This window comes from Cupriavidus gilardii (assembly GCF_017598945.1).
Lineage (GTDB): Bacteria > Pseudomonadota > Gammaproteobacteria > Burkholderiales > Burkholderiaceae > Cupriavidus > Cupriavidus gilardii_E.
In genome coordinates this window covers 1-56366 of the sequence record NZ_JAGFTW010000006.1, presented here as the reverse complement: position 1 = coordinate 56366, position 56366 = coordinate 1, and the positions used below count along the sequence as shown (strand labels likewise).

The window sequence follows — 56366 nt, the reverse complement described above, 5'->3', positions numbered from 1 at the left end:
GGCCGATGCGCCGTACTTCGGCGAAGGCCTGGCCGAGAACGTCGCCGAGCAGGTGCTGGCGATCGCCAGCGACTACAGCCACATCCTGGCCCCGGCCACCGCCTACGGCAAGAACATCCTGCCGCGCGTCGCCGCCAAGCTCGACGTGGCGCAGCTGTCGGACATCACCAGGGTCGACGGCCCGGACACCTTCGAGCGTCCGATCTATGCCGGCAACGCGATCGCCACGGTCAAGTCCTCGGACAAGATCAAGGTGATCACCGTGCGCGGCACCGCGTTCGATCCGGCCGCCGCGGAAGGCGGCTCGGCCTCGGTCGACACCGTGCCCGCCGCGGCCGATGCCGGCATCTCGCAATTCGTGTCGCGCGAAGTCACCAAGAGCGACCGTCCCGAACTGACCGCCGCCAAGATCATCGTGTCGGGCGGCCGTGGCGTGGGCTCGGGCGAGAACTACACCAAGGTGCTGACGCCGCTGGCCGACAAGCTGGGCGCCGCGCTGGGCGCCTCGCGCGCCGCGGTCGACGCGGGCTTCGTGCCGAACGACTACCAGGTCGGCCAGACCGGCAAGATCGTCGCGCCGCAGCTGTATATTGCCGTCGGTATCTCGGGCGCGATCCAGCATCTGGCCGGCATGAAGGACTCCAAGGTGATCGTCGCGATCAACAAGGATGCCGAGGCGCCGATCTTCTCCGTGGCGGACTACGGCCTGGTGGGCGATCTGAACACCGTGGTGCCGGAGCTGGTGGCCGCCCTGGGCTGATCGCGAGCGGGCCGCGGTGCCGCCCGGTGCCGTGGCCTGCCGAAGCCACGCATACAAGAAGAAGGACAAGCCAAGACAAGCCGTTCCGGGCCCGCCCGCGAGCGGCTTTTTTATACGCTGCATCGAACGGTCGCAGTCAGCAAGCTGCCGCGACCCATCGCGATAACGGAGACTTCGATGACCTACCGCGCCCCGCTCAAGGACATGCTGTTCGCGATCAACGAACTGGCCGGGCTGGATGCCGTCAGCCAATTGCCGGGCTTCGAGGAAGCGACCGCCGACACCGCGCAGGCGGTGCTCGAGGAAGCGGCCAAGTTCACCGAGCAGGTGATCGCGCCGCTGAACCGCGCCGGCGATATCGAGCCGAGCAGCTGGAAGGACGGCGCGGTGACCACCACGCCCGGCTTCAAGGAAGCCTTCCGCCAGTTCGGCGAAGGCGGCTGGCAGGGCGTGCTGCATCCGCAGGAATTCGGCGGCCAGGGTTTGCCCAAGCTGATTGCCACCGCCTGCAACGAGATGCTGAACTCGGCCAACCTGTCGTTCGCGCTGTGCCCGCTGCTGACCGACGGCGCCATCGAGGCGCTGCTGACCGCCGGCAGCGACGCGCAACGGCAGGCCTTCCTGCCGAAGCTGATCTCCGGCCAGTGGACCGGCACGATGAACCTGACCGAGCCGCAGGCCGGCTCCGACCTGGCCGCGGTGCGCACGCGCGCCGAGCCGCAGGGCGACGGTACCTACAAGCTGTTCGGCACCAAGATCTTCATCACCTACGGCGAGCACGACATGGCGGAGAACATCGTGCATCTGGTGCTGGCCAGAACGCCGAATGCGCCGGAAGGGGTCAAGGGCATCTCGCTGTTCATCGTGCCGAAGTTCCTGGTCAACGCCGACGGCTCGCTGGGCGCGCGCAACGACGTGCATTGCGTGTCGATCGAACACAAGCTCGGCATCAAGGCCAGCCCCACCGCGGTGCTGCAGTTCGGCGACCACGGCGGTGCCATCGGCACGCTGGTCGGCGAGGAGAACCGCGGCCTCGAGTACATGTTCATCATGATGAATGCGGCCCGCTTCTCGGTCGGCATGCAGGGCATCGCGGTGTCCGAGCGGGCCTATCAGCAGGCCGTGGCCTATGCGCGCGAGCGCGTGCAGAGCCGGCCGGTCGATGGCTCGGCGCGGCAGGCGGTCACCATCATTCATCATCCCGACGTGCGCCGCATGCTGATGACGATGCGGGCGCTGACGGAAGGGGCGCGCGCGCTGGCCTACGTCGGCGCGGCGGCGTGCGACACCGCCCACCAGCATCCGGACGAGGCGGTACGGCGCGAGAACCAGGCCTTCTACGAGTTCCTGGTCCCGGTCATCAAGGGCTGGAGCACCGAGCTGTCGATCGACGTGACCAGCCTTGGCGTGCAGGTCCATGGCGGCATGGGCTTTATCGAGGAGACCGGCGCCGCGCAGCACTATCGCGATGCGCGCATCCTGCCGATCTACGAGGGCACCACCGCGATCCAGGCCAACGATCTGGTCGGCCGCAAGACGGTGCGCGATGGCGGTGCGGTCGCGCGCGGCATCTGCGCCCGGATTGCAGAGACCGAGGCCGCGCTGGCCGCGCATGGCGGCGCACCGTTTGTCGCGATGCAGGCGCAACTGGCCAAGGGCCGCGCCGCGCTGGAGCAGGCGATCGACTTCATCGTGGCCAATGGCAAGAGCGATCCCAATGCGGCGTTTGCCGGCAGCGTGCCGTACTTGAAGCTGTGCGGCATCGTGTTGTCGGGCTGGCAGCTGGGCCGCGCGATGCTGGCCGCCGACGCCAAGCGTGCCGAGGATCCGGCCTTCCACGAGGCCAAGATCGCCACCGGGCATTTCTTTGCCGAGCACGTGCTGTCGCAGGCGGGCGGCATTCGCGATGCGATCGTGGCGGGCGCGCCGGCGGCGATGGCGCTGAGCGAGGCACAGTTCTAACTGCCGCACACGCAATGAAAAAAGACGGCCGTTGGCCGTCTTTTTGTTGGTGCGACTCTCCGCGGGGGCCTTACGCCGTGGCGGGCCGCGGCGCCGGATGCCGCTGCGTCTGGCGCAGATAGCGCGCCACCGACAGATCGTCGGCACGGATCGCCGGCGAAGCGCCGGACACCAGATCGGCGAGCAGCTTGCCGGAGCCGCATGCCATGGTCCAGCCCAGCGTGCCGTGGCCGGTATTGAGCCACAGGCCCTTGACCGGGGTCGGGCCGACGATCGGTGTGCCGTCCGGCGTCATCGGGCGCAGGCCGGTCCAGAACGAGGCCCGGGCCACGTCGCCCGAGCCGGGGAACAGGTCCGTCACCACGCGTTCCAGCGTGCGCCGCTTGGCCGGATCGAGCGAGCGGTCATAGCCGACGATCTGCGCCATGCCGCCGACGCGGATGCGGTCGTCGAAGCGGGTGATCGCCACCTTGTAGGTCTCGTCCAGCACGGTCGACACCGGGCTGCGCTCGGCATCGGTCATCGGCACGGTGATCGAGAACCCCTTCAGCGGATAGACCGGAATCCTGACGAACTCCTTGACGAACGGGGTCGACCAGCTGCCCAGCGCCACCACCACCGCATCGGCGAAGATCGGCTCCCCGCCGACGATGGCGCCCGTGACGGCGCTGCCCTGCGTCATCAGGCCGTCGATCGAACGGTTGTACAGAAACTGCACGCCCAGGCCCTCGGCCATCGCCGCCAGCCGTTGGGTAAACAGCTGGCAGTCGCCGGTTTCGTCGTTGGGCAGGCGCAGCCCGCCGGTCAGCTTGTGGCTGACCGCGGCCAGCGCCGGTTCGCTCGCGGCGAGATCCTCGCGCGACAGCAATTGATAGGGCACGCCGGCTTCCTCGAGCACGGCAATGTCCTTGGCCGCGCCCTCGAGTTGCTCGTCGGTGCGGAAGACCTGCAACGTGCCTTGCTGCCGGCCTTCGTAGGCGATCCCGGTTTCGGCGCGCAGTGCGCGGATGCAGTCGCGGCTGTATTCGGCCAGCCGCACCATGCGCTCCTTGTTGACGGCATAGCGGTCCGCGCTGCAGTTCATCAGCATCTGCCACATCCACTGCAGCTGGAACAGCGTGCCGTCGGGCCGGATCGACAGCGGCGCATGCTGCTGGAACATCCACTTGATCGCCTTGAGCGGCACGCCGGGTGCGGCCCACGGCGACGCATAGCCGGGGGAGATCTGGCCGGCATTGGCGAAGCTGGTGCCAAGCGCCGGCGCCGCTTCGCGGTCGATCACGGTGACCTCATGGCCGGCCCTGGCCAGATACCAGGCGCTGGTGACGCCGATCACGCCACTGCCAAGAACGAGAACACGCATTGCGATGGGACCCCAACCAGGATGACGATTGAATGAAGGACTTTCCGCTATAGTATTGGAATCAATCCAGTCATATTTACCGAAAATTTCCACGAAAAAGGAAAAATTCATGAGAACGACCCGTCTGCCGGTACGCGGCCTGGACCGCCTCGATCGCCGCATCCTGGCGCTGCTGCAGGCCGATGGCCGCATCTCGATGAAGGACCTCGCCGAGACGGTCGGGCTGACCATCACGCCGTGCATCGAGCGGGTCAAGCGAATGGAGCGCGACGGTGTCATCATGGGCTACTACGCCCGCCTGAATCCGGCCCTGCTGGGCAGCGCGCTGCTCGTCTTCGTCGAGATCACGCTGAACAACAAGGCCGGCAACATGTTCGAGCAGTTCCGGCGCGAGGTGCTGCGCATCCCGGAGGTGATGGAATGCCATCTGGTGTCGGGCGATTTCGACTACCTGATCAAGGCGCGCATCCGCGAAATCGGCGAATATCGCCGGCTGCTCGGCGACATCCTGCTGCAACTCCCGGGGGCGGCGCAGTCCAAGAGTTATGTCGTGATGGAAGAGATCAAGGAGACGCTGGCCATCCCGGTCGACGAGAAGGGCCAGCCTGCATGAAATGAAGGACACCGAGCGCAAGGGGCGCCACCACGGCCCGCGCGAATCCGACCGGCCCGTGGAGGATGTCGCGGACGATCCCACGCCGCTGCAGCCGCCGCCGCGGCCGCTGAAGGGGCGGGGCGCGGTCAGCAATCTGCAGGGCCGCTTCGAGCGCGACACGCGCGAGCCGTTCTACGACGGCTGGGGCGAGCTGGAAGCCCTGGCGCCGGCCGAGGCTCCGCGGCGCGAAGGGAACGACGACACGGCCGCCGAAGCGGCGCCGCCCAGGCTGATCACCCGCGTGACCCAGGAGCAGGCGCGCTCGATCCTGAGCCGGAATTCGTCGCCCGACATCCCGTTCGGCGTCTCGCTCAATCCCTATCGCGGCTGCGAGCACGGCTGCATCTATTGCTTCGCGCGGCCGACGCACGCCTATCTGGACCTGTCGCCCGGCCTGGACTTCGAAACGCAGCTGTTCGCCAAGACCAATGCCGCCGAGCGGCTGCGCGAGGCGCTGTCGCGGCCGTCCTACCGGTGCGAGATGATCGCGCTGGGCGTCAACACCGACGCCTATCAGCCGATCGAGCGGACCCAGCGCATCACGCGCGGCGTGCTGGAGGTGCTGCACGAATGCCACCATCCGGTGGCGTTGATCACCAAGTCGTCGCTGATCGAGCGTGACATCGACCTGCTGGCGCCGATGGCCGCCCGGCGTCTCGCCGTGGCCGCAGTCACGATCACCACGCTCGATGCCGAGATCGCACGCACGCTGGAACCGCGCGCCGCCACGCCGTCGCGGCGGCTGCGCACGATCCGCACGCTGTCGGAGGCCGGCATTCCGGTCGCCGTCAGCGTGGCGCCGGTGATTCCCTTCATCACCGAGCCGGACCTGGAGCGGGTGCTGGAGGCCGCGCGCGAGGCCGGCGCGGTCTATGCCAACTACATCGTGCTGCGGCTGCCGTGGGAGGTCGCGCCACTGTTCCAGCAATGGCTGCAGGCGCATTTTCCCGACCGGGCCGAGCGCGTGATGAATCGCGTGCGCGAGATGCGCGGCGGCAAGGACTACGACTCCGATTTCTCCACGCGGATGCGCGGCACCGGCGTCTGGGCGGACCTGATGCGCCAGCGCTTCCACAAGGCGGCCGAGCGGCTGGGCTTCCGCTATCACCGCTTCGATCTGGACACCTCGCAGTTCGTCCCGCCTGCGCCGCCAGTCGGTTCCCTCCGCGGCGCGCGCAGCGGACGCAAGCCCGACGACGACGCGCAAGGCTCGCTGTTCTGAACTTGCGGGTTTGTACAAGTCCGGCGCGCTGTCCATAATGGCTGTTCGATCCGCCGCGCACGCCGCCGCCGTTGGCGCGCCCCGCGCTGTGGCCGCGTCGGCGTCGCCTTGGGGAAGCCATGATCCATCTGTTGCCGCAGGGCGGCCGCGCAGCCTTCGATCCGGTCGTGATGTGGAGCGAGCTGACCCAGCAGGCGCTCGCCGCCGGACCGTATCCGCTCGCCGCGGCTACCCACCGTCGCCGTTTCGAGCACTACTACCGCTGGTTCCAGACCTGGCTGGCGCCGTTCGGCACGGCCCGTTTCGAGTTCGACGATGTCGAGGTCGCTGGCGCGCATGCCGCGGTGACCGAGCGTGTGGCGTGCGTGACGCCGTTCTGCACCTTGCGGGCATTCCACTGTTCCAGGGGATCCCGTCGCAAGCCGCGGCCGCGCGTGCTGCTGTGCGCGCCGCTGGCGGGACACCGCGCGGTGCTGATGCGCGATACCGTGGCGGCGCTGCTGCCGCATGCGGACGTCTACGTCACCGACTGGGCCGACGCGCGCGACGTGCCGCGCGAGGCCGGCGCCTTTGGCCTCGACGACTACGTGCTGCTGGTGGAGCGCTTCATCCGGCTGCTCGATCCGGCAGGGCTGCACGTGCTGGCGGTCTGCCAGGCGACGGTGCCGGCGCTGGCCGCGGTCTCGCGCGTTGCGCAAGCCGATGGCGCGGAACCGGCGACCCTGACGCTGATCGGCGGCCCGATCGATGCGCGGCTCGGCCCGACCACGCTGGACCGCGTCGCCGCCACGCTGTCGCTGCCGTGGCTGGAGGCCACTGCGATCGATGTGGTGCCAAACGGTTACGCCGGCGCCGGGCGGCGCATCTATCCGGGCTTCCTGCAATATCCGGCGCTGGTCGCCGCCCAGCCGGACCGCCACGCGACGCTGATGTACGACTGGCTATGCCGGCGCCAGGCGGCCGATGCCGATACCGCGCGCGAAATCGAACGGGCCGTCGCACAGTATGGCGCCGTGCTAGACATGACCGCGGAGTTCTTCTTCGACACGCTGCGCGTGGTGTTCCAGCAGATGCTGCTGCCCAAGGGCGCGTGGCGCGTGGGCGGCGAGATGGTGCGTCCCGACTGTCTGCGGCGAACCCGGTTGCTGACGATTGAGGGAGACCGCGACGATATTTCCGGACCCGGACAGACGCATGCGGCGCAAGGACTGTGCAGCGGCCTGCCGACCCGATGCCGCGAGCGGCTGACGATCGAGCGCTGCGATCACTATGGATTGTTCAGCGGCGCGCGCTGGCGCGAGACCGTGCATCCCGCGGTGCGCAGCTGGCTGGGCGCGGCGGCCTAGCTCATTGCCGCCCCGGCCGGACCGGGTTCGCCGTGTCAGGCGGCCGCACGCCGCCCGACCGCATCGGACCGGCAGACCGCGACGCCATGTCGTCGTCCATCATCCTGCAGGCCAGGTCCAGCGCGGCGACGGCGTCGTCGCGCGACAGACCGGACGCGCGCATCAGTCTGACGGTCAACGCCGCCACCCGGCCCACTTCGTAGCTGGGAACGTTCATGTCAACTCCTGGTATTCGACTGGCCGGTCGCGAACGCTTCACGAAGCGCTGCAGCGCGACTCTCGATCACAACCGGTTCAGTATGGTTGACGAACGCCGCAATGGGGTTGACGTGGATCAGGAAGACCGAAGGGGCATGCCGCCTTCGGCCCGGCGTTCTTATTGCGACAGCGCGCGCGCCGCTTCTACCTGAGACTCGAAGAACGTCTGAAAGCTGATGGCCAGCCCCGCCATCAGCAGTCCCGTGCCGATCAGCAGCGACAGGATCACCAGGATCACGACCGGCCAACCGGAGCGGGTCGGGGCGCCGTCCGGATTGAAGCGGGCGTCCCAGCGCTCGTCGGGCCGCAGGCCGTAGACGATCGCTGCCAGGAAGGCGCTGATCACCGAGGCGCCGCCGGCCACCGCGAAGGTCCAGTTCAACGCCGGCGCGCCGACATGCAGCACCATCGACGCAATGCCCAGCGCGCCGGCCAGCGTCGCCAGCAGGTGCAGCCAGCCATAGCGGTCGCGCGCGCCGCCGAGATAGAAGCGGTGCGCACCGAGGCTGCCGAGCAGAAAGGCCAGCGCCACGGTCAGCAGCTTCGATTTGCGCATCGGCGCGCGATCCATGCCGGCGGCGACAGCGGGGGAGGCGGGCGAGGCGGAGGACGGAGCGGAGGACATGGGCGTGGAAACGGAGACTGAGACGGAGACGGGAAAGCCTGGAGAGGCCAATCTGCGCAGAGGCGCTGCAGCCAGGGTCATGGTACGACGGCGCCATCAGGCCGCCATACGATCGAAGCGGGCAGTGCAGCGCACATTGTACGCCGCACCGCCCGCTTCATTGACCCGGTTGAAGGCCGGCCGATCCGTCGACGGGATCGCCGGCCCGGGGCGCTGGTGCAAAACCTGCGATGTCCTGTCTTGCAGCAGCGTCCGATTGCCGTCAGCGCGGCGCGTTGGACACGACGCCCAGCAGGACGCCGAGATTGGTTTCGCCGTACAGCACGGCAGCAAGAATTCCCATGAACAGCACGGTCAGAGTGAGCTGGCCCGCGTGTCGAGCCAGGTCGGTCAGCATGGATAGCATACGAACCTCGTCGGTTGGTTGGACGAAGGCCGCGCCCATCGCGACACGATACGAAGGAGAGGGCATGTCAGTGTGCGTTCGCCGCCTGCGATCGACGGCACGCTGCTGAACACCGGTCAGCGCCGGGCGGCAGCCAGGTGACGGCGCAGCCTCGGCCGCCACGAGCTATTCGACCTCTGCGAGGGTGGCGAAGTTCCGCCGTGGCGTGACAGGGCCATCGCCATCGGCGAAGGCCGCCGCGAACGCGCGGCGGCACCGGCGAACGCCTGCACCGCGGTTGCGGTTTCGGAATAAAGCGTGGGAAGTATCGGGACTAACGCGTGGTTTCGCGCGCGGAGCCTTGCCAGCCCGGTCCGACATTGGCCGGCCGATTGTCGCCGGGCACGCCGCCGACGTTCTGCGCGCTGCGGTCGGAGGTCTGCGTCCGTTCCGGCGCGCCGCGGTCAGTAGGTGGATTGGGACGGCCGTTGAGCCGGCTGTCCGCCCGGGCTCGCGCTTCCATCCGCTCGATCTGCGCACGCACATGGTCGGGGCTTTCCGCGCGCATCACGATGCGTTCCATGCCGGCCGGCAGCAGGCGCGCGCCGAATCCATCCCGCATTTCGGCGCGTTGCCCCGCCCAGCCACCCTGAGCATGGCTCAGGGCCGCAAGGCCGAGCACCGACCCCACCACCAGGGTGGCTGCGGCGGCGTCGCGCAGGAGAGAGCGGAAAAGCATGCGGAATCCCAGAGCCTTCGCTTGCTGTTGTTATCGAGAAGATTGGGATCATGGTACGCAGCGCTGCCAGCAGGCGCCTATGCCAATCCCGTTACCGGTGTAACGGATTGTTTCGCCTGCGAATGCGGTCTGTTCTCATCTTCCCCGGCGCGTGCGCGCGCACCTGCCGGGGCGAAGGTCGATGGCTGCCACCCGTCGTTATGGCGCATAGCGGATGCGGTAGATCGCGCCTGCCATATCGTCGCTGACCAGCAGGGAACCGTCGGGCGCGACCTCGACATCGGCCGGTCTGCCCCACGGCTGGCCGTCCTGCAGCCAGCCTTGCGCGAACACCTCCTGTCTGACCGCCTTGCCGCTGTCGTCGAGCACCACCCGCGTGATGCGATATCCGATGCGCTCGCTGCGGTTCCAGCTGCCGTGTTCGGCGATGAAGATGTTGTTGCGGTATTCGGCGGGGAACTGCGTGCCGGTGTAGAAGCGCATGCCGAGCGCCGCGACGTGCGGGCCCAGCCGTGCCACCGGCGGCTCGAACGACGAGCACGGACGCTGCTTGCCGAACTCGGGATCGCTGAGGTTGCCGGCATGGCAGTACGGGAAGCCGAAATGCATGCCGGCGCGCGGCGCGCGGTTCAATTCGTCGGGCGGCTGGTCGTCGCCGAGCCAGTCGCGGCCGTTGTCGGTGAACCACAGTTCGCGCGTGGTCGGATGCCAGTCGAAGCCGACGGTATTGCGCACGCCTTTGGCCACGACCTGCAGGTCCGTCCCGTCCGGCTTCATCTTCATCACGTTGGCGTAGCGGCCTTCGTCGCGGGTGCACACATTGCACGGCGCGCCGATCGGCACGTACAGGTAGCCGTCGGGCCCGAAGGCGATGAAGCGTCCGCCGTGGTGCGTCTCGCTGGGCAGCTGATTGTTGATGACGACCGGCTTGGGCGGATTGGACAGGCGCTGTTCGATGCCGTCGAGCCGCAGGATGCGCGACACCGACGAGGTATAGAGCGCGCCGTCGCGCCAGGCCACGCCGATCGGCAGCGTCAGGCCGCTGGCGACGGTGTGGACCACGGGCTTGCCGCTGAGCGGCGCCTGCACCGCGTAGACCTTGCCGGCGCCGCGGCTGCCGACGTACAGTGTGCCCCCCGGAGAAAAGGTCATGCCGCGCGCCTCCGGCACGGCGTCGGTCAGCCGCTCGATGCGAAAGCCGGGCGGCAACTGGATCTGCTCGAGAGACTGCGCGTGCGCGCTCGGCGCGATGGCCTGGGACAGCAGGGCGGCAAGCCCCGCCAGGACGGTGGAAAAGTGACTAAGGTAGCGCACGACCCCTCCTGCGATTGGTATTTTTGCCACGATGCCGAGGCGTGACGCGGCCGTCAATCGGTCCACGCCGCCGTCGGGCGTCCTAAGTGTTTGTTTGGCCTCAGTATTTGGGCTATACTCTTGCGTTTCGTGTTCGAACACCCCGTTTTTCGAGGAATTCACTCATGGTCGTAATCCGTCTGGCCCGTGGCGGCAGCAAGAAGCGCCCGTTCTTCAATATCGTTGCAGCCGATTCGCGCAACCGTCGCGACGGTCGTTTCATCGAGCGTATCGGCTTCTACAACCCGCTGGCTTCGCAAGGCGAAGAAGGTCTGCGTCTGGCGCAAGACCGCCTGACCTACTGGCAAGGCGTTGGCGCCCAACTGTCGCCGACCGTTGCTCGTCTGGTCAAGGGCGCTGCCAAGACCGCTGCCTGATTTTCGCCAGCAGTCGTCTGCCGTGACCACGTCCGCGCGCGGCGCGCAACGGCGGCCGCTGAACGTTCCGCCTGGCGCTGCCGGGTCGAGAATGGGGGCCGGAACAGGAACCGGCACGCCGCACGACGTGCGGATCCCGGCCGCGCTGGTGTACGCGCAAGCCCTGCCGGAAGACCTGATCGAGGTCGGCTATGTGGCTTCGGCCTACGGCGTGCGAGGCTGGATCAAGGTCCAGCCCCATGCGCAGGATGCCGGCGGCTTGCTGCACGCGCGGCGGTGGTGGCTGCTGCCGCCCGAGGCGCCCGCTTCGCGGCCGGTGCCCCAGTCCGCGGCCCGCGAGTCACGGCCGCTGTGCCTGAAGATCGCCCAGTCGCGCGAGCATAGCGGCACGGTGGTGGCGCAGGCGTCCGGTGTGGCGGACCGCAATCTGGCCGAGGCGCTCAAGGGGCGCCGCGTCTGGATCCGGCGCGAGGATTTCCCCCCGCCGGAGGAAAACGAGTTTTACTGGGTCGATCTGATCGGCTGCACGGTGATCAACGAACAGGGCGAAGCCCTGGGCGAAGTCGCCGGACTGATCGACAACGGCGCGCACCAGATCCTGCAGGTTGCCTACGCGCTGCCGGACGGCAAGCCCGGCGAGCGTCTGATTCCCTTCGTCGACGCCTACCTGCGCCACGTCGATATCGACGCCCGGCGCATCGTGGTGGACTGGGGACTGGACTACTAGCCGCGGCTGCGAAAGCAGCAGGGCAGTCAGCCAGAGGCAAGGCAAAGCAAGGCAAGGCAACGGCGAGCAACGGAACAGGAGTGAGGCGGATGCAGTTCGACGTGATCACGCTGTTCCCGGAGATGTTCCGCGCGCTGACCGACTGGGGCATTACCAGCCGGGCCGCCAAGCAGCAGCGCTATACGCTGCGCAGCTGGAATCCGCGGGACTTCACCACGGACAACTACCGCACCATCGACGACCGTCCCTACGGGGGCGGACCCGGCATGGTGATGCTGGCCAAGCCGCTGGAGGACGCCATCGACGCCGCCGTCGCGGCGCAGGCCGACGCCAGTGCCAACGCGGGCGCCGCGCACGTGGTGCTGATGTCGCCGCAGGGCGCGCCGCTGACGCACGCCAAGGTGGTCGAGCTGGCGCAGCGGCCGGGTCTGGTGCTGATCTGCGGCCGCTACGAGGCAATCGACCAGCGGCTGATCGACCGCCGTGTCGACGAGGAAATCAGCCTCGGCGATTTCGTGCTGTCGGGCGGCGAACTGCCGGCGATGGCGTTGATCGACGCGGTGGTGCGTCTGCTGCCCGGCGTGCTGGGCGACGCGCAGTCGGCGGTGCAGGACAGCTTCGTCAACGGGCTGCTCGATTGTCCGCACTACACGCGGCCCGAGGAATACGAAGGCATGCGGGTCCCCGAGATACTGCTCGGCGGCCATCATGCCGAGATCGAAAAATGGCGGCGCCGTCAGGCGCTGGCCAATACGGCGCGCAAGCGGCCCGACCTGATCGAGTCCGCGCGCCGTCAAGGTTTGCTGACCAAGGCCGACGAGAAGTTCTTGTCGGAGTGGGCGGCGAAGGAAGGGCGGGGGCAAGCCTCCGCCAGTTGAAACCCCATCCTCTGTCGGGGCCGCGCCATGGGGCGAGGCTTGCAACGCCGGCACGATGGCACAGGAGAAGAAACGATGAACATCATCGAGCAGATCGAGAAGGAAGAGATCGCGCGTCTGACCGCGAACAAGACCATCCCCGCATTCGCGCCGGGCGACACCGTTGTCGTCAACGTGAACGTGGTCGAAGGCAACCGCAAGCGCGTGCAGGCTTACGAAGGCGTGGTGATCGCCAAGCGCAACCGTGGCCTGAATTCGTCCTTCATCGTGCGCAAGATCTCGTCGGGTGAGGGCGTGGAGCGTACGTTCCAGCTGTACTCGCCGCTGATCGCCGGCATCGAAGTCAAGCGCCGCGGCGATGTGCGCCGCGCCAAGCTGTACTATCTGCGCCAGCGTTCGGGCAAGTCCGCTCGCATCAAGGAAAAGCTCGTCACGAAGGCCTCCAAGGCCGCAGTCGCTGCCGAGTAAGACGCAGCGCCCGGTCGGCACGCCGGCCGGCGCGATCGACGGGGTTTGCGCCCCGTCTTCGAGGGCACCTTCGGGTGCCCTTTTTGCATGGTGGCCATGCCGTCGCCAGGCCGCGCCGCCGATGCGCCGCAGCGAGGTCTGTCATACTTGTGCCGCTATGCGCCCCGCCTTCGATCCCGAATCGCTGCCGATCGTCTCGGTCGACAGCCAGCATCCCCCGCTTTCCGAGCCGCGCCTGCGGCCCGATTTTATCCGCCATCGCTTTCTGACGCCGCCGGCCTGGCAGCCCGAGCTGACCGACGAGTCGCGCGCCTATGACCCCAAGCAGAGCCTGCGCGACGCCGCGGTGCTGATCCCGCTGGTGCAGCGCGCCGACGGCCTGACCGTGCTGCTGACGCAGCGCAACGCCAATCTGAGCGCGCACGCCGGCCAGATCAGCTTCCCCGGCGGCCGCTGGGAGCCGGAGGACGTCAATCGCGTCGCCACGGCGCTGCGCGAGACCGAGGAAGAGATCGGGCTGGAGCGGGATTACGTCGAGGTGCTGGGCGCGCTGCCGGACTACATCACCGGCACCGGCTTTCATGTCAGCCCGGTGGTGGGACTGGTGCGCGACGGCTTCGCGCTGCGCCCCGATGCGCGCGAGGTGGCCGATGTATTCGAGGTGCCGCTGGCCTTCCTGATGGACCCGTCGCACCATCAGCGGCGGCTGTTCCGCTGGGTCGACGGCGAGCGGATGTTCTATGCGATGCCGTATCCGCGCGAAGGGGGCGGCCATCGCTTCATCTGGGGCGCGACGGCCGGCATGCTGCGCAATCTGTACCACCTGCTGGCCGCCTAGCGCGGCCGCGCTCCCCGTCCTGAGTGGGTGCCGCGGGGATCAGGCCCGTGCCGCTTTCGCTTCGTTGATCGACTCGCCCTGCGCCGCACGCGCCGAATGGCAGTGCGGGCAGCTGACCCCGACCACATAGTGCGGGCTCTGCTGCTCCTCCGGCGTGACGACGGCGCGGCAGGCGAAACATTGCCTGGGCCCGGCCGGCTGCAGGTCGGGATTGAGTGCGGTGCGGTAGTCGAAGACGAAGCAGTCGCCGCGATAGTGGCTGCCGCCGACCTCCTCGAAGTACTTCAGAATGCCGCCCTCGAGCTGATAGACGCGCTCGATGCCGGCCTGCTGCATATGGATCGCGCCCTTCTCGCAGCGGATGCCGCCGGTGCAGAACGACACCACCGTCTTGCCGGCGAACTCGTCCTTGTGCTCGGCCACCACCGCCGGGAAATCGCTGAATTTCTGCAGCCCGTAGTCGACCGCCTGCTCGAAGGTGCCGACGGCGACCTCGAAGGCATTGCGCGTGTCGAGCACCACCACCGGGCGGCCCTCGTCGTCATGGCCCTGGTCGAGCCAGCGCTTGAGGTCGGCGGGCCGCACCGACGGCGCGCGGCCTTCCTCCGGCCGGATCAGCGGCATCTTCATCGTGATGATCTCGCGCTTGACGCGCACCAGCATCCGCTTGAACGGCTGCGTCTCCGACAGGCTCTCCTTCGGCTGCAGGTCGGCAAAGCGCGGATCGGCGCGCAGCCAGCCCACCACGTCGTCGATGCCTTCGCGGCTGCCCGCGAGAAACAGGTTGATGCCTTCGGGCGCGAGCAGGATGGTGCCCTTCAGGTCCGCCGCCTCGCAGCGTTCGCGCAGCGCGGGGCGCAGCGTGTCGATGTCGCTGAGCGTGACGAACTTGTAGGCGGAAATATTGACGATCTGCATGGACTGCGGAGATGGCGTTGCGGCATGGCAGACGTCGCGGGACCGGTCCGTGGACCGCGCCGCGTCGCCGCGGTTACGTCGTCCTCATTGCGCCGCCGTGATTACGTCGCCGTGATTACGTCGCCATTAACTGCCTGATTGGAAACGCGAAATTATAGCGGTTCGGACAGGCCGGCGGCACCGTGCCCCACGCCAGCGGGGCCGCGCAACCGGCTCCGCATGCGGATTTCGTCGCGCGCCGGCGGTCCGGCGACCACCTCGCGCCGGTACAATGGCGCCCATGTCTTCGCCCCGCTTCGTACATCTCCGCCTCCATTCCGAATACTCGATCGTCGACGGCATCGTTCGCCTCGAGGATGCGGTCAAGGCCGCCGCCGCCGACGGCATGGGCGCGCTTGCGCTGACCGACCTTGCCAACGCCTTCGGCCTGATCCGCTTCTACAAGGAGGCGCGCGGCGGTGGCGTCAAGCCGATCGTCGGCGCCGACGTCTGGCTGACCAACGCCGACGATCGCGACAAGCCGGCGCGCATGCTGCTGCTGGTGCAGGACCGGCGCGGCTATCTGAACCTGTGCGTGCTGCTGTCGCGCGCCTGGCTGTCGAACCAGTACCGCGGCCGCGCCGAGCTCGAGCCGGCCTGGTTCGAGGAACCCGGCGAGGACGGCCTGCCGCTGTCCACCGGCCTGATCGCGCTGTCCGGCGCGATGGGCGGCGACGTCGGGCAGGCGCTCGCCAACGGCAACGACGCGGCAGCGCAACGCGCCGCGCGGCATTGGGCCGCGGTGTTCCCGCAGCGCTACTACATCGAACTGCAGCGCGCGGGCCATCCCGGTACCGAAGCCTATGTGCAACGCGCCGTGCAGCTGGCCGCGGCGCTGCAGCTGCCGGTGGTGGCGACGCACCCGATCCAGTTCATGACCCCCGACGACCATACCGCGCACGAGGCGCGCGTCTGTATCGCCGAGGGGGAGTTGCTGGCCAACCCGCGCCGCGCGCGCCGCTTCACCACCGACCAGTATTTCAAGACGCAGGACGAGATGTGCGCGCTGTTCGCCGACATCCCGTCGGCGCTCGAGAACGCGGTGCAGATCGCGCGCCGCTGCAACCTGACGCTCGAGCTCGGCAAGCCGCGCCTGCCGCTGTTTCCGACGCCGGATGGCATGTCGCTGGACGACTATCTGGTGCACATGTCGAAGGAGGGGCTCGAGCGCCGTCTGGCGGTGCTGTTCCCCGACGAGGCGGAGCGCGAGGCGAAGCGGCCCGAATACTACGCGCGGCTGGAGTTCGAGACCGGCATCATCATCAAGATGGGGTTCCCCGGCTACTTCCTGATCGTGGCGGACTTCATCAACTGGGCCAAGAACAACGGCGTGCCGGTCGGGCCGGGCCGGGGCTCGGGCGCCGGCTCGCTGGTCGCCTACGCGCTCGGCATCACCGACCTCGATCCGCTGAAGTACGCGCTGCTGTTCGAGCGTTTCCTGAATCCGGAGCGGGTCTCGATGCCCGACTTCGATATCGACTTCTGCCAGCACGGCCGCGATCGCGTGATCCAGTACGTCAAGGAGAAGTACGGCAAGGATGCGGTGTCGCAGATCGCCACCTTCGGCACCATGGCGGCCAAGGCCGCGGTGCGCGACGTCGGCCGCGTGCTCGATCTGGGCTACAACTTCGTCGACGGCGTGGCCAAGCTGATCCCGTTCAAGCCGGGCAAGCTGGTGACGATCGAGGAGGCCAAGAAGGAAGAGCCGCTGCTGACCGAGCGCGAGAACAACGAAGAGGAAGTGCGTCAGCTGCTCGAACTGGCGCAGCGCGTCGAAGGCATGACCCGCAACGTCGGCATGCACGCCGGCGGCGTGCTGATCGCGCCGGGCAAGCTGACCGACTTCTGTCCGCTGTACACGCAGGGCGGCCAGAACGACGGCATGAGCGGCGTGGTCAGCCAGTACGACAAGGACGACGTCGAGGCCGCCGGCCTGGTCAAGTTCGACTTTCTGGGCCTGACCACGCTGACCATCCTCGACTGGGCCGAGCGCTATATCCGCCGGCTCGATCCGGGCAAGGCCGACTGGAACTGCAGCCAGATCCCGCTCGACGATCCGGCCGCCTTCGACATCCTGAAGTCCGCCAACACGGTGGCGGTGTTCCAGCTGGAAAGCCGCGGCATGCAGGGCATGCTCAAGGACGCCAAGCCCGACCGCTTCGAGGACATCATCGCGCTGGTGTCGCTGTACCGGCCGGGCCCGATGGACCTGATCCCCAGCTTCTGCGCGCGCAAGCACGGCCGCGAGAAGGTGGAATATCCGGACCCGCGCGTCGAACCCGTCCTGAAAGAGACCTACGGCATCATGGTCTATCAGGAGCAGGTGATGCAGATGGCGCAGATCATCGGCGGCTACTCGCTCGGCGGCGCCGACCTGCTGCGCCGCGCGATGGGCAAGAAGAAGGCCGAGGAGATGGCCAAGCATCGCGAGCTGTTCCGCGAGGGCGCCGCGAAGAACGGGCTGTCGGCCGACAAGGCCGACGAGATCTTCGACCTGATGGAGAAGTTCGCCGGCTACGGCTTCAACAAGTCGCACGCGGCGGCCTATGCCTTGCTGGCGTACTACACGGCCTGGCTGAAGGCGCATCATCCGGCCGAATTCATGGCGGCCAACATGTCGCTGGCGATGGACGACACCGACAAGGTCAAGATCCTCTACGAGGATTGCCGCGCCAACGGGCTGCGCGTGCTGCCGCCGGACGTCAACGCCAGCGAATACCGCTTCGCCCCGACCGATGCGAAGACCATCCGCTACGGCTTGGGCGGCATCAAGGGTTCGGGCCAGGGCGCGATCGAGGACATCCTGCGCGCGCGCGAGGAGCGGCCGTTCACCGATCTGTTCGACTTCTGCGAACGCGTCGACCGCCGCCAGGTCAACCGCCGCACCATCGAGGCGCTGATCCGCGCCGGTGCGTTCGACACGCTGCATCCGAACCGCGCCCAGCTGCTGGCCTCGGTGCCGCGCGCGATGGAGGCGGCCGAGCAGAAGGCCGAATCGGCCAACCAGGTGTCGCTGTTCGACCTGATGGCCGACGATGGCGACGCACACCGGCCGGAGCTGATCGACGAGCCGGCCTGGACGCCCAAGCGCATGCTGCAGGAGGAAAAGCAGGCGCTTGGCTACTACTTCTCCGGCCACCTGTTCGACGCCTATCGCGACGAAGTGCGGCGCTTCGTCAAGGGCACGCTGGCGGTGCTGGAAAAGGAAGTGCAGGGCAACGGCGGCGGCTACGGCCGCGACGTGCGCGGCAAGATGGTCGCCGGCGTGATCACCGGCATCCGCACGCAGATGACGCAGCGCGGCAAGATGCTGATCGTGCTGCTCGACGACGGCACCGGGCAGATCGAGATGACGGTGTTCAACGAGCTGTTCGACGCCAACCGGCAGATGTTCCGCGAGGACGAACTGCTGATCGCGCAGGGCAATGCGCGCCACGACACCTTCACCGGCGGCGTGCGTTTTACCGCGGAAACGGTGATGGACCTGACGACCGCGCGCATCCGCCATGCGCGCGCGCTGAAGCTGTCGCTGAACGGCAACTCGTCGACCGCGATGCTGCGCGAGCTGCTGACCCCGCATCTGGCCCAATCCGCGGGCGGCGCCGGCCTGCCGGTCTGCATCCAGTACGCGAGCGCCGCGGCGGTCTGCGAGGCGGTGCTGGGGCAGGCGTGGCAGGTGGTGCCGTCGGACGATACGCTGGCCGCGCTGCGGGCGGCGCTCTCGCCGGAGTGCGTCAGTACGCTGTACGAGTGAACCGGCCGTGGCGCAGCGATCTGGCAGGGCGCGCGCCTTTCCGATATCGGGCGTTATCGGCTCCCTCTCCCGCTTGCGGGAGAGGGTAGGGGAGAGGGAATAGGGCGGTTCAACGAGCGTTGAGGCCCGATCAAGCGCCGGGTTCCCTCTCCCCCAACCCCTCTCCCGCACGCGGGAGAGGGGAGTAGCGAAGCCCCTCAGCCCTTCATCCCCTTCACCATGTTCCCCAGCGCGAAGAACGGCGCATACACGCCCGGGCAGGCGGCATAGAGGAACATCCGCAGCCGGTGGCCGAGCCGCACGCCGCGCGCGCCGAGCAGCAGCCGCACGCGGTCGCCGGTGCTGGTGGCGGCGAAGATGTCCCTGGTGAACGTCTCGCGCGCCAGCTTGCCCGCCTTGTGACGGCGCATCGCGTCGCCGGCGCCGGCCAGTTCGGCGTCCTGGATGAACTGCAGCGTTTCTGCCAGCGCGCTGCGATTGGTCAGCTGGATGCGCTTGACGAAGTCCGCCGGCGTGCGCCATTTGCGCTTGCCCGAGACGCCGCCGCGGCGATAGCGCACCAGCGGCCGGCGCAGCGTGATGGCGCCGCCGCCGAGCACCGCGCGCAGCGTGGTGATCTGGTCTTCCGAGATCATGCCCGGTGCGATCGGGCCGAAGCGTTCGAACTGGCGGCGGGTCCAGGTATGCGAGGCGCCGATGACGACCGGCGGTTCGGCCATCCAGCGCTGCAGGCTGTCATAGATGCCGAGCTCGCTGTGCGCGATGGTGCCGTGGTCGGCGCCCTCGTGATCCATGTCGATCAGATCGGTGGCGATCAGGTCCGGCTTGCGGCCGTGCGCGAGCCAGGCCTGCGCGACCTCGCGGCAGCGCGTCGGCAGCGAGATATCGTCGCCGGCGGCGACGAAGATCAGCTCGCCGTGCGACAGCTCGACCAGCTGGCTCAGATGCCCGCTGATGCCCAGGTTGACCGGATTGCGCCGCAGCGTCACGCGATGGGGTCCCGCATAGCCCTGCAGGGCGCGCTGCGCGGCGGCGAAGGTGTCGTCGGTGGAGGCGTCGTCCGACACGATGATCTCCAGGCCCGGATAGTCCTGAGCGAGCGCGCCGGCGATCGCGTCGGCGATGAAGCGCTGCTGGTTGTAGGTGATCAGCAGCAGGGTTGCGGACGGCCACGCGCTGTCCTGCGCCTTCGCCGTGTCTGCCGCCTCCCGCACATCGCTGCCATTCGCCGTACCGCTCATCCTCGCTCCTCCCTCGTTGCCGCTCGCGTTTCGCCCGATCGGGCAAGGCCGAACGATACCATGGCACCCGGCACCCCCTCGCCGGGAGGAGGGGCGCAAGGGCGACGGTATAATGCGCCGCTGGCGCGCCCCGGAGCGATCACCGCAGCCAGCGTTGCCTTGTTTCCGGCTCATGGCCAATGTGCCCGCCAACGCCGTTCCGGCGCCGATTCGTAATTCATCCATGAGCATTGATCGTCTGTCCACCGGTGTCGCCGCGATTGCCGCGGCGCTGTCCCCTGTGCTGATGCTGACCCTGCAGGGCGGCACCGGCTACTGCTTCTTCGTCGTGCTGGCTTTCAGCCTGCTGTGGCTGAGCCAGGCGGAGAATCGCCATCGCAGCCGCACGCTGCTGCTGCGCTACAAGTGGTACGTCGTCGCGATGACGGCCTATCCGCTGGCGATCGGCCTCCAGGCGTTGCTGACCGGTGAGGTGCCGTCGCGCGCCTTCGATTCGCCGTCGCGCCTGCTGCTGTCCGTGCCGATCTTCCTGCTGCTGGCCGCGGTGCCGGCCGAGCGGCTGCGGCCCTTTCAATGGGGCTGTGTGATCGGCGCGCTGGGCGCCTGCTTCTGGTCCGTGCTGATCCTGTTCTCGCCCGCGGAGTGGGTGATGTCCGGGCGGGCCGGCAATCCCTTCACCAATCCGATTCCGTTCGGCGACACCGCGCTGGTGCTCGGCTTCATGGGCGCCATTCCGCTGGCCGAACGCGGCCGTCCGCGCTGGGAACTGGTTCTGCGGCTGCTGGGCCTGGCGGCGGGCTGCTATGCGTCCTATGCGTCGGAAAGCCGCGGCGGCTGGATCGCCATTCCGGTGATGCTGTGGGTCCTGCTGTGCCGCTTCGACCTGGCGCGCATGCGCCCGCGCCGGCTGATGCTGGTGTTTGCGGCCTCGCTGACGCTGGGCGCGATGGCGGCCCTGAACACGCCCGTGGTGCAGAGCCGCATTGCGGCGGCCACCTCGGATTTCGAGCGGCTGGCGCGCGGCGATGCCGATACCTCCATCGGCCTGCGGCTGCAGCTGTGGCAGGCGGCATGGACGCTGTTCGAGCGGGAGCCGGCGCTGGGCGTCGGCAAGGGCACGCTGAAGGACAGCCTGCAGGGACTGGCCGAACGCGGCGAGGCCTCGCCGGCGATCATCCATCCGCACGCGCACAACGAACTGTTCTCGACGCTGGCCGAGATGGGGCTGCTGGGCCTGGCGGTGCTGCTGCTGCTGTACTACGGCTCGACCGTCTATTTCTGGCGCCATCGCCATTCGCCCGATCCGGACATCGCCACCGCGGCCGCGATGGGCCTGGTGCTGACGCTGGGCACCGTGGTGTTCGGTCTGACCATCGATGTCTTCACGCTGGTGATGAACACCGCCTTCTTCGGGCTGACCTCCGCCACGCTGCTGGGCATCATCGCCAACCGCACGCAGCAGCTGGAAGCGGCGGCCGCAGCCGCCGCCCGCTCGCGCTGAGCGGACGCGTACCGGTACCTGTACCTGTACCTGTATCTGTAATACCTGTACCGGTCAGGCGCCGCCGAGCCGCAGCAGCGCATCGAGATGCGCGGCCGGTTCGGGGTTGTAGCGCAAATGCCAGCGCGGCTCGGCGATGCGCGCGCCGCCGTCCTTCGACCACGCCGCCGCCTCGCGCATGACGGCGGCAATGGCGGCCACGTCGCTGCGCGGGAAGCGCCGCGCCACCGCATCGTCCATCACCTCGAGGCAGGCGATATTGTCGGCCAGCAGCACCGGCGTGCCGCACAGCACCGATTCGATCCCCACCAGCCCGAACGGCTCGTAGCTGGACGCCAGCACGGTGAAATCGGCCGCGGCATAGAGCTCGGCCATATTGGCGCAGTAACCGAGCTCCCGCACGCCGGGCAGCGTCCTGCCGACCGGGCGTCCGGCGACCGCCAGCGTCGCATCGAGGCCGCTGTCGGCCAGCGCGCGGGCCAGCACGTCCAGGCCCTTGCGGGCATGGTCCGACGAGGGGAACAGGAACACCGGCGTGTCGCCGAAGCCGAAGCGCTGGCGCAGCGCCGCGCGCGCGGCATCGTCGACCGGCCGGAAGCGCGCGGTATCGACCGGCGGATAGAGCAGGGCGAGCCTTTCGGCGGGGACGCCATACAGCTCGGCCAGCTCGTCGGCCATCAATTGCGAATGCGCGACCACGTGGCGCGCGGCCGCGTAGTGGCGCGACTCCAGTTCGATCTGGCGCCGGTCCCAGAAGGTCGGCGCGCGGCCGGACGCGCGCAGGTAGCCGCGATGGGTGCCGCCGCAGATCGCCAGGTCGGCGCCGACCACGCGGTTGCAGCCGATCAGCAGATCGCAGTGGCGATGCGCGTCGCGCATGCCCCAGGAGAACGCCGTGTCGCGCATCTTGCCCGGCAGCCAGCGCACGCGCACCAGATGCCGGTCGACCTGCCCGTACTCGGGGATGTCGCCGTCGAAGCGGCGCGCGAACACCGCGGGGCGCTCGCCGCGCGCGATCAGGCCACGCGCCAGATCGAGCGCATAGCGTTCGAAGCCGCCGCCCTTGCCGAAGCGGTTGCAGGAGATGCCGATCTTCATGGACACGGATATCGGGACGGGAGGAAAGCGACAAAAGCCGAGGTCATGGGCCGCCCCGCGGTCATTGGCCGCCGGGCTGCTGCCGGCCCAGGTACCACAGCTTCAGGTATTTGTAATAGCTCGCCTGCGCGTTCATCAGCGCGACGCCGAAGCCTTCGGCGCCGTCGAGAATGCTGCGGCGAAGCAGCCAGGTCCGCAGGAAGGCCCACAGGCCATGCCCCGCGGCCGCCAGCGGCGTCGAGCGCTTGCCGCGGCTGAAGGCCTGGCGTGCGCCCGCCGACGAATAGCTGTCGATCTTGCGCAGCACGTCGGAGTAATCGCGATAGCTGTAGTGCGTCAGCGGCTCGCGCAGCCGGCCGAGCCGGCCCTGCACGATCAGGCTCTCGTGCACCAGCGCATCGCTGAAACGGCCGTGGCCGCGGCGGAACAGCCGCGTCACGTAATCGGGATACCAGCCGCCATGGCGGATGAAGCGGCCGCAGAACTGCGACAGCCGCGGCATTTCGTAGCCGTCGGCGCTGTCGCTGGCGATCGCGGCGAGAATCTCGTCGCGCAGCGCGGGGCTGACGCGCTCGTCGGCATCGATGCTGAGGATCCAGTCGCCGGTGGCGGCGTCGACCGCGCGGTTCTTCTGCGGGCCGAAGCCCGGCCAGTCCTCGGTCACGATCACGCGCGCGCCCATCTCCCGGGCAATCGCGGGGGTGGCGTCCGCGCTCATGCAATCCACTATAATCGCCTCGTCACACCACTTCACGCTCTCCAGACAGGCCTGGATATTGTGGGCTTCGTTGCGGGTGATGATGACGACGGAGAGTTTCATTGACGTGGTCGTATGGCCTGCTGTATGACGCGATCCAGCCGCGATCCGACCGCATTCGGCACGGTATCGCCCCGGTCGAGCGCGGCGCCATTGTACCCCGGCCCTTTTGTTGGCCCTTCGTCGGCCCCTTGTCGGCTCATGCCGGCCCGGCCCTGCCGGTGCCCGCTTCCGGTCTTCGGCCGGGCTCGCCGGCGCCTCTGATTATTCCGAAGGAGTGTTCTTGTCCCGCCCATCGACGCCAGGTGTGCAAACCATGCCCGCCCGACTCTGGTCCTACCTGCGCCCGGAGTTGCGCATCTTCATCGCCGCCATCGTTGCGATGGCCGTCGTGGCCGCCAGCGAAGGGGTGATCCCCAAGGTCGTCAACGATCTGCTGGACAAGGGCTTCGGCGGCGATTACGCCGGCAAGCTGTGGCATGTGCCGGCGATCCTGACCGGTGTCGCGCTGATCCGGGGCCTGGCCCAGTTCGCCTCCGGTTATCTGCTGAGCCTGATCTCCAACCGCGTGCTGCTGAAGATGCGGCTGCAGATGTTCGAGCGGATGCTGCATGTGCCGGCGATGTTCTTCCATCGCAATACCGCGGCATCGCTGATCAACGCGGTGATCTTCGAGGTCAACCAGGTGCTGCAGATCCTGACCAGCGTCTTCATCACGCTGGTGCGCGATTCGCTGACGGTGGTCGCGCTGTTGATCTACCTGTTCTACACCAACTGGCGGCTGACGCTGATCGTCGCGGTGATCCTGCCGGTGATCGGCTACCTGATGTCGAAGATCAACCGGCGCCTGCGCAAGCTCAACCGCGAGCACCAGACGCTGACCAACAGCGCCGCCTATGTCGTCGAGGAAGCGGCGGGCGGTTTCAAGGTCGTCAAGCTGCACGGCGGCGAGACCTACGAGCTGGCGCGCTTTCGCGCGATGGCCGAGCGGCTGAAGAACTATTCGATGCGGATGGCGGTCGCGGGCGGGCTGAACCAGCCGGTCACCGCGTTCCTGGCCGCGCTGGCGCTGTCGGTGATCATCACCATCGCGATGGTGCAGGCGCAGGGCAACCAGACCACGATCGGCGGCTTCACCGGCTTCGTGATGGCGATGCTGCTGCTGATCTCGCCGCTGAAGCATCTGACCGACATCAACCAGCCGCTGACGCGCGGCATGACCGCCGCCGAAATGATTTTCCGCCTGATCGACGAGCCGGTGGAGCCGCAGCAGGGCGGACTGCCGCTGGACCGCGCGCGCGGCGAGCTGGTGTTCGAGCGCGTCGGCTTCCGTTACGGCGACGCCGGGCGCCCCGCGCTGCAGGACGTGTCGCTGCGGGTCAGCCCGGGCGAGGTGCTGGCGCTGGTCGGTCCGTCCGGCAGCGGCAAGACCACGCTGGTCAATCTGGTGCCGCGCTTCTTCGATCCGACCGAAGGGCGCATCCTGCTCGACGGCCAGCCGCTCGACGCGCTGGTGCTGAAGGATCTGCGCCGCCAGATCGCCTTCGTCAGCCAGGACGTGGTGCTGTTCAACGACACCGTCGCCGCCAACGTGGCCTATGGCGTGCACTCGGCCGACCAGATCGACATGGCGCGGGTCGAGCGCGCGCTGGAGGCCGCCTACCTGACCGACGTGGTCAAGGGGCTGCCGGAGGGTCTGCAGACCAATATCGGCGATAACGGCATGAAGCTGTCGGGCGGCCAGCGCCAGCGCCTGGCGATCGCGCGCGCGCTGTACAAGGACGCGCCGATCCTGATCCTGGACGAGGCCACCTCGGCGCTGGACTCGGAGTCCGAGCGCCAGGTCCAGGCCGCGCTGGAATCGCTGATGGTCGGCCGCACCACGCTGGTGATCGCGCACCGGCTGTCGACCATCGAGAACGCCGACCGCATCGCGGTGCTGGATCAGGGACGCATCGCCGAGCACGGCACCCATGCCGAGCTGCTGGCCGCGAACGGCCTGTACGCCGGGCTGCACCGCATCCAGTTCGCCACGCAGTAGGCCCGCCGCGCGGTTCGGCGCCGGCCGGCAAGGCTTGGCGTGCTGCCGTGGCTGGCCGATACTGTGGCAGGCCTCGCGCACCGCGCGGGGCCATGCCGATAGACGGATAGACCGGAAACCACCGAGGAGACATCGATGAGCGAATCGCAGCAAGCCAGTCCGTCCTCGACTGCATCGGCCGACAGGCCGATCAGCCGCTACCCCGTGCCGACGCTGGAGCAGGTGCCCGACGATATCCGCGAGCGGATTCTGGCGGTGCAGGAGAAGGCCGGCTTCGTCCCCAATGTGTTCCTCGCGCTCGCGCACCGTCCGGCCGAGTTCCGCGCCTTCTTCGCCTATCACGACGCGCTGATGGACAAGGAGGGCGGGCTGACCAAGGGCGAGCGCGAGATGATCGTGGTCGCTACCTCGGGCGTCAACCAGTGCCTCTATTGCGTGGTCGCCCACGGCGCGATCCTGCGCATCTACGAGAAGAAGCCGCTGCTGGCCGACCAGGTCGCGGTCAACTATCGCAAGGCCGATCTTCCGCCGCGCCAGCGCGCGATGCTCGATTTCGCGATGAAGGTCTGCCAGGCCTCGCACGAGATCGACGAAGCGGATTTCGAGGTGCTGCGCGCGCATGGCTTCTCCGACGAGGACGCCTGGGATATCGCCGCGATCACCGCCTTCTTCGGCCTGTCCAACCGCATGGCCAACACCATCGGCATGCGTCCCAACGATGAGTTTTTCCTGATGGGGCGCGTGCCGAAGGCCAAGCCGTAGTCCGGTTGCGAAACCGGCCGTCTCGCCCGCGGGCGGCAGATGCCGCCCGCTCCCGACCTGCAAGGAGATTGCATGCCACGGATCGTCGACCGATCGTTTCTTTCCTCGCTTCTTTCGTCGTTTCTTGCCGCGCTTGTTCCCCTGCTTCGTCCTCGCCGGAACGGCATCGGCCGGCTGGCCTGCGCGGCAACCGGCGTGACCCTGCTGGCAGCCTGCGCCAGCGAACCGCCGCCGGGACCGCCGCCGCCGCCGATGGGCGGTGCCGGTACGCCGCAAGGCTGCGCCGCCGACAAGATGGCCGACGACGCGCTGGTCGGCAAGCCGGAGGCCGAGGCGATCGCGCTGCTGGACGGCTGCGCCTGGCGCATCGGCCAGCGCGACGCGCAGCAGTTCCCCGGCACCATGGATTACCGTCCGGACCGCCGCACGCTGGGCATCGCGGGCGGCCTGGTGGTCTGGGTCAAGCGGGGCTGAAAGGGCGGCGCCGGGCGCCGGCGTCCTTGCCGGCGCCGGTTTCGTACGTTGCGCGGCGGGTCTACTTGACCTGCGCGCACATGCCGCTGGCCGGGTCGAACATCACCGGCCACGCTTCTTCATAGATTCCCGGCGTACAACGCTTCTGGCAATTGGCATGGGCCAGCGTGACGCGCCGCGGGTCCTGCCACACCATCAGCTTGCAGCCGCTGTCGTCGCGCGCGACCAGCTCGATATGCGGAGCCTTCTGGACCTGCCGGAACTCGCTCAGATCGAAGGCGCACGAGCCGCGGCGCCGGGGCACCCACAGTTTCCAGTTCAGCGCCTGCACCTCGTTGGCGGTCACGCGCACGCGCGCTTCTTCGCGAAAGCCGTCGTCCTCGGTGCGGCTGCAATAGCCGGCCAGCTCGATCACGCGCGCGGCAATCGGTGGCGGAGGGGCGGGTGTGACCTGGCGTTCGGGCGCCGCCGGGGGCAACGAGGGCGCGCGCTTGGCCAGTTCCTGCACGGGCGCACAGCCCGGTAACGCCAATGTTGCGGCAAGCAGCAGGCCTGCCCATGGCGCGATCCGCCGCGCCGACGGCCCTTGGGCCATTGCGTCAATCCAGCGTGTCATCGTCCGCTCTCCGCCGCCGCACCAGGCGCGCGCCATCCTTGTCTCCGTTATAGAAGATCGCCGTGCAGTTGGTCATGCGGTCTGACCCTGAGAGCGCGTTCGACGCCGTCGTCCGCGGCGATCGGCCAATATCGCTTGTCGTTGCCGAACTGCGATGCGAAGGGCCGAATGTGAAAGCGGTGGTGCGACCGGACCGCGATGCTCTGAGCCCTGGCGGATTCGCGTCGAACGCCGATGCTGCCGCCAGGCCTCCTTCAAACACCGTCACGGAGATCGGTATGAACGTCAATATGCGTCCGAGTGCGACCAACCACGCAGCCCCTCAGGGCGGGCCATCCGCCGCCACCACACCGGCCGACCCGCGCAGCGTGCCGCTGTCATCGCCGCAGGTCGGCGCGACGGTTGCGGCCGCGACGCCGGCAAAGGGCGCGCAGCCTCACGACAGGGCGCCGTTGGTCGCCGCGCCAAATGCGAAACGGCCAAAGGCGGAACGGCCAGACGCGGATCGGTTCACGGACCGGCTGAAACACATGGTGTGGTTGCTGGTGCGGCCCTTCGCAACGTCGCAGCACCCGCTACCAGCCACGCGGCGAATACTGGGGCACGTGCTTGTCACCGGCGCCCAGGTTGCCTTGGTCGGCAGCGGTCTGGCCATGTTGATCATGGGCGTGGGGGTGGTCCCGGCCGCGATTGCCGGCGCGGCGTGCCTCGTGCTGATAGGTGCCGCCGTCGTGATGTCAGTGCGGTACGCGCGCTCGCGCCTGCATGCCGCTCCATCGACCGACGAGGCCGCCCGCAGGGAATGATGTCTTCGGGTGGCCGCAGCGTGCCGCGGCACGCCGGGCGCGGCGGCCACCCGCCTACATCAGGATGATGTCGTACTGCTCCTGATGGAAGGTCGATTCGACCTGCAGCGAAATCGGCTTGCCGATGAAGTCGCCCAGCATCGCCATATGCTGGCTTTCCTCTTCGAGGAAGAGGTCGATCACTTCCTGCGAGGCCAGGATGCGGAACTCGCGCGGATTGAACTGGCGCGACTCGCGCATGATCTCGCGCAGGATCTCGTAGCAGACCGTGCGCGGCGTCTTGACCTGGCCCTTGCCCTGGCAGACCGGGCACTGTTCGCACAGCACGTGCGCCAGCGATTCGCGGGTGCGCTTGCGCGTCATCTCGACCAGCCCGAGCTGCGAAAAGCCGTTGACGGTGATGCGGGTGCGGTCGCGCGACAGCGCCCGCTTCAGTTCCGACAGCACCGCGTCGCGATGCTCGACATTCTCCATGTCGATGAAGTCGATGATGATGATGCCGCCCAGATTGCGCAGCCGCAGCTGGCGCGCGATCGTGTGCGCCGCTTCGAGATTGGTCTTGAAGATGGTGTCGTCGAAATTGCGGGCGCCGACATAGCCGCCGGTGTTGACGTCGATCGTCGTCATCGCCTCGGTCTGGTCGATCATCAGATACCCGCCCGACTTCAGATCGACGCGCCGCGACAGCGCGCGCTCGATTTCCGCGTCGATATTGAACAGGTCGAAGATCGGCCGCTCGCCGGTGTAGTGCGACAGCCGCGGCAGCACCGCGGGCGTGTATTCCTGCGCGAACTCGACCAGCTTCTGGTAGTTCTCGCGCGAGTCGACCTGGATCACGCCGGTGGCGTCGTTGACAAAATCGCGCAGCACGCGCTGGGCCAGGCTCAGGTCCTGATAGAGCAGGCTGGGCGCCGGCAGCGTGGTGGCGTTGAGCCGGATCGCGCCCCAGATCTTGCGAAGGTAGGCGATGTCGTTGCCCAGCTCCTCGTCGGTCGCCTCTTCGGCGATGGTGCGCACGATGAAGCCGCCGCGCTCGTCCTCGGGCACCAGCCCCTGCACGCGGGCACGCAGCGCCTCGCGATCGACCTCGCCTTCGATCCGTTGCGAGATGCCGATATGGGGGTCCTGCGGCAGATAGACCAGCGTGCGGCCGGCGATGCTGACCTGGGTCGACAGCCGCGCGCCCTTGGTGCCGATCGGGTCCTTGATCACCTGCACCATCAGCGCCTGGCCTTCGAACAGCGTCTTCTCGATCGCCAGCTGCGTGCTGCCGTTGCGGTCCGGTTCGCGCCGGTGCCAGATATCGGCGACGTGCAGGAAGGCCGCGCGCTCGAGCCCGATGTCGATGAAGGCCGATTGCATGCCGGGCAGCACGCGCACCACCTTGCCCAGATAGATATTGCCGACCAGTCCGCGCGTCAGCGTGCGCTCGACATGAAGCTCCTGCACCGCGGCCTGCTGCACGATGGCCACGCGCGTTTCCTGCGGGGTGATATTGACGAGGATGTCTTCGGTCATGTTGTGTGCGATCCGTCGCCGGCTGGCTGGCTCGTCCGCTGTTCTCTGTCGCGGCGGAGCAGGTTGGTCCCCTGGATGCCTGGCGGCGCGGTCGGCGGGCGACCCGGCGCCATGTTCGGCGTTGCTCGGGCGGTGCGCTTCAGAAGCGCAGGCCGGCCTGTCGCAACAGCGCTGCCGTCTCGAACAGGGGCAGGCCCATGATACCCGAATAGCTTCCCGCGATCCGCTGCACGAACTCGGCGGCGCGGCCCTGGATGCCGTAGGCGCCGGCCTTGCCGAGCGGCTCGCCGCTGGCCACGTAGCGCGCGATCTCGTCCTCGCGCATCGCGCGGAAGCTGACCTCGGAGATCGACAGCGCATGGTGCGCGCCGAGGGTCGAGACCACGGTCACCGCGGTCAGCACCCGATGCGTGGTGCCGGACAGCGCCGTCAGCATCGCCGCGGCGTCGTCGGCATGCTCCGGCTTGCCGAGGATGCGGCCGCCCAGGCAGACCGTGGTGTCGGAGGTCAGGATCGGCGCGTCGGGCAGCGCGCGGCGTTCGCGGCGGCGCAGCGCGGCCTCGGCCTTCAGCGCGCAGACGCGCTGCACGTAGTCATCCGGCGTTTCGCCGGGCAGCACCGCTTCGAGCGCCTCGGCGTCTTCGTCGTCGTCGGGCAGCAGCAGCTGGTATGACACGCCGAGCTGGGTCAGCAGCTCGCGGCGGCGAGGGCTTTGGGAGGCGAGGTAGAGGACGTCGTGGAGCACGGTGGCACGGGCGCGGAGGAGCGCGGTGGGACGTTGTGGGTGGGACGAGGGTGGGACGAACGCAGGGGCCGGCGACCGGGAGCGGGCGATGGCAGGTCAGACCCGATGGTAAGGGTGGTTCTGCGTGACGGTCCAGGCGCGGTACAGCTGCTCGGCCAGCAGCACGCGCACCATGCCGTGCGGCAGCGTCAGGCTGGACAGCCGCAGCAGCGTCTGCGCGCGGGCCTTCAGCGCCGGATCGAGGCCGTCCGCACCGCCGATCAGAAAGGCGACATCGCCGCCCTCGCGCTGCCAGCCGGTCAACTGTTCGGCCAGCTGCATCGTGGTCAGGTCGCGGCCGCGTTCGTCCAGCGCGACGATGCGGCACTGGCGCGGCAGCGCGGCCTCGATGCGCGCGGCCTCGCGCTGCATCACGGTCGCCGCGTTGTTGCTGGCGGTGCGGGCCTCTGGCTTGATCTCGCGCAGCACGATGCGCAGCTCCGGCGGCATGCGCTTGGCATACTCGGCGAAGCCCGCCTCGATCCAGGCCGGCATCTTGTGCCCGACCGCGACGATCAGCAACTGCACGGCGGCGCGCTGCGACAGCGTGGCCCGGCTCAGGCCGAGCGGGTGGTGCGCTTGCGCGGCGCCGCGGTCTTGGCGGCGGCGCTGCGCGTGGTGCTGGTCTTGGCGGCGGTGCGGGTGCCGGTGCCGGTTCCCGTCCTGGCCGCGGTCTTGGCGGCCGTCGTGGCCGTCTTGGCGGCGGTCTTGGTCGCCGTCTTGCGCGCGGCGCCGGTACCGCTGCCGGTGCCCGTGCGTGCCGCCGTCTTGCGTGCCGGCGCGGCGCCGCTGCTGCTGGTGGTGCGGGGTCGGGCGACCGGCTTGCGCTGGGTGGCGATCGCGTCCGGATCGGTGTCCTCGTGACCCATCGGCGGCGACGGCTCCTTCATGCCTTCGGGCAGGCGGGCCAGCGCCGGACGTTCGCCGACGGCGCGGCGGGTGCTGCGGCGCGGCGCCTTTTCCTCTGCGTCCTCGTCCTCGTCCATCGGCTCGCTGGCCTTTGCCAGCCCCTTGGCGGCACCGAGCTTGAGCCGCACCGGCTTGTCGCCCCAGATTTCTTCGAGGTTGTAGTACTGGCGCAGCTGCGGCTGCAGGATATGCACCACCGCGTCGCCGCAGTCGACCAGCACCCATTCGCCGGTCTCCATGCCTTCCACCGCGATGATGTGGCCGCCGGCTTCCTTGACGGTGTCGCGTACCGAGGCGGCCAGCGCCTTGGTCTGCCGGTTCGAGGTGCCGCTGGCGATCACCACGCGGTCGAACAGTTCGGTCAGGTGCGAGGTGTCGAACACCTTGATGTCCTGTGCCTTGACGTCCTCGAGGCCATCGACGATGGCGCGTTGCAGTTTGCGAATATCCATGGTGCCTTGGTGGTGCCCTTGTATTTTGTCAGCGAGGGATCGGTGGCCGTAGCCGCGTCCCGGGCCAGTGCTACGGGCCGGCCCGGTTCCACGGTCCTGCTCAGTCCTGGCGATAGAGTCCGTAGGTGGCGATGTAGTGTGCCACGCCCGGGGGGAGTTGGTCATCCGCGCGCTGGCCGGCGGCGAGGCGCTGGCGCAGGGCGGTGGAGGAGAGGTCGACGGCGAGCGTCTGGTCGATCCACATCCGGCCGGAGGGCGTGGATTGTATCAGGTGCGCGTCGGCGCGGCGCTGGGCCAGCGCTTCGCGCACCGGGCCATCGAGCTGGTCCAGCGCGAAGCCGGGCCGGGTCGCGACGCACAGGTGGACGTAGTCGAGCAGGTCCTCCCAGCCGTGCCAGGTGTGCAAGCGCAGCAACTGGTCGGCGCCCATCAGCCAGGCGAGCGACGTCTGCGGACCGAATTGCTCGCGCAGCTGGCGCACCGTATCGATGGTGTAGCTCGGGCCGGCGCGATCGACCTCCATGCGGCTGGCGTGGACCCGCGCCGGCGCGTCGGCCAGCGCCGCGGCGGCCAGCTCCGTCATCGCCAGCCGGTCGGCGGCCGGCGTCACGTCGTTGCCTTTCTGCCACGACTGGCCGGTGGGGATCCACAGCAGCTCGTCCAGTTGCAGATGGTCGATGCACAGCCGCGCCAGCGCCAGGTGGCCGACATGGGGCGGGTCGAAGGTGCCGCCGAGGATGCCGAGGCGGTAGAGGCGGTGGGTGTTCATCGACAAGGTTCGGACCGGGTTCAGACCCACTCGCGCGCCGGCAGGAAGTCGGTGTACAGCGCGGCTTCGGCGCTGCCCGGCTCGGGCTGCCAGTCGTAGCGCCAGGCGGCCTGCGGCGGCATCGACATCAGGATCGATTCGGTGCGGCCGCCCGATTGCAGGCCGAACAGCGTGCCGCGGTCGAACACCAGGTTGAATTCGACATAGCGGCCGCGGCGATAGGCCTGGAAGTCGCGTTCGCGCGCGCCGTAGGGCGTGTCCTTGCGCGCCTGCAGGATCGGCAGGTAGGCATCGAGAAAGCCGTCGCCGACCGCGCGCATCATCGCGAAGCTGTCGTCGAAGCCGAGCTCGGAGAAGTCGTCGAAGAACACGCCGCCGACGCCGCGTGCCTCGCCCCGATGCTTCAGGAAGAAGTACTCGTCGCACCAGCGCTTGAAGCGCGGATAGAGCTCGGCGCCGAACGGATCGAGCGCGCGCTTGCAGGTGGCGTGGAAATGCCGGCAGTCGTCGGCATTGCCGTAGTAGGGCGTCAGGTCCATGCCGCCGCCGAACCACCAGACCGGCTCGGCGCCTTCCTTGACCGCCAGGAAGCAGCGCACGTTCATATGGACCGTGGGCACGTAGGGGTTGCGCGGATGGAACACCAGCGACACGCCCATCGCCTCGAAGCCGCGCCCGGCCAGTTCGGGCCGGTTGGCGCTGGCCGACGGCGGCAGCGCGTCGCCGCGCACGTGCGAGAAGCCGACGCCGGCGCGCTCCATCACCGCGCCGCCTTCGAGGATGCGGGTGCGGCCGCTGCCGCGCAGGCGCTCGGTGGGCGGTTTTTCCCAGGCATCGGTGGCGAACGGCTGCCCGTCGATGGCGGCGACGGCATCCGTGATGCGGTCTTGCAGACCCAACAGATAGGCGCGGACTGCCTGGGAATCGATCATCAGCATGGTCAGGATTGTAGCCGCTGCCCCGTCATGGTGCGGCGGGGTAGGCACGCGGGGCGGTGGCGTCCAGGTTTTTCTCCCCTCTCCCGCTTGCGGGAGAGGGGCGGGGGAGAGGGCAAGGGCATCGCGCATGCCGACGTGGCTTGAAACCACCCCCTCTCCCCGGCCCTCTCCCCCTGAGGGGGAGAGGGAGAACAACTGGAAGCCGCCCTGAAGGGGGAGGGAGAACGACATCGGGGCGGAGCAACGTCGGCGAGCCGACGAAGCACCAATTCCTCAGCGCTTGATCGCCCGATACCCGATGTCCGAGCGGTACTGCATGCCGTCGAAGTGGATCTGCTGGGCCGCCGCATAGGCCGCGCGCTGCGCCGCCTTGACGGTATCGGCCAGACCCACCACGCACAGCACGCGGCCGCCGTTGGTCAGCAGCTTGCCGTCCGCCAGCGTGGTGCCGGCGTGGAAGGTCACGCTGTCGTCGGTTTCGGCCGGGATGCCGGTGATCAGGTCGCCCTTGCGCGGCGCGTCGGGGTAGCCGTGCGCGGCCATCACCACGCCCAGCGCCGTGCGGCGGTCCCAGTCGAGCTCGACCGCGTCGAGCCGGCCGTTGACGGCGTGCTCCATCACGTCGAACAGATCGGTCTTGAGCCGCGCCATGATCGGCTGCGTCTCGGGATCGCCCATGCGGCAGTTGAATTCGAGCGTCTTCGGATTGCCGTCGCGATCGATCATCAGGCCCGCGTACAGGAAGCCGGTGTACGGGATGCCGTCCTTCTCCATGCCGCGCACGGTCGGCATGATGATCTCGCGCAGCACCCGCGCATGCAGCGCCGGCGTGACCACCGGCGCGGGCGAGTAGGCGCCCATGCCGCCGGTATTGGGGCCGGCGTCGCCGTCGAGCAGGCGCTTGTGGTCCTGACTCGTGGCCAGCGCCAGCACATTGGCGCCGTCGACCATCACGATGAAGCTCGCTTCCTCGCCCTCGAGGAATTCCTCGATCACGACGCGCGCGCCGGCATCGCCGAGCTTGTTGTCGGCCAGCATCATGTCGACCGCGGCGTGCGCCTCTTCCAGCGTGGTGGCGACCACCACGCCCTTGCCGGCGGCCAGGCCATCGGCCTTGATCACGATCGGCGCGCCCTGCGCGTCGAGATAGGCGTGCGCCTGCGCCGCGTCGCTGAAGGTCTGGTAGGCGGCGGTCGGAATCTGATGCCGGTGCATGAAGGCCTTGGCGAAGTCCTTCGACGACTCGAGCTGCGCGGCCGCGCGGCTCGGGCCGAAGATGCGCAGGCCGCGCGCGCGGAACACGTCGACGATGCCGGCCGCCAGCGGCGCCTCGGGACCGACCACGGTGAAATGCACGCCCTCGCTTTGCGCGAACTCGGCCAGCGCCGCCGGATCGGTCACGGGGACGTTCTGCAGCCGCTTGTCCAGCGCCGTGCCGCCGTTGCCCGGCGCCACGTAGACGACCTGCACCTTGGGCGACTGGGCCAGTTTCCAGGCCAGCGCGTGTTCACGTCCGCCCGAGCCGACAACCAATACTTTCATGATCCACTGCCAGAAGATAAAGCTTTGGGGACGGCGGCCGCTGCATCGAATCGGCGACGGCCGCCGGGGAGAGGGGAGGGGCGGATGCGCCGGCTCAGTCCTCGATCACCGCGTTGGTGAAGACTTCCTGCACGTCGTCGAGGTTTTCCAGCGCGTCGAGCAGCTTCTGCATCTTGACGGCATCGTCGCCGGTGAAGCTGACTTCGTTCTGCGGCTTCATCACGACGTCGGCGACCTCGGCCTTGAAGCCGGCCGCTTCCAGCGCCGTCTTGACGGTGCCGAAATCGTTGGGCGGGCAGGTGACCTCGATCGCGCCGTCCTCGTGCGTCACGACATCGTCGGCACCGGCCTCGAGCGCGGCTTCCATCAGCTTGTCCTCGGGCGTGCCCGGCGCGAACAGGAACTGGCCGCAGTGCGTGAACATGAAGGCCACCGAACCCTCGGTGCCCATGTTGCCGCCGTGCTTGGAGAAGGCGTGGCGCACTTCGGCGACGGTACGGGTGCGATTGTCCGTCAGGCAATCGACGATGATCGCGGCGCCCGACAGGCCGTAGCCCTCGTAGCGGATTTCCTCGTAGCTGGCGCCTTCCAGACCGCCCACGCCGCGCTGGATCGCGCGCTGGATGTTGTCCTTGGGCATGTTGGCATCCATGGCCTTGTCCATGGCCAGGCGCAGGCGGGGATTGGAGTCGGGCTCGCCGCCGCCGAGCTTGGCGGCGACGGTGATTTCCTTGATCAGGCGGGTCCAGATCTTGCCGCGCTTGGCGTCGGCGGCGGCTTTCTTATGCTTGATATTGGCCCATTTGGAATGACCGGCCATGTTTCTCTCCGAGGCGGAACAGGTACGCGAGGCGTGCAGCGCGGCAAGGGCAGCATGGCCGAAGGTTGGCGGCCGGACCGGCGGGCGCTCGAGCACGCCCACTCGGCCTGTTGCGATGCACGCGCCGGTGATGGAATCATCAGCGGCAGGCCATGACTGCTGGCAATCACTGCTGGATATAATCAGCCCGGGATTTTATCACGCGGCCCTGCGCGCCAGACCGCCGGCCCGGCCCTTGCCGCGCCGGGGCGAGGCGGGCGTGATGGCGCCACACCCGCGCCACACCCGCGCCACACCCGCGCCCCAGTATCGCCGCCCCATCGCCTCATCATCCACCGGAGCCCCAGCATGGCCGACCCCATCGTTATCGCCAAGAACGCCCAGCATGAACTGGCCCTGCTGCCACAGATGGGCAATCGCCACGGCCTGATCACCGGGGCCACCGGCACCGGCAAGACCGTGACGCTGCAAACGCTGGCGCAGGGCTTCTCCCGGCTCGGCGTGCCGGTCTTCATGGCCGACGTCAAGGGCGACCTGACCGGCATCTCGCAGCCCGGCCAGCTGTCCGACAAGCTCGGCAAGCGGCTGGCCGACCTGGGCCTGCCCGAACCGGCCTGGGGCGCCTGCCCGACCACGCTGTGGGACGTGTTCGGCGAGAAGGGCCATCCGGTGCGCGCCACCGTGTCCGACATGGGCCCGCTGCTGCTCTCGCGCATGCTCGAGCTCAACGACACCCAGCAGGGCGTACTGAACCTGGTGTTTCGCATCGCCGACGCCAACGGCCTGCTGCTGCTCGACGCCAAGGACCTGCGCGCGATGCTGCAGTACGTCGGCGACAACGCCGGCCAGTTCACCACCGAGTACGGCAATATCTCGGCCGCGTCGATCGGCGCGATCCAGCGCGGCCTGGTCGCGCTCGAATCGCAGGGCGCCGATGTGTTCTTCGGCGAGCCGATGCTGAACCTGGACGACTTCATGCAGACCGACAAGGGTCTGGGCATGGTCAATATCCTGGCCGCCGACAAGCTGCTGCACGCGCCGCGGCTGTACGCGACCTTCCTGCTGTGGCTGCTGTCGGAGCTGTTCGAGAAGCTGCCCGAGGCCGGCGACCTCGACAAGCCCAAGCTGGTGTTCTTCTTCGACGAGGCGCATCTGCTGTTCAACGATGCGCCCAAGGCGCTGCTGGAGAAGATCGAGCAGGTGGTGCGGCTGATCCGCTCGAAGGGCGTCGGCGTGTACTTCGTCACGCAGAACCCGGTCGATATTCCGGACACGGTGCTGGGGCAGCTCGGCAACCGCGTCCAGCATGCGCTTCGCGCATTCACGCCGCGCGATCAGAAGGCGGTCAAGGTGGCGGCGACCACGATGCGCGCCAATCCCGAGCTCGATCTGGAGAAGGCGATCGGCGAGCTCGCGGTGGGCGAGGCGCTGATCTCGCTGCTCGACGCCAAGGGCACGCCCGGCATCACGCAGCGCGCGTGGGTGCTGGCGCCGGGCAGCCGCATCGGCCCGATCGACGAGGCCGAGCGCAAGCAGTTGCTGGCCTCGTCGCTGGTGGCGGGCACCTACGAGAAGGCGGTCGATCGGGAATCGGCCTACGAGCGGCTCAAGGGCAGGGTCGCGCAGAGCGGCGAGGCGCCGGCCGCGCAGAACGGCGGGGGGCAGAACGCAGGACAGGCGGCGGGTCAGCCGAGCGGTGAACGCGGCTGGCTGGACGAGGCCGGCGATCTGTTCGGCGGCCTGACGCGCGGCACCGGCAAGACCGGCCGCGGCGATTCGATCCTCGAATCGATGGCCAAGTCGGCGGCCCGCACGGTGGGCTCCCAGGTCGGCCGCGAGCTGATCCGCGGCGTGCTGGGCAGCCTGCTGGGGTCGGGGCGCAAGCGCCGGTAGCGAGGGACGCTGCCCTCTCCCCCGGCCCCTCTCCCGCGGTGCGGGAGAGGGGAGCAGACCCACCGACATCGAGGCGCCCGCCCGGTTTTCTCCCCTCTCCCGCTTGCGGGAGAGGGGTCGGGGGAGAGGGAAAGCCCCCCGGCCCCCCGCCTCAGTTCTTGGTACCGAACAACCGGTCGCCCGCATCCCCCAGGCCCGGCACGATGTACGCGTGCTCGTCCAGATGGCTGTCGAGCGAGGCCACGTACAGCTTCACGTTCGGGTGGGCCTTGTGGAAGACCTCGACGCCTTCGGGCGCCGCCACCAGCGCGACGAACGTGATCGCCTGGTCCTTGACGCCGCGGCGCTTGAGCACATCGACCGCATGCGCCGCCGAATAGCCGGTGGCGACCATCGGGTCGCACAGGATGAAGCTGCGATCCTCCAGGGCGGGCAGCCGCACCAGATATTCGACCGGACGATGATGTTCGTCGCGATAGACGCCGATATGGCCGATCCGCGCCGACGGGATCAGTTCGACCAGGCCGTCGCTCATGCCGACGCCGGCGCGCAGCACCGGCACGATGGTCAGCTTCTTGCCGGCGATCACCGGCGCCTCCATGCTGACCAGCGGCGTCTCGATATGGCGCGTGGTCAGCGGCAGGCTGCGCGTGATTTCGTAACCCATCAGCAGCGTGATTTCGCGCAGCAGCTCGCGAAAGGTCCGCGTCGACGTGTCGCGGTCGCGCATGTGCGACAGCTTGTGCTGGATCAGCGGGTGGTCGAGGATGAACAGATTGGGGAAACGCGGATCTTGCTTCATGGCGGGTAGCGGCTGGCGGTGAGGGCAGGGCGGAGTCCGGGGGATCGCCCCGATGGTGCCGGATTGTAATGGATGGGCTTCCGGATGGGCTCCCCGCGGTCCGCGCGGGCGGCAACGACCGTGACGGCGTCCGATGCCTTTGCGCCTTTTGACATACAATCCTCGCGTCTGTCCGGCGGCATTGTCGGGCGGCCATGCCAGACATTTCCCGACGTAGTGCCTTGCCGCGCCCGCCTGTCGGCGACCGTGCGCGGACAGGCCGTTTGCACCATACCCGTGCCCGCTTCCCAGAAATCCCTCGCCAGCCCCGCCAGCGCGTCCGCCGGTGCGCGGCAGCGCACCGGGCTTGCCGTCGCCGCCATCGGCGCGGTGCTGTTCTCCGGCAAGGCCATCGTCGCCAAGCTGATGTACCGCTACAACGTCGACGCCGTGATGGTGATCACGTTGCGCATGCTGTTCGCGGTGCCGCTGTTCATGGCGATCGGCTGGTGGCAGTCGATGCGGCTGCCGCCGCTGTCGTGGGCCGACCGCGCCCGCGTGCTGATGCTCGGCTTCATCGGCTATTACCTGTCGAGCTTTCTCGATTTCCTCGGCCTGCAATACATCACCGCGGGGCTGGAACGGCTGATCCTGTTCCTGACGCCGTCCTTCGTGGTGCTGGCCACCGCCTTCGGTTTCAAGCGCCATATCAGCCGCCAGCAGTGGATCTCGCTGCTGCTCGCCTACGCCGGCATCCTGCTGGTGCTGGCCCACGATCTGGACGTCAGCGGCAGCAAGGTCTGGCTCGGGGCCGCGCTGGTGCTCGGCAGCGCGGTCAGCTATGCGGTCTATCTGATTGCCAGCGGCGAGCTGGTGGCGCGCATCGGCTCGCTGCGGCTGGTCGCCTATGCGATGTGCGTGTCGACCGCCTGCTGCGTGGTGCAATATCTGGTGCTGGGACGCCCCTGGCGCGAGCTGCTGCAGCCGGCGCCGGTGATGTGGCTGTCGGTGATCAACGCCGTCTTCTGCACCGTGCTGCCGGTGTCGCTGACGATGATGGCGGTGGCACGCATCGGCGCGCCGATGGCATCGCAGGCCGGCATGATCGGCCCGGTGTCGACGCTGTTCCTCGGCTTCTGGCTGCTGGGCGAGCCGATCACGCTGGTGCAGCTGGCAGGCAGCGCGCTGGTGATGGGCGGCATCTATCTGCTGTCGCGCAGCAAGGCTGCGCGGACCTGAGCGGGCGCCGACGCGCGCTCGATCGATTTGAACAACTGGCGAATCAAGGAGAAGGGAGCATGGATTTCGGATTGCGAGGCAAGCATGCGCTGGTGTGCGGCGCCAGCAAGGGCCTGGGCTTTGCGTGCGCGGACGCCTTGGCGGCCGAGGGCGTCGACGTGGTGATCGTCGCGCGTGGCGCCGAGGCGCTGGAGAAGGCCGCCGCCGACCTGCGCGCGCGCCATGGCCGCCGCGTGATCGCGGTGGCGACCGACATCACCACGCCGGAAGGCCGCCAGCAGGCGCTCGACGCCGTGGCCAAGCTGGGCGATCTCGACATCCTGGTCAACAACGCCGGCGGCCCGCCGCCGGGCAATTTCCGCGACTGGAACCGCGAGGACTGGATCGCCGCGCTCGACGCCAACATGCTCACGCCGATCGAGCTGATCAAGGCCACCGTCGACGGCATGATCGCGCGCAAGTGGGGCCGCATCATCAACATCACCAGCGGCGCGGTCAAGGCGCCGATCGATGTGCTCGGCCTGTCCAACGGCGCGCGTTCGGGCCTGACGGGCTTCGTCGCGGGCGTGGCGCGCGAGGTCGCCCAGCATGGCGTGACCATCAACAACCTGCTGCCGGGGCCGTTCAATACCGACCGCCTGTACAAGACCATGGAAGGCGCGGCGAAGAAGGCCAACCTGACGGTCGACGAGGTCGCGCAACGCCGCGCCGCGCAGAATCCGTCGCGCCGCTTCGGCGACCCGGCCGAGTTCGGCGCGACCTGCGCGTTCCTGTGCAGCAAGCAGGCGGCCTACATCACCGCGCAGAACATCCTGCTGGACGGCGGCGCCTACCCGGGCACCTTCTGAGCGCGCGCATGACGACCACCCCCGTCGCGGCGGTTCCGCCGCGCATCGCGCTGATCGCGCACGACCGCAAGAAGGACGACATCGTCGCCTTCGCCCGCCGCCATCGCGACTTTCTCGTGCACTGCGAACTGCTGGCCACCGGCACCACCGGCGGCCGGCTGATCGACGAGGTGGGGCTGACGGTCACGCGCATGCTGTCCGGCCCGTGGGGCGGCGACCTGCAGATCGGCGCGCAGCTCGCCGAGGGCCGCGTCGCCGCGGTGATCTTCCTGCGCGACCCGATGACCCCGCAGCCGCACGAGCCCGATATCAACGCGCTGGTGCGCGCCTGCGACGTGCACGACGTGCCGTGCGCCACCAATGTGGCGACCGCCGACATGCTGATCGCCGAAATGCGGCGGCGTACCGTGACGCCAGCGGCCTGAGCGGCAGTCCCGATCCGATCATCCCAAGGAGAACCGAACCATGAGCAAAGCCATCCGCATCTTCGAGAACGGCGGTCCTGACGTGATGCAGTGGGTCGACGTCGAGGTCGGCGAACCCGGACCCGGCGAGATCCGCATCCGGCAGGAGGCGGTCGGCCTGAACTATATCGACGTCTACTTCCGCACCGGGCTCTACAAGCAGCCGCTGCCGGGCGGGATCGGCATGGAAGGCGCCGGTGTGGTCGAGGCGGTCGGGCCCGGCGTCACGCATCTGCGCGAAGGCGACCGCGTCGCCTATGCCGGCCGACCCACCGGCGCCTATGCCCAGGTGCGCGTGATGCCGGCCGATATCGTCGTCAGGCTGCCGGACGACATCTCGTTCGAGCAGGCCGCCGCGATGATGCTGCAGGGGATGACCGTGCAGTATCTGGTGCGCGATACCTACCGCGTGCAGCCCGGCGACACGGTGCTGCTGCACGCCGCGGCCGGCGGCATCGGCCTGATCGCGTCGCAATGGCTGAAGGCGCTGGGCGCGACCGTGATCGGCACCGTCGGCAACGACGACAAGGCCGCGCTGGCGCGCGCGCATGGCTGCGACCACACCGTCGTCTACACGCGCGAATCGTTCCTGGACCGCGTCAAGGAGATCACCGGCGGCAAGGGCGTGGCGGTGGTCTACGACTCGATCGGCAAGGACACCTTCAACGATTCGCTGGACTGCCTGGCGCCGCGCGGCACCATGGTCAGCTTCGGCAACGCTTCGGGCCCGGTGCCGCCGGTCGATATCTCGGTGCTGGGCGCCAAGGGCTCGCTGAAGCTGACGCGGCCGACCATCATGACCTATGTGACGCAGCGCGACCTGCTCGAACCGATGGCGGCCGAGCTGTTCGACGTCGTGCGCAGCGGCAAGGTCAAGATCGAGGTGCGGCAGCGCTATCCGCTGGCCGAGGTCGCGCAGGCGCATCGCGAGCTGGAAGCGCGCAAGACCACCGGGTCGACGGTGCTGATTCCGTAAGGCTGCGGGTCGGGCAGAAAAGAAGCGGAAAAGAAAAGGGCGCCAGTCGAACTGGCGCCCTTTTTCGTTGCCGCTACCGCGCGGTCAATGTGGCATCGGTCAATGCGGCATGAGTCAGTGCGGCCTGACCGTCGTCGATTGCGTTCGCATCTGCGCTTGCCGCAGGATGTGCGGTGGCAGCCGCTTCAGGATCAGATGGACCGCCAGCGGGATCAGCACCAGATCGTCGACGATGCCCAGTCCGGCCACCACGTCGGGGATCAGGTCGATCGGCGACAGCGCGTACAGCGCCACGCCGACCACCGCCGGCTTGAGCCAGCCGGGGGCATCCGGGTGCCGCAGCGCATACCAGAGCAGGCGCCCGTCCCGCCGCACGAGCGTCCAAAGCGCCGAGAATCGTTTCCACATGAGAGGCCTCCTTCACACTGTGCACCCGCGGCTGGAATGCGCGGCACGACAACAGGATAGCTTGGGCCGATGCGCCGCGGTTCAAGTTCCCCGGGGCCAGTTTGGTGCGGTAAGCGGGAGGAGGGTTTGCTCCCCTCTCCCGCCATGCGGGAGAGGGGAGAACACAGGCGGTGCAGCGGTAATCCCGATCAACCCGGAATCTGCCCCTCCACACCCTCGACATAGAACTTGATGCCGTGCAGGAACTTGTCGTCGGCGACCTGGCCTGCCGCCAGTTGCTCCTTGCCGGTGTTGTCCTTGAGCGGGCCCTTCCAGATCGGCGCGCTGCCCTCGATGATGCCGCGGCGGCGCTCGGCGACCAGCGCCTTGACGTCCTCGGGCACGTCGGCGTTGAAGCTGGTCAGGTCGATCATGTTTTCCTTCAGGCCCCACCAGGTGGTGCCGTTGGTCCAGGTGCCGCTCAGCACGTCGCCGACCACCTTGTTGTAGTAGACGCCCCACGAGATCACCGATGCGGCCAGGTGGGCCTTCGGACCGAACTTGCTCATGTCGCTATCCCAGCCGAACGCGTGCACGCCCTTTTCCTGCGCGGTCTGCACCACGGCGGCCGAGTCGGTGTTCTGCATCAGCATGTCGACGCCCTGGCCGATCAGCGTGGTGGCGGCCTCGCGCTCCTTGCCCGGATCGAACCACTTGTTGACCCAGACCACCTTGACGGTCGCGTTCGGATTGACGCTGCGCGCGCCCAGTGCGAACGAGTCGATATTGCGGATCACCTCGGGGATCGGCACCGACGCGACCACGCCCATCTTGCCGGTCTTGCTCATCTTGCCGGCCACCACGCCGGCCAGATACGCGCCCTCGTAGGTGCGCACGTCGTACTGGGCCAGGTTCTCGGCGGTCTTGAAGCCGGTCGCATGCTCGAAGCGGACGTCCGGAAACTCCTTGGCGACCTTCAGCATCGACTCCATGTAGCCGAAGGTGGTGCCGAAGATCAGCTTGTTGCCCTGGCTGGCCAGATCGCGGAACACGCGTTCGGCATCGGCCGCCGATTCGGGGATGTTCTCGACATAGGTGGTCTTGACCTTGTCGCCGAACTTCTCCTCGACCGCCTTGCGGCCGCGGTCGTGCGCATAGGTCCAGCCGGCGTCGCCGACCGGTCCGATATAGACGAAGGCGACCTTCAGCGGCTCGCCCGCCTGGCCGGCGGCCGGTGCCGAGGCGGCGCCCGGCGCGGGCTGCTCGGCGTCCTTCTTGCCGCAGCCGGCCAGCGTGGCGACCGCCAGCAGCGTGGTGGCGGCCAGCGTCGCGAGGGACTTCCTGCGCGTGACGATCATCGATTTCTCCTTGTGTTGAATGCGCGAATGGACACGCGCGTTGGCTCTTGATGGAAAACGCTTGCTGAAAAAGGGTCAGGCGTTGCCGGGGCGGAAGGGCCGCCCCAGCGACGCCGGCATATTGAGGCGGATCCACGCCGGATTGCGCGAGATCAGCGCCAGCACCACGATGGTGGCCGCATACGGCAGCATCGACAGGATCTGCGACGGCGCGGAGACGCCGATGCCCTGCAGATAGAACTGCAGGATCGTCACGCCGCCGAACAGCCAGGCGCCGACCAGCACGCGGCCGGGCCGCCAGGTGGCGAAGGTGGTCAGCGCCAGCGCGATCCAGCCGCGCCCGGCGACCAGATTCTCGACCCACATCGGCGTATAGACCAGCGACAGATAGGCGCCGGCCAGCCCGCAGCAGCCGCCGCCGAACAGCAGCGCGGCGAAGCGGATCCAGCGCACCGGGTAGCCGAGCGCGTGCGCCGATTCGGGCGATTCGCCGATCGCGCGCAACGTCAGCCCGGCGCGCGTGCGGAACAGGAACCACATGATGGCCAGGCACAGCAGCACGCTGACATAGACCATCCAGTGATGCTGGAAGAAGGCCGGGCCGACGAAGGGCAGGTCGGCCAGCCCCGGCACCCTGCTGCCCTGCGCGGGCATCGCGTAGCCGACGAAGCGCTGGCCCATGAAGGCCGACAGGCCGGTGCCGAAGATCGACAGCGCCAGGCCTGTGGCGACCTGGTTGGTGGCCAGCACCAGCGCCAGCCAGGCGAACAGCGTGGCCATCGCCATGCCGGCCAGCGCGCCGGCGGCGAAGCCGAGCAGCGGCGACTGGGTCTGGTAGCCGACCATGAAGCCGAACACCGCGGCGACCAGCATCATGCCTTCGGCGCCGAGGTTCAGCACGCCGGCGCGTTCGTTGATCAGGAGGCCAAGCGCAGCCAGCAGCAGCGGCGTGCCGGCATTGACCGCGGTGGCGACAAGGGGAGCGAATTGTTCCATGAGCGGATATCGGTTGGCTATCGGGCCGCCGCCGCGCGCCAGCGCAGACGGTTGTCGATCAGGCTGTCGCAGGCGAGCAGAAAGAACAGCAGCATCCCCTGGAAGACCCAGCCGATGGCTGACGGCAGGCCCAGGCGCGATTGCGCCATCTCGCCGCCGATATAGAACAGCGACATCACGATGCCGCCGAACACCGCACCGACCGGATGCAGCCGGCCGACGAAGGCGACGATGATCGCGGTGAAGCCGTAGCCCGGCGAGATCGACGGCAGCAGCTGGCCGATCGGTCCCACCACTTCGAAGGCGCCGGCCAGCCCGGCGAAGCCGCCCGAGATCAGCAGCGCCATCCACAGCGAGGCGCGCGCCGAGAAGCCCGCGTAGCGCGCGGCGGACGGGGCGGTGCCGCCGACCTGCAGCCGGTAGCCGGCGAAGCTGCGGAACAGGAACACCGTCATCACCGCCACCAGCACCAGCATCACGACGAAGCCCGCATGCAGCCGCGAGCCCGACATCAGATTGGGCAGCAGGAACTCCGGCGAGAACACCTTGGACTGCGGGAAGTTCATTCCCTGCGGATCCTTCAGCGGGCCGTTGACCACGTAAAGAATCAGCTGCTGCGCGATATAGGTCAGCATCAGCGAGACCAGGATCTCGTTGGCGTTGAAGCGGTCGCGCAGCAGCGCGGTGATGCCGGCCCACAGCATGCCGCCGGCGATGCCGGCGAGCGAGGCGAGCACCAGCACCGCCACGCCGTTGGCGTTGTGACCGGGCACATCGAACCACAGTACGGTCGCCGCGGCGAAGATGCCGCCGAGGATCAGCTGTCCTTCGGCACCGATGTTCCAGACGTTGGCCCGGTAGCAGACCGACAGCCCGAGCGCGCACAGCACCAGCGGCACGGTTTTCAGCAGCACCTCGCCGAGCGCACGCTTGTCCTTGACCGGATCGACCAGGAAGACCTTCAACGCGGCCATCGGGTCCTTGCCGAGCAACACGAACAGCAGCGCGCCGAAGGTCAGCGTCAGCGCCAGCGCGATGAAGGGCGAGGCATAGGCCATCGGGCGCGAGGGCAGGCCGCGCGGCGACAGCGACAGAGGGAAGGCGAAGCCGAGCGATTTAGCCATGGACGCGCGCCTCCGCGACGTCATGCCGGCCCTCGTCCTGGCCGCCCGGTCCGCCCGGCCACAGCCCGCTCATCCACAGGCCGACCTGTTCGCGCGTGGCCTCTTCCACCGGCATCGACGGCGAGAGCCGCCCCTTGGCGATCACGTGCAGCCGGTCGCAGATCGCGAACAGCTCGTCGAGCTCCTCGGAGACGACCAGGATCGCGCAGCCGGTCGCCTTCAGCGCCAGCAGCTCGTTGTGGATCTGCGCGGCGGCGCCGACGTCGACGCCCCAGGTCGGCTGCGCGACGATCAGCACGCCGGGACCGCTCTCGATCTCGCGGCCGACGATGAACTTCTGCAGATTGCCGCCGGACAGGCTGCGCGCCATCGCATCCGGGCCGCCCGCCTTGACGCGAAAGCGCTGGATGATCGCCGCCGCGAGTCCCGCCGCTGCCTTCGGCGAGACCAGGCCGCGCCGTACATAGGGCGGGTCCTGATGCGACAGCAGCGTATTGTCGGCCAGGCTCATGCCGGGCACCGCGCCGCGCCCCAGCCGCTCCTCCGGCACGAAGGCCAGGCCGGCGCGCCGGCGGGCGCGCGCATCGAGGCGGCCGACCGGCTTGCCGTCCAGCGCGATGGCATCGCGCGCGGCGCGGGTGTCCTCGCCGGACAGCGCCGCCAGCAATTCCTGCTGGCCGTTGCCCGACACGCCGGCGATGCCGACGATCTCGCCGGCATGCAGGTCCAGCGAAATCCCTTCGAGCGCGGTGGCGAAGGCATGGGCGCGCGGCAGCGACAGCGCGCGCACGGCGAGACGAAGCGGCCCGCGCGGCGTCGCCACGCGCGCCTCGCGCGGCGGTTCCCCGCCGATCATCATCCGCGACAGCGAGGCCGCGCTCTCCTGGCGCGGATCGCACAGGCCGGTGACCCGGCCCATCCGCATCACGGTGGCGCGATGGCACAGCGCGCGGATCTCGTCGAGCTTGTGGCTGATGTACAGAATGCTGGTGCCTTCGTCGGCGAGCTGGCGCAGCGTGACGAACAGCGTCTGCACCGCCTGCGGCGTCAGCACGGAAGTGGGTTCGTCGAGGATCAGCAGTTGCGGCCGCGCCAGCAGCGCGCGCACGATCTCGACGCGCTGGCGCTCGCCGACCGACAGCGTATGCACGTGGCGCTCGGGCTCGAGCGGCAGGCCGTAGCGCGCGGCGGTTTCGCGGATCCGTTCGGCCAGCACCTTCATCGAGGTGCCGCCGCGCTGCGCCGCCGGCAGTCCGAGCGCGATGTTCTCGGTCACGGTCAGCGTGTCGAACAGCGAGAAATGCTGGAACACCATCGCGATGCCCAGATCGCGGGCATCGTGCGGACTGTCGATGACGACCGGCGCGCCGTTGAAGTGCATCTGGCCGGCGTCGGGTTTGACCGCGCCGAAGATGATCTTCATCAGGGTCGACTTGCCGGCGCCGTTCTCGCCGAGCACGGCATGGATTTCGCCGGGAGCGACGGTCAGCGAGACGTCGTCGTTGGCGGTCACGCCGGGATAGCGCTTGACGATATGGGCAAGCGCCAGCCTGGGGGGGAAATTGGATGTCACTGAGGCGGCTCTGGTTGTCGTGGCAGCTTCGTCCGTCGGCACTGCGCGGCACCGGCGCAGACCGCGGGGCAGCGGTGCGACGGGGCGGCGGCAGCGGGCAGCAGTGAACAGCGGCAAGGCGTGGGCCAGCATGGCCGGCGCGTCTCGCCGCATCATCACGGAAGCGTAATGCCTGTTATCAGGTCGGGATTATATAAGTGCGCGGGTCCCGGAACGGCCGCCATGACCGTCGATGCAGGCCCCGCAACGGATCGCGGAGGGTTGCAAGTCGCATGCCGGGTGCGGGACCGGCGAGCGGGGTGTGCCGCCGCGCGAGCACAAGGACGGGCCCGGCGAACGCGGCCCCCGGAGGGCGGGCGCCAGTCAGGCCGCGGAAGCGGAGTTGTCTCCGCCGGCCCGATCGACAGCCAGCCCGCCCTGCATCACCGCTTCGCGCTTCTCCAGCAGATGCTGGCGCAGGATCGCGGCCAGGCGCTTGCCGTCGCGCGCTTCCAGCGCCTGGATCATCGCCTCGTGGTCGTGCACCGCGCGGTCCCATTTCTCGGTCTGCTGATTCGAACGGAAGCGCAGCGCCTTGAGCCGGCGATTGATCGACAGATAGGTCTGGCGCAGCACGCCATTGCGCGCGGCCGCATTGATGCGGTCGTGGATTTCCTGATTGCGGCTGTAGTAGCCGGACAGATCGTTCTGCGCGCGGCAGGCCAGCATCGCGTAATGCAGCGCCTTGATCTGCGCCAGTTCGGCCGGCGTGATGCGCTCGCAGGCCAGTTCGCCGGCGAACGCTTCCAGGCCCGCCATCAGCTCGAAGGTTTCCCAGATCTCGGCCTCGGTCATGCGCGACACGCTGGCGCCGCGGTTGGGCGAGATCTCGATCAGGTTCTCGGCGGCCAGCACCTTGAATGCCTCGCGCAGCGGCGTGCGCGAGATCCCCAGCGTCTCGCACAGCTCGCGCTCGTTGAGCTTCATGCCGGGCTTGAGCACGCCCTCGGTGATGAACTTGCGCAGGTGCTCGACCACGGTGTCGTGCAGGCGCTGGCGCTCCAGCCGGGGCAGCAGCGGGGTGGCGCCGCTGTCGGTCAGCGGTTCCCCTTCGGAATTTTGCATTCAAAGTCCTTGTCCGTGATGTCGCGGCCATTCTAGCGCACAGTCGCCGGGAACTGTCCCGCAGCCCGCGCAGCGCGGGCAATCGGGGTAAACGAGCGCGGTTTCGGGGCAAATTCCGCTTGGGCTCGCGTATCACCGCTGCTACAGTATTTTGAATTCAAAATTCAACAAGGAGACACCTGTCCATGATCTCGCTCGACTTCCACCCCGCCGGCCGTCACTTCCTGCAGATCCCGGGACCGAGCCCGGTACCGGATCGCATCCTGCGTGCGATCAGCTATCCGACCATCGATCATCGCGGGCCGGAATTTGGGGCGCTCGGGCGCAAGGTGCTGGCCGATATCCGCAAGATCTTCAAGACCGAGCATCCGGTGATCATCTATCCGGCCTCGGGCACCGGCGCCTGGGAGGCCGCGCTGTCGAACGTGACCAGCCCCGGCGACACGGTGCTGATGTACGAGACCGGGCATTTCGCCACGCTGTGGAAGTCGATGGCCCAGTCGCTGGGCCTGCAGCCGGAATTCCTCGGCCTGCCCGGCATCGAGGGATGGCGGCGCGGCGTGCAGCCCGACATGATCGAGGCCCGCCTGCGCGAGGACAGCGGCCATCGGATCCGCGCGGTCTGCGTGGTGCACAACGAGACCTCGACCGGCGTGACCTCCGACATCGCGGCGGTGCGCCGCGCCATCGATGCGGCCGGCCATCCGGCGCTGCTGATGGTCGATACGATCTCGGGCCTGGCCTCGGCCGACTACCGGCATGACGAGTGGGGCGTGGACGTGACGGTGTCGGGCTCGCAGAAGGGCCTGATGCTGCCGCCGGGCATCAGCTTCAACGCGCTGTCGCCGAAGGCCATCGCCGCCAGCAAGGAGGCGCGCATGCCGCGCAGCTTCTGGCGCTGGGACGAGATCCTGGAGGCCAACAAGAACGGCTACTGGCCGTACACGCCGAACACCAACCTGCTGTACGGCCTGTCCGAGGCGATCGACATGATCCTGGAGGAGGGGCTGGACAACGTCTTCGCGCGCCACCAGCGCCTGGGCGAGGCCACGCGCCGCGCGGTGCGCGCCTGGGGCCTGGAGATCCAGTGCGTCGATCCGGCCGTCTACAGCCCAGTGCTGACCGGCGTGATGATGCCCGAGGGCGTCGACGCCGACGCGGTGCGCAAGCTGATCTACGAACGCTTCAACATGTCGCTGGGCCAGGCGCTCGGCAAGATGCGCGGCAAGATGTTCCGCATCGGCCATCTTGGCGATTGCAACGAGCTGACGCTGATGGCGACGCTGTCCGGCTGCGAGATGGGACTGAAGCTGTCGGGCGTGCCGCTGCAGGGCAGCGGCGTGGCGGCCGCGATGGAGTACCTGACGTCCCATGCCGACACGCCGGCGCTGAAGGCCGCCGCCTGAGCGGATGGAGCTGCGATGACGGATCTGTCCACGCCGCTGGCCCCTTCATTGGCCCCCTCGTTGACCGCCTCGCCGATCGTCAAGCCCCTGCATTTCGTCCGCTCGGAGGGCGGGCCCGGCTCGCCGCTGGCGACGCGGCTGCGGCGCGAGCTGCGCGGCGACGTGCTGTTCGACCGCGCCAGCCGCGGCCGCTATGCGACCGATGCGTCGATCTACCAGATCATGCCGATCGGCGTGGTGGTGCCGCGCGACCAGCGCGACCTGCTGCTGGCGCTGGAGATCGCACGCGATGCGCATGCCCCGGTGCTGGCGCGCGGCGCCGGCACCAGCCAGTGCGGCCAGACCGTCGGCGAAGCGCTGGTGATCGACAACAGCAAGTGGCTGAACCAGGTGATCGACTTCGATCCGGTCGCGGCCACCGTCACGGTCGAGCCGGGCATCGTGCTCGATCATCTGAACGCCTGGCTCAAGCCGCACGGGTTGTGGTTTCCGGTCGATGTCTCGACCGGCGCGCAATGCACGATCGGCGGCATGACGGGCAACAACTCCTGCGGATCGCGCTCGCTGGCCTACGGCAACATGGTGCACAACGTGCTGGCCATCGACGCGGTGCTGGCCGATGGCGCGCAGTGCCACTTCGGTTCGCTGGCGCAGCCGCCGGCCGATGTGCGCGTGCAGGGCATGCTGCAGCAGTTGCGCGCGATCGCCACGCGCGAGCGCGACGAGATCGCCGAGCGCATGCCCAAGGTGCTGCGGCGCGTCGCCGGCTACAACATCGATCTGTTCGACTGCCAGAATCCGCGCGCCTATACGGACGACGGGCACGCCAACCTGTCGCACCTGCTGGTGGGCTCCGAAGGCACGCTGGCCTACAGCCGGCAAATCACGCTGAAGCTGTCGCCGCTGCCGACCCACAAGGTACTGGGCGTGGTCAATTTCCCGACCTTCTACCAGGCGATGGAAATGACCCAGCATATCGTCGGGCTGGCGCCGGTCGCGGTCGAGCTGGTCGATCGCACCATGATCGACCTGTCGATGGCCAACCCGGCCTTCCGTCCGGTCATCGCCTCGGCGCTGCGCGGCGAGCCGCAGGCGATCCTGCTGGTCGAGTTCGCCGGCGAGGATGCCGCTGCGCTGCGCAACGACCTCGACGCGCTGGACGAGCTGATGGGCGATCTGGGCCTGCCCGGCTCGGTGGTCAAGATGCCGGACGCCGGCGCGCAGAAGGCGCTGTGGGAAGTGCGCAAGGCGGGCCTGAACATCATGATGAGCATGAAGGGGGACGGCAAGCCGGTCTCCTTCATCGAGGACTGCGCGGTGCCGCTGCCGCACCTGGCCGAGTACACGCGCCGGCTGACCGAGGTGTTCCATCGCCACGGCACCGAGGGCACCTGGTATGCGCACGCCAGCGTCGGCACGCTGCATGTACGGCCGATCCTGGACATGCGCCGCGACGGCGCCGCGAAGATGCGCGCGATCGCCGAGGAGGCCGCGGCGCTGGTGCGCGAGTACAAGGGCGCCTATTCGGGCGAGCACGGCGATGGGCTGTGCCGCGGCGAATGGGTGGCCTGGCAATACGGGCCGCGCATCCACGCCGCCTTTGGCGAGATCAAGGCGCTGTTCGATCCCGACAATCGCTTCAATCCGGACAAGATCGTGCGGCCGCCGAAGATGGACACGCGCGAACTGTTCCGCTTCCCGCCGAACTACCAGCGGCTGCCGCTGCAGCCGGCGCTCGACTGGTCGGCCTGGAACGTCCGGCGCGATCCTTTGAGCGGCGAAGAAACGCCGCCGGGCAGCGGCGACGATCGCACCGGCGGACTCGCCGCTGCGGTCGAGATGTGCAACAACAACGGCCACTGCCGCAAGTTCGACGCCGGCACCATGTGTCCGAGCTACCGCGTCACGCGCGACGAACAGCATGTCACGCGCGGCCGCGCCAATACGCTGCGGCTGGCCGTGTCGGGCCAGCTCGGCGAGGAAGGGCTGGCCAGCGAGGACGTCAAGGCGGTGCTGGATCTGTGCGTGTCGTGCAAGGGCTGCAAGCGCGACTGTCCGACCGGCGTCGACATGGCCCGGATGAAGATCGAGGCCCGCCACGCCTGGGCGCAGCGCCACGGGCTGACGCTGCGCGACCGGCTGGTGGCCTTCATGCCGCGCTATGCGCCGCTGGCGAGCCGCATGCCCGCGCTGATGGCGCTGGCCGAGCGGATTCCGCTGCTGTCGGACTGGGCCAGGCGCGCGCTGGGCTTCGCGCCGCAGCGCAGCCTGCCGCGCTGGCAGCGTTCGTTTTTGTCGACGATTGCGCGCGCCGGCCGCGGCGATGCCACCCCGGCCATCGCCGGCGCCGGCGCTGCGACGGACACCGCTTCCCTGGCCGCTTCGTCGGGCGAACCATCTGGCGATCCGTCTGGCGATCCGTCTGGCGATGCGGCCGCCGGGGGACATCGGGAGGTGGTGCTGTTCGTCGACACCTTTAACAACCACATGGAGCCCGAGAACGCGCGCGCCGCGCAGGCGGTGCTCGAAGCCGCGGGCTACACCGTACATCCGCTGATGCGGCCCGGCCAGCGTCCGCTCTGCTGTGGCCGCACCTTCCTCGCCGCGGGGCTGGTCGAACAGGCGCGCCAGGAGGCGCGGCGCCTGCTCGACGCGGTGCAGCCCTTCGTCGCGCGCGGCGTGCCCATCGTCGGGCTCGAGCCGTCGTGCCTGCTGTCGCTGCGGGACGAATTCCTCGGCTACGGCTATGGCGACGAGGCGGCGCGTCTGGCGGCCAGCGCCTTCCTGTTCGAGGAGTTCCTGGTGCGCGAGCGGCAGGCGGGGCGCCTGAGCCTGAAGCAGCTGGCGCTGCAGCCGCTGCCGCAGCGCGAGGCGCTGGTGCATGGCCATTGCCACCAGAAGGCGTTCGACGCCTTCACGCCGGTACAGACGGTGCTGGGCTGGATTCCCGAGCTGAAGGTGTCGCCAGTCGAGTCGTCGTGCTGCGGCATGGCCGGCAGCTTCGGCTACGAGGCGGAGCACTACGACGCCTCGGTGGCGATGGCCGAACTGTCGCTGCTGCCGGCGGTGCGGGCGCGCGCGGACGGCGCGATCGTGGTGGCCGACGGCACCAGCTGCCGCCATCAGATCTTCGACGGCGCCGACGCGCAGGCGTGGCACGTGGCGCGCGTGCTGGCGGCGGCGCTGCCGGGTGGGGCCGCAGCAACGGGATAGCGAGGGGGAAGCAGGGGGGAAGCAACAACAGCAGGACAGGGAGAACAGCCGGCACCGTTGCCGTGTCGGCAGCAAACCAGTCCGCCGCACAGACCACAGAAGGCCGAGCCACGGCCGGCACGCGGCGGACCGATGTGACATTCCAACGAGGAGACAGGCAATGCAAAGCAAGCACAGCAAGCAGGGCAAGCGTTCGATGCTGGCGTTCGGCGCGCTCGGCGCGGTGGCGCTCGCGATCGGCGGCGCGCCGGCCGCAGCATGGGCATGGGAGCCGACCAAGCCGGTCGAGATCGTCGTGCCGTTCAGCGCGGGCGGCGCGTCCGATCAGATGGCGCGCTCGATCCAGAGCATCATCGCGAAGCACAAGCTGATGAGCCAGCCGGTGATCGTGGTCAACAAGGCCGGCGCCAGCGGCGCCGAGGGCCTGATGGACACCAAGGCCTCGCAGGGCAATCCGCACAAGCTGCTGGTGACCTCGTCGGCGCTGTACACGGTGCCGATGGTCAGCCATCTGCCGTTCAGCTGGCGCGACCTGACGCCGATCGCGATGGTGGCGCAGGACGAGTTCGTGCTGTGGACCAATGCCGAGGCGCCGTACAAGACCGTCGCCGAATTCGTCGAGGGCGCCAAGGCCAACACCGGCAAGGTCAAGATGGGCGGCACCAGCTCCAAGCGCGAGGATCAGATCATCACCACGCTGATCCAGAAGAAGACTGGCGCCAAGTTCATCTACGTGCCGTACAAGGGCGGCGGCGAGGCGGCCACGCAGCTGTCGGGCAAGCATATCGACGCCAACGTCAACAACCCGTCCGAGTCGATCGGCCAATGGCGCGCCGGCGAGCACCGCGCGCTGTGCGTGTTCGCGCCCGCCCGCATGGGCTACACCACCAAGGTCACCCAGTCGCAAAGCTGGGGCGATGTGCCGACCTGCAAGGAGCAGGGGCTGGACGTCCAGTACCAGATGCTGCGCGTGTTCATGATGCCGGGCGGCATCACGCCCGACCAGCAGAAGTACTACGTCGAGCTGATGCGCAAGATCGTTGCCACGCCGGAGTGGAAGGAATATCTCGAGCGCAATGCGCTCAAGAGCGAGTTCCTCGCCGGCAAGCCGCTCGAGGACTTCCTCGCCAGGGACGAGAACGCGCACCGCGACATCCTGAAGGAAGCGGGCTTCATGGCCGCGCGCTGATCCGGCATCGCCAACGACGCGCGGCCGCCTCGACGCGGACGGCCGCGCGCACCGACTGGGAGAGGTTCGATGGAAACACAGGAAGAGCATGCGGCCGCCGGTGCCGACGCTGTCCGTGATGGCGACGAGCGTGGCGTGTCGCTGCGCGCGGTCGAGCTGGTGGTGGCCGCGCTGTTGCTCGTGGGGGCGGCCGTGGTGATCTGGAGCAACCACCGCATCGGCTCGGGCTGGGCCGCGGACGGCCCGGAGGCCGGCTACTTTCCGCTGCGGGTCGGCGCGATCGTGCTGGTGTGCAGCCTGGCGGTGGCGTGGCAGGCCTGGCGCACGCCGGCCGACGCGATCTTCGCCAGCTGGCAGCAGTTGCGTCAGGTCTGCGTGATCCTGCTGCCGCTGACGGTCTATGTCGCACTGATCGGCTGGCTCGGCATCTATGTCGCGTCGGCGATCTTCATCGCCGGCTTCATGATGGCGGTCGGCAAGGCCGAGTGGTGGCGCGCGACGCTGCTGGGCGCGGGGATCAATCTGGTGCTGTTCTGGATCTTCGAGATCCAGTTCCGGGTGCCGCTGCCGAAGGGGCCGCTCGAAGCGGCGCTCGGCTTCTAGGAGGGCACCATGGAGGAATTCAATGCGCTGATGCACGGCTTCTCGGTCGCGCTGTCGTGGCAGAACGTCGGCCTGATGTTCGTCGGCATCCTGCTCGGCATCGTGGTCGGCGTGCTGCCCGGGCTGGGCGGCCCCAACGGCGTCGCGATCCTGCTGCCGCTGACGTTCTCGATGGATCCGACCTCGGCCATCATCATGCTGTCCTGCATCTACTGGGGCGCGCTGTTCGGCGGGGCGATCACGTCGATCCTGTTCAATATCCCGGGCGAGGCGTGGTCGGTGGCGACCACCTTCGACGGCTACCCGCTGGCGCAGCGCGGCGAGGCGGGCCGGGCGCTGACCTCGGCCTTTACCGGCTCGTGCCTGGGCGCGATGGCCGGCGTGCTCTTGATCACCTGCCTGGCGCCGCTGGTCGCCAAATTCGCGCTGCGCTTCGGGCCGCCGGAATATTTCGCGGTCTATCTGCTGACCTTCTGCAGCTTCGTCGGCATGGGCAAGGAAGCCAAGCCCAAGATCCTGATCGCGATGTGCGTGGGCTTCCTGCTGGCGGCGGTCGGCATGGACACGGTCTCGGGCACGCTGCGCATGACGTTCGGCTCGACCGAACTGCTGCGCGGCTTCGACTTCCTGGTGGCGGTGATCGGGCTGTTCGGCATCAGCGAGATCCTGATGACGATGGAGGAGGGCGTGGCCTTCCGCGGCAAGCAGGCGCGCATCGACCTGAAGGTGGTGCTGCGCACCTGGGCGGAGCTGCCGCGCTACTGGATGACGATCCTGCGCTCGTCGGCGATCGGCTGCTGGCTCGGCATCACGCCCGGCGGTGCGACCGCGGCCTCGTTCATGGGCTATGGCGTGGCCAAGCGGATGGCGCGCGATCCGGACTCGTTCGGCAAGGGCAATATCGAAGGCGTGGTCGCGCCCGAGACTGCGGCGCACGCGGCCGGCACCAGCGCGCTGCTGCCGATGCTGGCGCTCGGCATTCCAGGCTCGGCGACCGCCGCGGTGCTGCTGGGCGGGCTGATGATCTGGGGTCTGCAGCCCGGGCCGCTGCTGTTCCAGGAGCAGGGGCCGTTCGTCTGGGGCCTGATCGCCAGCATGTACCTGGGCAATATCGTCGGGCTGCTGGTGGTGCTGTCGACGGTGCCGCTGTTCGCGGCGATCCTGCGCATCCCGTTCTCGATCATCGCGCCGCTGATCCTGGTGGTCTGCGCGATCGGGGCCTATACGGTGAACAACGCGCTGTTCGATGTCTGGCTGATGCTCGGCTTCGGCGTAATCGGCTACGTGCTCAAGAAGCTCGACTATCCGCTGGCGCCGCTGGTGCTGGCGCTGGTGCTCGGCGACCGCGCCGAGGACGCGTTCCGCCAGACCATGCTGGTGTCGTCGGGCTCGCTCGACATCTTCTGGTCGAACGGGCTGGTGGGCACGATCATGACGCTGGCCATCCTGGTGCTGATCTGGCCGATGATCGGCGACCTGCGCGCGCGGCTGCGCAAGGGGAAGGGGGTGGCGGAGGC

The 56366-nt window shown here is 68.5% G+C and carries 52 protein-coding genes (1 of these 52 running past the window's edge); 26 read left to right on the top strand and 26 right to left on the bottom strand.

Features of this window, described 5'->3' with window-relative positions; translation table 11 throughout:
* Together J5T34_RS03335 and J5T34_RS03330 are read left to right on the top strand one after the other, a co-directional pair.
* Nucleotides 1-760 carry the 3' portion of an electron transfer flavoprotein subunit alpha/FixB family protein gene (locus tag J5T34_RS03335; protein WP_208578588.1) on the top strand. It extends 176 nt beyond the left edge of the window, so only the last 760 of its 936 coding nucleotides appear in the window; the start codon falls outside the window, past its left edge; it ends in the stop codon at nucleotides 758-760.
* A 177-nt stretch (nucleotides 761-937) separates the two neighbouring features.
* On the top strand, nucleotides 938-2722 hold the full coding sequence (locus tag J5T34_RS03330; protein ID WP_208578587.1) for an acyl-CoA dehydrogenase: 1785 nt from the start codon (nucleotides 938-940) through the stop codon (nucleotides 2720-2722).
* Nucleotides 2723-2792: 70 nt separating this feature from the next.
* Here J5T34_RS03330 and J5T34_RS03325 read toward each other — a convergent pair whose 3' ends face one another.
* Nucleotides 2793-4085, bottom strand: coding sequence for a D-amino acid dehydrogenase (locus J5T34_RS03325; protein ID WP_208578586.1), 1293 nt, complete (start codon nucleotides 4083-4085; stop codon nucleotides 2793-2795).
* A gap of 109 nt (nucleotides 4086-4194) precedes the next feature.
* Here J5T34_RS03325 and J5T34_RS03320 point away from each other — a divergent pair, with 109 nt between their 5' ends.
* The 3 genes from J5T34_RS03320 (at nucleotide 4195) to phaZ (ending at nucleotide 7308) form a co-directional block, all read left to right on the top strand.
* On the top strand, nucleotides 4195-4698 hold the full coding sequence (locus J5T34_RS03320; protein WP_208578585.1) for an Lrp/AsnC ligand binding domain-containing protein: 504 nt from the start codon (nucleotides 4195-4197) through the stop codon (nucleotides 4696-4698).
* Between the two features lies 1 nt (nucleotide 4699).
* Complete coding sequence (locus tag J5T34_RS03315; protein WP_208578584.1) at nucleotides 4700-5962, top strand: PA0069 family radical SAM protein; 1263 nt, start codon at nucleotides 4700-4702, stop codon at nucleotides 5960-5962.
* 119 nt (nucleotides 5963-6081) lie between these two features.
* A complete protein-coding gene (gene phaZ / locus J5T34_RS03310) occupies nucleotides 6082-7308 on the top strand; it encodes a polyhydroxyalkanoate depolymerase (protein ID WP_208578583.1) in 1227 nt (408 codons plus the stop codon).
* Nucleotide 7309: 1 nt separating this feature from the next.
* On the opposite strand, the gene J5T34_RS03305 is transcribed toward phaZ, so the two are convergent.
* The 5 genes from J5T34_RS03305 to J5T34_RS03290 all read right to left on the bottom strand — a co-directional run bounded on the left by J5T34_RS03305 (nucleotide 7310) and on the right by J5T34_RS03290 (nucleotide 10629).
* On the bottom strand, nucleotides 7310-7525 hold the full coding sequence (locus J5T34_RS03305; protein WP_208578582.1) for a hypothetical protein: 216 nt from the start codon (nucleotides 7523-7525) through the stop codon (nucleotides 7310-7312).
* A 159-nt stretch (nucleotides 7526-7684) separates the two neighbouring features.
* Nucleotides 7685-8122, bottom strand: coding sequence for a TM2 domain-containing protein (locus tag J5T34_RS03300; RefSeq protein ID WP_432207623.1), 438 nt, complete (start codon nucleotides 8120-8122; stop codon nucleotides 7685-7687).
* 331 nt (nucleotides 8123-8453) lie between these two features.
* Nucleotides 8454-8588 (bottom strand): hypothetical protein, encoded by a 135-nt coding sequence (locus tag J5T34_RS24035; RefSeq protein ID WP_265633504.1) that lies wholly within the window; start codon nucleotides 8586-8588, stop codon nucleotides 8454-8456.
* Nucleotides 8589-8910: 322 nt separating this feature from the next.
* Entirely contained in the window at nucleotides 8911-9315 is a 405-nt protein-coding gene (locus J5T34_RS03295; protein ID WP_208578581.1) for a hypothetical protein, read from the bottom strand.
* Between the two features lie 198 nt (nucleotides 9316-9513).
* Entirely contained in the window at nucleotides 9514-10629 is a 1116-nt protein-coding gene (locus J5T34_RS03290) for a PQQ-dependent sugar dehydrogenase (RefSeq protein WP_208578580.1), read from the bottom strand.
* A gap of 164 nt (nucleotides 10630-10793) precedes the next feature.
* Between J5T34_RS03290 and rpsP the strand changes: the two genes are divergently transcribed.
* The 5 genes from rpsP (at nucleotide 10794) to J5T34_RS03265 (ending at nucleotide 13956) form a co-directional block, all read left to right on the top strand.
* A complete protein-coding gene (gene rpsP / locus J5T34_RS03285) occupies nucleotides 10794-11045 on the top strand; it encodes a 30S ribosomal protein S16 (RefSeq protein WP_174107458.1) in 252 nt (83 codons plus the stop codon).
* Nucleotides 11046-11136: 91 nt separating this feature from the next.
* On the top strand, nucleotides 11137-11772 hold the full coding sequence (rimM, locus tag J5T34_RS03280; RefSeq protein WP_244258678.1) for a ribosome maturation factor RimM: 636 nt from the start codon (nucleotides 11137-11139) through the stop codon (nucleotides 11770-11772).
* 89 nt (nucleotides 11773-11861) lie between these two features.
* Nucleotides 11862-12650, top strand: coding sequence for a tRNA (guanosine(37)-N1)-methyltransferase TrmD (gene trmD, locus J5T34_RS03275; protein ID WP_208578578.1), 789 nt, complete (start codon nucleotides 11862-11864; stop codon nucleotides 12648-12650).
* Between the two features lie 75 nt (nucleotides 12651-12725).
* Nucleotides 12726-13118 carry a 50S ribosomal protein L19 gene (rplS, locus tag J5T34_RS03270; protein WP_006577006.1) on the top strand — a complete coding sequence of 131 codons (393 nt, stop codon included), beginning with the start codon at nucleotides 12726-12728 and terminating at the stop codon, nucleotides 13116-13118.
* A 157-nt stretch (nucleotides 13119-13275) separates the two neighbouring features.
* Nucleotides 13276-13956, top strand: coding sequence for a CoA pyrophosphatase (locus tag J5T34_RS03265; protein ID WP_208578577.1), 681 nt, complete (start codon nucleotides 13276-13278; stop codon nucleotides 13954-13956).
* Nucleotides 13957-13995: 39 nt separating this feature from the next.
* On the opposite strand, the gene J5T34_RS03260 is transcribed toward J5T34_RS03265, so the two are convergent.
* Complete coding sequence (locus J5T34_RS03260) at nucleotides 13996-14874, bottom strand: sulfurtransferase (protein WP_208578576.1); 879 nt, start codon at nucleotides 14872-14874, stop codon at nucleotides 13996-13998.
* Between the two features lie 280 nt (nucleotides 14875-15154).
* Between J5T34_RS03260 and dnaE the strand changes: the two genes are divergently transcribed.
* Nucleotides 15155-18667, top strand: coding sequence for a DNA polymerase III subunit alpha (dnaE, locus tag J5T34_RS03255; RefSeq protein WP_208578575.1), 3513 nt, complete (start codon nucleotides 15155-15157; stop codon nucleotides 18665-18667).
* Between the two features lie 197 nt (nucleotides 18668-18864).
* Here dnaE and J5T34_RS03250 read toward each other — a convergent pair whose 3' ends face one another.
* A complete protein-coding gene (locus tag J5T34_RS03250; RefSeq protein WP_208578574.1) occupies nucleotides 18865-19908 on the bottom strand; it encodes a glycosyltransferase in 1044 nt (347 codons plus the stop codon).
* A 223-nt stretch (nucleotides 19909-20131) separates the two neighbouring features.
* Between J5T34_RS03250 and J5T34_RS03245 the strand changes: the two genes are divergently transcribed.
* The gene (locus J5T34_RS03245) at nucleotides 20132-21409 is read left to right on the top strand and encodes an O-antigen ligase family protein (RefSeq protein WP_208578573.1); all 1278 of its coding nucleotides are present in this window, start codon (nucleotides 20132-20134) and stop codon (nucleotides 21407-21409) included.
* Between the two features lie 54 nt (nucleotides 21410-21463).
* Here J5T34_RS03245 and J5T34_RS03240 read toward each other — a convergent pair whose 3' ends face one another.
* Complete coding sequence (locus tag J5T34_RS03240) at nucleotides 21464-22507, bottom strand: glycosyltransferase family 4 protein (protein ID WP_208578572.1); 1044 nt, start codon at nucleotides 22505-22507, stop codon at nucleotides 21464-21466.
* Between the two features lie 61 nt (nucleotides 22508-22568).
* Complete coding sequence (locus J5T34_RS03235; protein WP_208578571.1) at nucleotides 22569-23327, bottom strand: glycosyltransferase family 2 protein; 759 nt, start codon at nucleotides 23325-23327, stop codon at nucleotides 22569-22571.
* Between the two features lie 253 nt (nucleotides 23328-23580).
* Here J5T34_RS03235 and msbA point away from each other — a divergent pair, with 253 nt between their 5' ends.
* The 3 genes from msbA (at nucleotide 23581) to J5T34_RS03220 (ending at nucleotide 26541) form a co-directional block, all read left to right on the top strand.
* The gene (msbA, locus tag J5T34_RS03230) at nucleotides 23581-25305 is read left to right on the top strand and encodes a lipid A export permease/ATP-binding protein MsbA (protein ID WP_174107468.1); all 1725 of its coding nucleotides are present in this window, start codon (nucleotides 23581-23583) and stop codon (nucleotides 25303-25305) included.
* Nucleotides 25306-25440: 135 nt separating this feature from the next.
* Nucleotides 25441-26067, top strand: coding sequence for a peroxidase-related enzyme (locus tag J5T34_RS03225; RefSeq protein WP_208578570.1), 627 nt, complete (start codon nucleotides 25441-25443; stop codon nucleotides 26065-26067).
* Nucleotides 26068-26139: 72 nt separating this feature from the next.
* Nucleotides 26140-26541, top strand: coding sequence for a hypothetical protein (locus J5T34_RS03220; RefSeq protein ID WP_244258677.1), 402 nt, complete (start codon nucleotides 26140-26142; stop codon nucleotides 26539-26541).
* Nucleotides 26542-26602: 61 nt separating this feature from the next.
* On the opposite strand, the gene J5T34_RS03215 is transcribed toward J5T34_RS03220, so the two are convergent.
* The gene (locus J5T34_RS03215; protein WP_432207625.1) at nucleotides 26603-27136 is read right to left on the bottom strand and encodes a hypothetical protein; all 534 of its coding nucleotides are present in this window, start codon (nucleotides 27134-27136) and stop codon (nucleotides 26603-26605) included.
* Between the two features lie 83 nt (nucleotides 27137-27219).
* On the opposite strand from J5T34_RS03215, the gene J5T34_RS03210 reads away from it, so the two are divergent.
* Nucleotides 27220-27963 carry a hypothetical protein gene (locus tag J5T34_RS03210; RefSeq protein WP_208578569.1) on the top strand — a complete coding sequence of 248 codons (744 nt, stop codon included), beginning with the start codon at nucleotides 27220-27222 and terminating at the stop codon, nucleotides 27961-27963.
* A gap of 54 nt (nucleotides 27964-28017) precedes the next feature.
* Here J5T34_RS03210 and rng read toward each other — a convergent pair whose 3' ends face one another.
* The 8 genes from rng to J5T34_RS03170 all read right to left on the bottom strand — a co-directional run bounded on the left by rng (nucleotide 28018) and on the right by J5T34_RS03170 (nucleotide 35695).
* Nucleotides 28018-29481: a ribonuclease G gene (gene rng / locus J5T34_RS03205; protein WP_208578568.1), complete on the bottom strand. Its 1464-nt coding sequence runs from the start codon at nucleotides 29479-29481 to the stop codon at nucleotides 28018-28020.
* A 139-nt stretch (nucleotides 29482-29620) separates the two neighbouring features.
* Entirely contained in the window at nucleotides 29621-30226 is a 606-nt protein-coding gene (locus J5T34_RS03200) for a Maf family protein (protein WP_208578567.1), read from the bottom strand.
* 96 nt (nucleotides 30227-30322) lie between these two features.
* On the bottom strand, nucleotides 30323-30793 hold the full coding sequence (gene rlmH / locus J5T34_RS03195) for a 23S rRNA (pseudouridine(1915)-N(3))-methyltransferase RlmH (protein ID WP_150084135.1): 471 nt from the start codon (nucleotides 30791-30793) through the stop codon (nucleotides 30323-30325).
* A gap of 29 nt (nucleotides 30794-30822) precedes the next feature.
* Nucleotides 30823-31626: a ribosome silencing factor gene (rsfS, locus tag J5T34_RS03190; RefSeq protein WP_208578566.1), complete on the bottom strand. Its 804-nt coding sequence runs from the start codon at nucleotides 31624-31626 to the stop codon at nucleotides 30823-30825.
* A gap of 100 nt (nucleotides 31627-31726) precedes the next feature.
* Nucleotides 31727-32395 carry a nicotinate-nucleotide adenylyltransferase gene (locus tag J5T34_RS03185; RefSeq protein ID WP_208578565.1) on the bottom strand — a complete coding sequence of 223 codons (669 nt, stop codon included), beginning with the start codon at nucleotides 32393-32395 and terminating at the stop codon, nucleotides 31727-31729.
* Nucleotides 32396-32415: 20 nt separating this feature from the next.
* On the bottom strand, nucleotides 32416-33327 hold the full coding sequence (gene hemF, locus J5T34_RS03180; RefSeq protein WP_208578564.1) for an oxygen-dependent coproporphyrinogen oxidase: 912 nt from the start codon (nucleotides 33325-33327) through the stop codon (nucleotides 32416-32418).
* A gap of 279 nt (nucleotides 33328-33606) precedes the next feature.
* Nucleotides 33607-34875, bottom strand: coding sequence for a phosphoribosylamine--glycine ligase (gene purD, locus J5T34_RS03175; protein WP_208578563.1), 1269 nt, complete (start codon nucleotides 34873-34875; stop codon nucleotides 33607-33609).
* A gap of 94 nt (nucleotides 34876-34969) precedes the next feature.
* A complete protein-coding gene (locus tag J5T34_RS03170) occupies nucleotides 34970-35695 on the bottom strand; it encodes a YebC/PmpR family DNA-binding transcriptional regulator (RefSeq protein WP_208578562.1) in 726 nt (241 codons plus the stop codon).
* A gap of 348 nt (nucleotides 35696-36043) precedes the next feature.
* Here J5T34_RS03170 and J5T34_RS03165 point away from each other — a divergent pair, with 348 nt between their 5' ends.
* Nucleotides 36044-37588 (top strand): helicase HerA-like C-terminal domain-containing protein, encoded by a 1545-nt coding sequence (locus J5T34_RS03165; RefSeq protein WP_208578561.1) that lies wholly within the window; start codon nucleotides 36044-36046, stop codon nucleotides 37586-37588.
* 151 nt (nucleotides 37589-37739) lie between these two features.
* Here the strand turns inward: J5T34_RS03165 and upp are convergent, their stop codons facing one another.
* The gene (gene upp, locus J5T34_RS03160) at nucleotides 37740-38390 is read right to left on the bottom strand and encodes a uracil phosphoribosyltransferase (protein WP_208578560.1); all 651 of its coding nucleotides are present in this window, start codon (nucleotides 38388-38390) and stop codon (nucleotides 37740-37742) included.
* Nucleotides 38391-38666: 276 nt separating this feature from the next.
* On the opposite strand from upp, the gene J5T34_RS03155 reads away from it, so the two are divergent.
* Genes J5T34_RS03155 through J5T34_RS03140 form a run of 4 tightly spaced genes read left to right on the top strand, consistent with a single transcriptional unit; the run spans nucleotide 38667 to nucleotide 41896 of the window.
* Nucleotides 38667-39608 carry a DMT family transporter gene (locus tag J5T34_RS03155; RefSeq protein WP_208578559.1) on the top strand — a complete coding sequence of 314 codons (942 nt, stop codon included), beginning with the start codon at nucleotides 38667-38669 and terminating at the stop codon, nucleotides 39606-39608.
* Nucleotides 39609-39667: 59 nt separating this feature from the next.
* On the top strand, nucleotides 39668-40456 hold the full coding sequence (locus J5T34_RS03150) for an SDR family oxidoreductase (RefSeq protein WP_208578558.1): 789 nt from the start codon (nucleotides 39668-39670) through the stop codon (nucleotides 40454-40456).
* Between the two features lie 8 nt (nucleotides 40457-40464).
* Nucleotides 40465-40881, top strand: coding sequence for a methylglyoxal synthase (locus tag J5T34_RS03145; protein ID WP_208578557.1), 417 nt, complete (start codon nucleotides 40465-40467; stop codon nucleotides 40879-40881).
* Between the two features lie 40 nt (nucleotides 40882-40921).
* Nucleotides 40922-41896 (top strand): quinone oxidoreductase family protein, encoded by a 975-nt coding sequence (locus J5T34_RS03140; RefSeq protein ID WP_208578556.1) that lies wholly within the window; start codon nucleotides 40922-40924, stop codon nucleotides 41894-41896.
* Nucleotides 41897-42010: 114 nt separating this feature from the next.
* On the opposite strand, the gene J5T34_RS03135 is transcribed toward J5T34_RS03140, so the two are convergent.
* From J5T34_RS03135 to J5T34_RS03110, 6 genes are all read right to left on the bottom strand, one after another.
* Nucleotides 42011-42304 (bottom strand): YkvA family protein, encoded by a 294-nt coding sequence (locus J5T34_RS03135; RefSeq protein WP_174107482.1) that lies wholly within the window; start codon nucleotides 42302-42304, stop codon nucleotides 42011-42013.
* Nucleotides 42305-42492: 188 nt separating this feature from the next.
* A complete protein-coding gene (locus J5T34_RS03130; protein WP_208578555.1) occupies nucleotides 42493-43641 on the bottom strand; it encodes a BMP family ABC transporter substrate-binding protein in 1149 nt (382 codons plus the stop codon).
* Nucleotides 43642-43716: 75 nt separating this feature from the next.
* Nucleotides 43717-44637, bottom strand: a complete 921-nt coding sequence (locus tag J5T34_RS03125) for an ABC transporter permease (RefSeq protein WP_208578554.1) — start codon at nucleotides 44635-44637, stop codon at nucleotides 43717-43719.
* Nucleotides 44638-44654: 17 nt separating this feature from the next.
* Entirely contained in the window at nucleotides 44655-45761 is a 1107-nt protein-coding gene (locus tag J5T34_RS03120) for an ABC transporter permease (protein WP_208578553.1), read from the bottom strand.
* Nucleotides 45754-47334 carry an ABC transporter ATP-binding protein gene (locus J5T34_RS03115; RefSeq protein WP_208578552.1) on the bottom strand — a complete coding sequence of 527 codons (1581 nt, stop codon included), beginning with the start codon at nucleotides 47332-47334 and terminating at the stop codon, nucleotides 45754-45756. Before J5T34_RS03115 ends, J5T34_RS03120 begins: the two co-directional genes overlap by 8 nt.
* 363 nt (nucleotides 47335-47697) lie before the next feature.
* Nucleotides 47698-48438, bottom strand: coding sequence for a GntR family transcriptional regulator (locus tag J5T34_RS03110; RefSeq protein WP_208578551.1), 741 nt, complete (start codon nucleotides 48436-48438; stop codon nucleotides 47698-47700).
* 185 nt (nucleotides 48439-48623) lie between these two features.
* Between J5T34_RS03110 and J5T34_RS03105 the strand changes: the two genes are divergently transcribed.
* The 5 genes from J5T34_RS03105 to J5T34_RS03085 form a co-directional block, all read left to right on the top strand.
* Nucleotides 48624-49844: a pyridoxal-phosphate-dependent aminotransferase family protein gene (locus tag J5T34_RS03105; RefSeq protein WP_208578550.1), complete on the top strand. Its 1221-nt coding sequence runs from the start codon at nucleotides 48624-48626 to the stop codon at nucleotides 49842-49844.
* Between the two features lie 15 nt (nucleotides 49845-49859).
* The gene (locus J5T34_RS03100) at nucleotides 49860-53057 is read left to right on the top strand and encodes an FAD-binding and (Fe-S)-binding domain-containing protein (protein ID WP_208578549.1); all 3198 of its coding nucleotides are present in this window, start codon (nucleotides 49860-49862) and stop codon (nucleotides 53055-53057) included.
* A gap of 196 nt (nucleotides 53058-53253) precedes the next feature.
* Nucleotides 53254-54246, top strand: a complete 993-nt coding sequence (locus J5T34_RS03095; RefSeq protein WP_208578724.1) for a tripartite tricarboxylate transporter substrate binding protein — start codon at nucleotides 53254-53256, stop codon at nucleotides 54244-54246.
* Between the two features lie 69 nt (nucleotides 54247-54315).
* Nucleotides 54316-54849: a tripartite tricarboxylate transporter TctB family protein gene (locus J5T34_RS03090; protein WP_208578548.1), complete on the top strand. Its 534-nt coding sequence runs from the start codon at nucleotides 54316-54318 to the stop codon at nucleotides 54847-54849.
* 9 nt (nucleotides 54850-54858) lie between these two features.
* Nucleotides 54859-56366 (top strand): tripartite tricarboxylate transporter permease (locus J5T34_RS03085; protein ID WP_208578547.1); only part of this gene is annotated, 1508 nt, incomplete at its 3' end.

Excerpts from the sequence above, each read along its gene's own strand:
- J5T34_RS03325 (WP_208578586.1), bottom strand. The coding sequence starts at position 4,085 with ATGCGTGTTCTCGTTCTTGGCAGTGGCGTGATCGGCGTCACCAGCGCC.
- J5T34_RS03090 (WP_208578548.1), top strand. The coding sequence starts at position 54,316 with ATGGAAACACAGGAAGAGCATGCGGCCGCCGGTGCCGACGCTGTCCGT.
- J5T34_RS03165 (WP_208578561.1), top strand. The coding sequence starts at position 36,044 with ATGGCCGACCCCATCGTTATCGCCAAGAACGCCCAGCATGAACTGGCC.
- J5T34_RS03145 (WP_208578557.1), top strand. The coding sequence starts at position 40,465 with ATGACGACCACCCCCGTCGCGGCGGTTCCGCCGCGCATCGCGCTGATC.
- rpsP (WP_174107458.1), top strand. The coding sequence starts at position 10,794 with ATGGTCGTAATCCGTCTGGCCCGTGGCGGCAGCAAGAAGCGCCCGTTC.
- J5T34_RS03105 (WP_208578550.1), top strand. The coding sequence starts at position 48,624 with ATGATCTCGCTCGACTTCCACCCCGCCGGCCGTCACTTCCTGCAGATC.
- msbA (WP_174107468.1), top strand. The coding sequence starts at position 23,581 with ATGCCCGCCCGACTCTGGTCCTACCTGCGCCCGGAGTTGCGCATCTTC.
- J5T34_RS03225 (WP_208578570.1), top strand. The coding sequence starts at position 25,441 with ATGAGCGAATCGCAGCAAGCCAGTCCGTCCTCGACTGCATCGGCCGAC.
- J5T34_RS03135 (WP_174107482.1), bottom strand. The coding sequence starts at position 42,304 with ATGTGGAAACGATTCTCGGCGCTTTGGACGCTCGTGCGGCGGGACGGG.
- J5T34_RS03170 (WP_208578562.1), bottom strand. The coding sequence starts at position 35,695 with ATGGCCGGTCATTCCAAATGGGCCAATATCAAGCATAAGAAAGCCGCC.
- upp (WP_208578560.1), bottom strand. The coding sequence starts at position 38,390 with ATGAAGCAAGATCCGCGTTTCCCCAATCTGTTCATCCTCGACCACCCG.
- trmD (WP_208578578.1), top strand. The coding sequence starts at position 11,862 with ATGCAGTTCGACGTGATCACGCTGTTCCCGGAGATGTTCCGCGCGCTG.
- J5T34_RS03140 (WP_208578556.1), top strand. The coding sequence starts at position 40,922 with ATGAGCAAAGCCATCCGCATCTTCGAGAACGGCGGTCCTGACGTGATG.
- J5T34_RS03240 (WP_208578572.1), bottom strand. The coding sequence starts at position 22,507 with ATGAAGATCGGCATCTCCTGCAACCGCTTCGGCAAGGGCGGCGGCTTC.
- J5T34_RS03265 (WP_208578577.1), top strand. The coding sequence starts at position 13,276 with ATGCGCCCCGCCTTCGATCCCGAATCGCTGCCGATCGTCTCGGTCGAC.
- J5T34_RS03315 (WP_208578584.1), top strand. The coding sequence starts at position 4,700 with ATGAAGGACACCGAGCGCAAGGGGCGCCACCACGGCCCGCGCGAATCC.
- J5T34_RS03125 (WP_208578554.1), bottom strand. The coding sequence starts at position 44,637 with ATGGAACAATTCGCTCCCCTTGTCGCCACCGCGGTCAATGCCGGCACG.
- J5T34_RS03110 (WP_208578551.1), bottom strand. The coding sequence starts at position 48,438 with ATGCAAAATTCCGAAGGGGAACCGCTGACCGACAGCGGCGCCACCCCG.
- J5T34_RS03150 (WP_208578558.1), top strand. The coding sequence starts at position 39,668 with ATGGATTTCGGATTGCGAGGCAAGCATGCGCTGGTGTGCGGCGCCAGC.
- J5T34_RS03305 (WP_208578582.1), bottom strand. The coding sequence starts at position 7,525 with ATGAACGTTCCCAGCTACGAAGTGGGCCGGGTGGCGGCGTTGACCGTC.
- J5T34_RS03235 (WP_208578571.1), bottom strand. The coding sequence starts at position 23,327 with ATGAAACTCTCCGTCGTCATCATCACCCGCAACGAAGCCCACAATATC.
- J5T34_RS03095 (WP_208578724.1), top strand. The coding sequence starts at position 53,254 with ATGCTGGCGTTCGGCGCGCTCGGCGCGGTGGCGCTCGCGATCGGCGGC.
- hemF (WP_208578564.1), bottom strand. The coding sequence starts at position 33,327 with ATGATCGATTCCCAGGCAGTCCGCGCCTATCTGTTGGGTCTGCAAGAC.
- rng (WP_208578568.1), bottom strand. The coding sequence starts at position 29,481 with ATGACCGAAGACATCCTCGTCAATATCACCCCGCAGGAAACGCGCGTG.
- phaZ (WP_208578583.1), top strand. The coding sequence starts at position 6,082 with ATGATCCATCTGTTGCCGCAGGGCGGCCGCGCAGCCTTCGATCCGGTC.
- J5T34_RS03120 (WP_208578553.1), bottom strand. The coding sequence starts at position 45,761 with ATGGCTAAATCGCTCGGCTTCGCCTTCCCTCTGTCGCTGTCGCCGCGC.
- J5T34_RS03320 (WP_208578585.1), top strand. The coding sequence starts at position 4,195 with ATGAGAACGACCCGTCTGCCGGTACGCGGCCTGGACCGCCTCGATCGC.
- rsfS (WP_208578566.1), bottom strand. The coding sequence starts at position 31,626 with ATGGATATTCGCAAACTGCAACGCGCCATCGTCGATGGCCTCGAGGAC.
- J5T34_RS24035 (WP_265633504.1), bottom strand. The coding sequence starts at position 8,588 with ATGCTGACCGACCTGGCTCGACACGCGGGCCAGCTCACTCTGACCGTG.
- J5T34_RS03260 (WP_208578576.1), bottom strand. The coding sequence starts at position 14,874 with ATGCAGATCGTCAATATTTCCGCCTACAAGTTCGTCACGCTCAGCGAC.
- J5T34_RS03330 (WP_208578587.1), top strand. The coding sequence starts at position 938 with ATGACCTACCGCGCCCCGCTCAAGGACATGCTGTTCGCGATCAACGAA.
- J5T34_RS03295 (WP_208578581.1), bottom strand. The coding sequence starts at position 9,315 with ATGCTTTTCCGCTCTCTCCTGCGCGACGCCGCCGCAGCCACCCTGGTG.
- J5T34_RS03220 (WP_244258677.1), top strand. The coding sequence starts at position 26,140 with ATGCCACGGATCGTCGACCGATCGTTTCTTTCCTCGCTTCTTTCGTCG.
- J5T34_RS03245 (WP_208578573.1), top strand. The coding sequence starts at position 20,132 with ATGAGCATTGATCGTCTGTCCACCGGTGTCGCCGCGATTGCCGCGGCG.
- J5T34_RS03130 (WP_208578555.1), bottom strand. The coding sequence starts at position 43,641 with ATGATCGTCACGCGCAGGAAGTCCCTCGCGACGCTGGCCGCCACCACG.
- J5T34_RS03300 (WP_432207623.1), bottom strand. The coding sequence starts at position 8,122 with ATGCGCAAATCGAAGCTGCTGACCGTGGCGCTGGCCTTTCTGCTCGGC.
- J5T34_RS03250 (WP_208578574.1), bottom strand. The coding sequence starts at position 19,908 with ATGAGCGGTACGGCGAATGGCAGCGATGTGCGGGAGGCGGCAGACACG.
- rimM (WP_244258678.1), top strand. The coding sequence starts at position 11,137 with ATGGGGGCCGGAACAGGAACCGGCACGCCGCACGACGTGCGGATCCCG.
- J5T34_RS03100 (WP_208578549.1), top strand. The coding sequence starts at position 49,860 with ATGACGGATCTGTCCACGCCGCTGGCCCCTTCATTGGCCCCCTCGTTG.
- J5T34_RS03215 (WP_432207625.1), bottom strand. The coding sequence starts at position 27,136 with ATGGCCCAAGGGCCGTCGGCGCGGCGGATCGCGCCATGGGCAGGCCTG.
- J5T34_RS03185 (WP_208578565.1), bottom strand. The coding sequence starts at position 32,395 with ATGAACACCCACCGCCTCTACCGCCTCGGCATCCTCGGCGGCACCTTC.
- dnaE (WP_208578575.1), top strand. The coding sequence starts at position 15,155 with ATGTCTTCGCCCCGCTTCGTACATCTCCGCCTCCATTCCGAATACTCG.
- purD (WP_208578563.1), bottom strand. The coding sequence starts at position 34,875 with ATGAAAGTATTGGTTGTCGGCTCGGGCGGACGTGAACACGCGCTGGCC.
- rplS (WP_006577006.1), top strand. The coding sequence starts at position 12,726 with ATGAACATCATCGAGCAGATCGAGAAGGAAGAGATCGCGCGTCTGACC.